Origin of the sequence: Streptomyces sp. NPDC052016 (assembly GCF_044548445.1) — a bacterium.
Classification (GTDB): Bacteria; Actinomycetota; Actinomycetes; order Streptomycetales; family Streptomycetaceae; genus Streptomyces.
Window position 1 is genome coordinate 57,016 of sequence record NZ_JBIUBX010000035.1, and the last position, 51,028, is coordinate 108,043.

The following is a 51,028-nucleotide window of genomic DNA, read 5'->3' on the forward strand; positions in this document are numbered from 1 at the left end:
TGCCCGTCGAGCTGCGCGGCTCCATGGACCCGGCGGAGATCTATCACGAACTCCTCGAGCACCGCTGGTACCTGTCGGAGCGGGCGCAGCACGACATCGGGCTGGACACGGCCGTCCAGGACTACATCGAGAGGATCCTGCCCAAGGCGCGGGAGACCCTGGAGCCGACCGTGCCGGAGTGAGTCACGCGTGCGGGACGACGGCGACCGGGCAGTCGGCGTGATGCAGGACGCCGTGCGCCACCGACCCGATCCGGGCGCCGACCGCGGTGCGGTGGGCGCGCCGGCCGACGACCATCAGCTGGGCCCGCCCGGACACCGACAGCAGCACCTGCCCGGCGCTGCCGATCTCCACGTGCTCCACGACCGGCACGTCCGGGAAACGCTCCCGCCAGGGCGCGAGGGCCGCGGCCAGCGCCTTCTTCTCGTACGGCTCCAGGCCGCCGGCGTCGTCGAGGAGCTTGAGCGAGGCCGGGCTGTAGGAGAACACCGGCGGGAGCGTCCAGGCGCGCACGGCGCGGACGGTGGCGCCGCGGGCGGCGGCCGTCTCGAAGGCGAACCGCAGGGCGGGCGCGCTGTCCTCGGGGCCACCGTGCTGGCCGACGACGATCTCGTGCCCGGCCACCTCCTCGGTGGCCTTGTCCCCGGCGCGGACGAGCACGACCGGGCGGGTCGCCCCGGCGATCACCTGCTGGCCGACGGATCCGAGCAGGAACCCGACGACCCGGCCGTGCCCGCGCGAACCCAGGACGAGCATCTCCGCCCGCGCCGCGGCGGCGGCGAGCGTCTCGACCGGGTCGCCCTCCAGGACGTCCGTGGTCACCGGCAGGCCGGGGTGGCGTTCGGCGACCTCCGCGACGGCCCGCAGGACCGAGGTCCGCACCCACCGCTCCTGGTCGTCGCGGTCCGCCACCTGCGCCGACGCGGCCGCCTGGAACCGCCAGGCGTGCACCACGCGCAGCGCCAGGTCCCGCCGGACGGCCTCCCGCGCCGCCCAGGCGAGCGCCGCGAGGCTCTCGTCCGTCCCGTCGACGCCTGCCGTGATCGGGCCCGTCATCCCGCTGCCTCCCTGGGTCGAAAAAATGCGAACCTTCACACCCCAGTCTTCACTACGCTGCCCCGCATGACCTTGGAATGGGAACAGGTGATCGTCGACGCGGCCGATCCGGCCGCCCTGGGCCGCTGGTGGGCCGAGGCCCTCGGCTGGGTGACGGTCAACGACGCGCCTGACGAGTACGAGATCCGCCCCGCGCCGGACCGCGTCCCGGGACTGCTCTTCGTCCCGGTGCCGGAGGCCAAGACGCTGAAGAACCGGCTCCACCTGGACTTCCGCCCCGACGACCATCGCGCCGAGGTCGAGCGGCTGCTGGCCCTGGGCGCCCGGCACGCGGACGTGGGGCAGGGCGAGCAGAGCTGGGTGACCCTGGCCGACCCCGAGGGCAACGAGTTCTGTGTGCTGGGCTCCCGCAAGGGCTGACGCCCGCGGACGTGGACCGTGCGCGCCCGGATGTGTGCCGGGAGCGCACCGCCTCCCCCCTCCCGGGGCGCACGCGGCCGATCGAACATACGATGGCCGAAACCGGCGCGGCGTTTCCCCGCGCCTTCGGTCCTGACCACCCGGGGTGGGAGACGTATGGCACAGGCCGCCGAGACAGCGCGGACCGTCATCCTGACCGTCGACGACGATCCGGGGGTCTCGCGCGCCGTCGCCCGTGACCTCAGGCGCCGCTACGGCGCCTCGTACCGGATCGTGCGCGCGGAGTCGGGCGAGTCCGCGCTGGAGGCGCTGCGGGAGTTGAAGCTGCGGGGCGACCTGGTGGCCGTGATCCTCGCCGACTACCGCATGCCGCAGATGAACGGCATCGAGTTCCTCGAGCAGGCCCTGGACGTGTACCCGGGTGCGCGCCGGGTGCTGCTGACCGCGTACGCCGACACCAACGCGGCCATCGACGCGATCAACGTGGTCGACCTGGACCACTACCTGCTCAAGCCGTGGGACCCGCCCGAGGAGAAGCTCTACCCGGTCCTGGACGATCTGCTGACGGCCTGGCGCGCGAGCGACTACCGGCCCGTGCCCAGCACGAAGGTGGTCGGACACCGCTGGTCGGCGCGCTCCTCGGAGGTACGGGAGTTCCTGGCCCGCAACCAGGTGCCGTACCGCTGGTACTCCTCCGACGAGCCCGAGGGGCGGCGGCTGCTCGCCGCGGCCGGGGCGGACGGGCAGCGGCTGCCGCTGGTGATCACCCCGGAGGGGACGCCGCTGGTCGAGCCGGAGGCCCCCGAACTGGCCTCGCACGTCGGACTGGCGACGACACCGACGGCCGACTTCTACGACCTCGTGGTGATCGGCGGCGGACCGGCCGGGCTCGGGGCCGCCGTGTACGGGGCGTCCGAGGGCCTGCGTACGGTGCTCGTGGAGCGTTCGGCGACCGGCGGGCAGGCCGGGCAGAGCTCCCGTATCGAGAACTACCTCGGCTTCCCCGACGGTGTCTCCGGCGCCCAGCTCACCGACCGGGCCCGCCGTCAGGCCACCAAGTTCGGCGCCGAGATCCTCAGCGCGCGGGAGGTCACGGGACTGGAGGTCAACGGGGCCGCGCGCGTCGTGCGCTTCTCCGACGGCTCGGCGGTCGCCGCGCACAGCGTGATCCTGGCGACCGGCGTGTCGTACCGGCAGCTCCGGGCGCCGGGCACCGAGGACCTGACCGGCTGCGGCGTCTTCTACGGGTCGGCGCTGACCGAGGCGCCCGCCTGCCAGGGCCAGGACGTGTACATCGTCGGCGGCGCCAACTCGGCGGGCCAGGCGGCGATGTACCTGTCCCGGGGCGCCAAGTCCGTGACGCTGCTGGTGCGCGGGCCGGACCTGTCGGCGTCGATGTCCTACTACCTGATCCAGCAGATCAACGACGCGCCCAACATCTCCGTGCGCACCGGTACGGTCGTCGAGGCGGCGCACGGCGACGGCCACCTGGAGCAGCTGACGCTGCGCGACACGCAGAGCGGGCACACCGAACTGGTCGACGCCCAGTGGCTGTTCGTCTTCATCGGCGCGGCCCCGCTGACCGACTGGCTCGACGGGACGGTGCTGCGGGACGACAACGGGTTCATCCTCGCCGGACCCGACCTCACCCCCGACGGCCGGCCACCCGCGGGCTGGGAACTGGACCGGCCGCCGTACCACCTGGAGACCAACATCCCCGGCGTGTTCGTGGCGGGCGACGCGCGCGCCGAGTCCGCCAAGCGCGTCGCGTCCGCCGTCGGAGAGGGAGCCATGGCCGTGATGCTCGTCCACCGCTACCTGGAGCAGTCATGAGCGGGCAGCTGATGCCGTGCAGCCCCGGCGAGATCAGCTCGCTGTTCCTGTTCGAGAAGCTCTCCCCGGAGCAGCTCGGGCGGCTGTGCGGCGAGGGGCGGGTGGAGAGGTTCGAGGCCGGGCCGGTGTACACCGAGGGCGATCCGGCGACCTGCTTCTACGTGATGCTCGAGGGCACGGTCGTGCTGTACCGCCGGGTCGGCGGCGACGACGTCGAGGTCAGCCGCACCTCGCAGCGCGGGGTGTACGGGGGAGCCATGCAGGCGTACCTCGGGGACCGGGTGCCGCAGGTCTACAACAACACGATGCGGGTGACCGAGCCGACCCGCTTCTTCGTGCTGCCCGCGCAGTCGTTCGCGGACATCATGCAGGAGTGGTTCCCGATGGCCGCCCATCTGCTGGAAGGGCTGTTCTTCGGTTCGAAGAACACACAGCGGGCCGTCGGGCAGCGGGAACGGCTGCTCGCCCTGGGCTCGTTGTCGGCGGGGCTCACGCACGAGCTCAACAACCCCGCGGCGGCGGCCGTACGGGCGACGGCGACGCTGCGGGAACGGGTGGCGAAGATGCGGCACAAGCTCGCCGTGATCGCCCAGGGACCCTACTCCCGCGAGACGCTCGCCGAGCTCATCGACATCCAGGAGCGCACCGCCGAACGAGTCGCCAAGGCACCGGCGTTGAGCCCGATCGAGACCTCCGACCGGGAGGACGAGCTCACCGACTGGCTCGACGACCACGGCATCCCCGAAGGCTGGCGGATCGCGCCGACCTTCGTGCAGGCCGGGCTGGACGTGGACTGGCTGGAGCAGGTCGCGGCGGCGGTGGACGAGGACATCCTGCCGGGGGCGATCGGCTGGCTGAACTACACCGTCGAGACCGAGCTGCTGATGGACGAGATCGACGACTCCACCAACCGCATCTCCCACCTCGTCGACGCCGCCAAGCAGTACTCCCAGCTCGACCGGGCCCCCTACCGGGTCGTCGACGTCCACGAACTCCTCGACAGCACCCTGCTGATGCTGTCCGGGAAGATCGGGCAGCGCATCCGGGTCGTCAAGGACTACGACCGCACGGCGCCGAGCGTGCCGGCGTACCCGGCGGAGCTCAACCAGGTGTGGACCAATCTCGTCGACAACGCGGTCTTCGCCATCAACAGCGCCGGCGGGGAGGGCACGGTGACCGTCCGGACCGCGCGCGAGGGCGACCGGCTGCTGGTGGAGTTCCGCGACACCGGCCCCGGCATCCCCGCGGACATCCGCAGCCGGATCTTCGACCCCTTCTTCACCACCAAGCCGGTGGGCGAGGGCACCGGACTGGGCCTGGACATCTCCTGGCGGATCGTCGTCAACAAGCACCACGGCAGCCTCCAGGTCGAGTCGGTGCCCGGCGACACCCGCTTCCAGGTCCTGCTGCCGCTCACCGCCCCGGACCCGGAGACCGCCCCGGAATCCGGCACCGCCACCGGCCCCGGGACCGCGCCCGGACCCGGGGAAACCGTCACCACGTCCGAGACCGCCGAGGAGCCCGTATGACCGACACCGACGCCATCAACCCGAGCGTCCCGCCCAGCGGCAGCGGCTGCGCCGAGTGCGACGAGGCCGGCGGCTGGTGGTTCCACCTGCGGCGCTGTGCGGCCTGCGGCCACATCGGCTGCTGCGACTCCTCCCCCGCCCAGCACGCCACCGCCCACTGGAAGGCCACCGGGCATCCCGTGGTGCGCAGTTTCGAGCCGGGCGAGGAGTGGTTCTGGGACTACGACAGCAACGAGATGTACGAAGCCGGCCCCGAGCTGGCGCCGCCGGCGAGCCACCCGGCGGACCAGCCGGCTCCGGGGCCGGCCGAACGGGTGCCGGCGGACTGGATCCGGTCCCTGCACCAGTGACCGCTCGGGGCCCCGAGCGGGCCCCACACCCCTGACCGCGGCCGCGTTGACGATGCCCCCGACAGCCCGGATGGAGCCCGGACGGAGCGGTGCCCAGGCCGTACCCGGCACGGCTCCGTCGAGGCCACGGCCTGCGGCAGGGGGGTTCCGGCAGGCGCCCGACTCCCGACTCCGTCGGCGTGCCGGAGCGCCCCGCAGCGCGGGGGCTCTGCGGTGTGATCCTCACCAGGACGCCGTTCGGCAGGAAACCGGTGCCGAAGGCCATGCGCCGCGGGCTGCCGCGGGCGCATCGCAACCAGCAGCCCGCAGCCCGCAGCCCGCAGACGGGTACACGATCGGACCGCGTGAGACGGGCGGTCGGGCGCGCAGATTGGTGGGCGGACACGCCCCCACCTCCCGACCGTCACGGATCCGACTTCTACGTACTCACTCCACTGTCTGCTGCGGTTGAGCGAGGGCGGATGCGGCCCCAGGGGCGGTGCGGGCGGCAATGTGACGTGGGAGCGGTCGATTCGACGCGCGCTGCTTCGCAGGCGCTTCCCCGGACGGTGCCGCTCGGAGCTGGGGTGGAGAAGCTCACCGTCGACGCGGGCACGCTCGCACACGTCACCGTCCGACTGAACCGCGGGCGCGCCTCCGCCGCCCCGGCAACACGGTTTGAGTAGCCTGGCGGTGCGGTCGGCGAAGACGACGGACGCAGCGGGTGAGAGCGCGACGAGGCGTCGGCCCTCAGTGGTCGGCGGCCACGATGCGGCGGCCGCGAACGAGCACGCCGCCCCGCCGCAACGGCCACGCCACCGACCGCGGCTCTCCCGAGCCCAGCCGCCGACCGCATGAAGGCGCACCTCGGCGCCCGCGCCGCCCGAGAGGCGACCGCCCGGCAGAAGGCCGCGCCCGGTGAAGCCTGCTGACGCCCCGATCCGGTGACGCCCTGATGCGGCGGACGCCTTACTTCGGCGGATGCCCTGATCCGGCGGAGGCCTCCGCCCGGAACCCTCCGGCCGGAACCGTCCGGCCGACCGCACCGGCCGGGAGCGGAACGTGCCCTCATCCGCAGTGCCCCGCGCATCGGCAAGGAGTCGCGCAGGCCGGGGTCGCCGCCGTGGCGCGGGCCCGCCCGGCCCCCGCACCGCGTGCCGGAAGACGAAAGACGGTGTTGGCCGTCAGCGGGCGTGCGAGCAACGAGCGGCAGGACGCAGGCAAGGCTGCCCGCACGGACCCGCAGGTTGCCGCAGGACACGGCGACGCGGCCGGTCAGTCCCCCACAGCACGGACCCTTACGGATGAGACATGTCCACGTAAAGCTGGAAATCACGCTTTTCTGCAACTCTCGCGGCAATACTGAGCCGACCCACCGCACAGTGATCGACGCGTGAACTGTGTGTGCCCTGTGGGGATGTGACGGCACGGAAGAAGGTTGCCTCGAGTGATTGTGACCGATCGCGCACCGGCGAAGGATCCGCGGGGACGGGGAAGGAGGGGCCCCCGGGCGCTGCGGAGCGGGACCGTCGTCGGGGTGGCGCTGCTGTCCCTCCTGGCGGTTCCGGTGCCTGCCGCGTCCGCGGAACCGCGACCGGCGCCCACCGCCGTGGCGCCGCCGAAGCCGGACCTCACCGGTCTGCGGAGTGTGCTCCGCTCGGCAATGGAGCAGGGGGCGCCCGGCGCGATGGCACGTCTCGACGACCGGGACACGGTCCACCGGCTCACCCTGGGCGTCGCCGACCGGCGGACGAAGCGGGCGCTCGACGCCGGCGACCGCTTCCGCATCGGCAGCGTCACCAAGGTCTTCTCCGCGGTCGTCCTGCTGCAACTCGTCGACGAGGGCAAGCTCTCCCTGGACGCTCCGGTCAACCGCTATCTCCCCGGACTCCTCCCCGACAGCAAGATCACGGTCCGGCACGTGCTGAGCCACCGCAGCGGTCTGTACGACTACACCGAGGACATGTTCGCCGACACCGTCTCCGGCTTCGAGGCGGTGCGCGCCAAGGTGTTCACCTACCGTCAGCTGATCGACCGTTCGCTGCGCCACGCGCGGACGACCGCCCCGGGTGGCGACTACTCGTACTCCAACACCAACTTCGTCGTCGCCGGCATGCTCATCGAGAAGCTCACGGGACACTCCGTGGGCACGGAGTACCAGAAGCGGATCGTCGAACCGCTGAAGCTGCGCGACACCTTCTACGTCCACCCGGACACCGCGATCCCCGGCGTCCACACCCGCGGTTACCTCACCCCGGACGCCCCCGCCACGACGCTGGTCGACGCGACCCGGCAGACGGTGTCCTGGGCGCAGAGCGCGGGCGCGCTGGTCTCCAGCACGCGGGACGTCAACACCTTCCTCTCGGCGCTGCTGCGCGGCCGGCTGACCTCGGCCGAGGCGCTGACCCAAATGCGGCGCTGGATCCCGGCGGGAACCAGGCAGGCGTACGGGCTGGGGCTGCGGCGCCGTGACCTGTCCTGCGGGGTGTCCGTGTACGGGCACACCGGTGCCGTCCAGGGCTACTACACGTACGCGTTCACGTCGAAGGACGGGCGGCGGAGCCTGACCGCGCTCGCGAACACCTCCAACAGCGCGCGCGTGCACAACACGATGCTGCGCACCCTGGAGTCCGCGTTCTGCGGGACGGCGACGGGTACGGCGAGGGCTACGGCGACGGGCGCGCGCAGGGGTGTGGTGCTGCCGTACGAGCGGGCGGAGGACCTCGCCTCCGCGGCCGCGCGGAACTGACCCTGCCCCGGCGCACGGGCGGGGCGGTGCGCGGCGGCGCCGACGGAGGCCGGGAACCCGTCGGCGCGGCCGGCCGTTCTCCGGGCAAGGCCCCGCGGGGGCCGGAGGACGACACCGGGGCGGCGGGATGAGCGACTTGGTACCCGGGGCCAATCTGCCCCTCCATGGCGGCGCCCTGACCGTCCGGGTGCCCGGCCCCTACGATGTCAGCGCGCTGGTCACCGATGACAGCGGCAAGGTCCGGGACGACGGCGACTTCGTCTTCTACAATCAGCCGACGGCCCCGGGCGCCCGCCTGGAGGGCGACACGCTCACGCTGGATCCGGCCGGGCTGCGGGCGGGTGCCACCAGGGTCACGGTGGTCGTGAGCGCCGCTGTTCCGGGCACTCCGCCGACCCGGCTGCCCGTTCCCACCCTCCACGTCACCGACCGGCACGGCCGCCCGCTCGCCCGGTTCGCGCCGCCGCCCCCACGGCAGGAGACGGTCCTGCTGCTCGCGGAGGTCTACCGGCGGGGCGCCGGCTGGAAGCTGCGGGCGCTCGGCCAGGGGTACGCGGACGGACTGGAGGGGCTGGCAAGGGACTTCGGGGTGGACGTCGTCGAGGACGATCCCGCCGCCGCCCCACAGGCGGCCCCGACGACCCCGACGGCTTCGCCCCCGCGGCCCCCGGCGCCTGCATCCCCGCACACCCGCACGACTCCCTCCCCGCACATTCGCACGCCTTCGTCCCCGCACGTCCCCGCGCAGCCCTCCACACCGGCTGCCGATCCCGACGGCTTCCTCGCCCTGGTCAACCCCGCCCGCGTCTCGGCGGGATCCCCTCCCGTCGCCGTGGACGCCCGGCTGGTCTCCGCGGCCCGGGCGCATGCCGCCGCCATGGCGGCCGCCGGGCGCCTCGGCGCCGAAGGCTCGGACGGTGTCTCGGTCCACCAACGGGTCACGGCCGCCGGGTACCAGTACCTCGCCGTGGGCGAGCACCTGGTCTCCGGCCCCCGTACGACCGCCGAGTTCGTGGCGTACTGCCTGCGCACCGACCGGCCCCGGCGCACCCTGCACGACCCGGCGTTCACCCACACCGGGCCGGCGTACGTCCGGGACGGCCGCACCGGCGACACGTACTGGACCGCCCTGTGGGCGCGCCCGCTCACTCCGGCCGGTCTGGCGGGGACGGAGGCGGACGTCGTCGACCTCACCAACCGCGAGCGGGCGCGCGCCGCGCTGCGGCCCCTCGCCGTGGACCCGCTGCTCGCCACGGCTGCGCGGGCGCACAGCATGGACATGGTGGCGCGCTCCTTCTACTCCCACACGTCGCCGGACGGCAGCCGGCCCTGGGACCGGGCGGCCGCGGCCGGCTCCGCCCGCCGGACGATCGGCGAGAACATCGCCTGCGGTCAGCGCTCCCCCGCCGAGGTCGTGGAGGGCTGGATGAACAGCCCCGGCCACCGCGCCAACATCCTCAAGGCCGACTTCACCCACATCGGTGTCGGCTTCGCGGGCGGCGGCCCCGCGGGCACCTACTGGACGCAGTTGTTCGGCGCCTGACGCCCCGTCGGCCGCGTGAGGTGATCTGTGCCTCACAGGCAACCTGGCCCTCCGCGTCCGCGTCTTGACCGGCGACAACAGATCACGCCCGCGGCACCGGCCGGGGCTGTTCTCCGCCGCACTCTACACGCCATGTATACATGCCATGTATACACACAGTGCATACATGGTGGCCGAAAGGAACCGATGTACGGCAAGGCTGTCGCCCCCGAGTACCAGGGCGCCCTCACCACCCTCTCCGTCAACTCCTCCCTGGTCGACGTACTGGCCGCCGGCAACCAGCGGTTACGTGCCGCCGAGCGGGCCGGAGAACGTGCCGAGGCGGCCCGCTCCGGACTCGCGGTGGCCGAGGCGCACCGGCGGCTGGGGCAGGTGCGGGAGGCGGACCGGGCCTGGAAGGCCAGTTACCGCGCGGCCCGGGACGCGGGCGACATCGCGGCGATGGCCTGGGCACTGTGGAGCGGCGGCACCCTGGCCCGGCAACGGGGCGCGTTCCCCCTGGCCCGGCGGCTGCTGGGGCTCGCGGCCGAGCTCGGCGAGCACGGCGGGGACGTCGTCGTGCGCGGCTACTCGCTGGCCGGCCTCGCGGAGACCGGACGCATCCAGGGCGACTACAAGGCCGTCGGCCTGCTGCACGAGCAACTGCTGGCCGAGGCCCGCAGGCGCGGGGAGGCGCGGCACACGGTGTGGGCCCTGGAGGGCATCGCGCAGATGCACCGCAACTCCGGCGCCTACGACAGCGCGTACGCCCTGTTCGAGGAGGCGGCCGAGATCGCCGGGCGCGCGGAGGACCGGCGCGGGCACGCGTGGGCGCTGCGCGGTCTGGCCGACATCGTCTCCGTGCGTGACGGGGACACCGAGCGGGCCCTCGCCCTGCTGTCGGAGGCGGAGACGACGTGCCGCGCGATGAGCCTGTCCAGCGCGCTCGCCTACAACCACAAGATGCGGGGCAACGTCCTGTACCGGGCGGGCCGTCACGCCGAGGCGCGGGACCTCTACGAGCAGGCCCTCGCGGAGTTCCGCGCGATGAACGAGCCGCGCGGGGAGGCGCTCTCCCGGCTGGGCCTGGCGAAGTCCCTGGCCCGTCTGGGCCGCGACCGCGCGCAGACGGCGGCCGAACTGGCGGAGCTCGCACGGCAACTGGAGCGGATCGGTCTGCGGCACGCGTGCGAGATGGTGGCACGGGCCCAGGAGGAACTGGGTCTCGACGCGGGCGCGCCGGACGGCGCGGCCGCGGAGGCCGTCCGGTGACGGCGTCGTCCACGACGGGCGCCCCCGTCGGCACGCCCCCCACGACGCTCGCCCCGGCGGACGCCCTCCCCGCGACGCGGGGACGTTCACCGGTGCCCGAGTGCCCTTCCGCAACCGCGTCCGGCGTCCTCGACCGCTGTCGTGCGCTGGTGCGTCCCGCGCTGGCCGACGCCGTCAGGCGACTGCACCCCTGGGTGGGCGAGATGGCGGCGTACTCCTTCGGCTGGTGCGAGGTCGGCGGCGCGCCCGTCGCCACGGCCGGCGGGAAGGGACTGCGGCAGGCCCTCGCGGTGCTCGGCGCGGAGGCGGCCGGCGCGCCCGCCCGGGCCGGGGTCGCCGCCGCGGTCGCGGTGGAGCTCGTGCACACCTTCTCGCTGCTCCACGACGACATCATGGACGGCGACCCGACCCGGCGTCGCCGGCCCGCCGTCTGGAAGGCCTACGGGACGGGACCGGCGGTCCTCGCCGGCGACGCCCTGTTCGCGCTGGCCGTCGAGACGCTCGCGGCGGCCCCGGGCGGTGCGGCGGGCGTTCGGCTGCTGTCGGCGGCGCTCACGGACCTTGTGCACGGGCAGGCCGACGACCTGCTGTTCGCCGCCCGCCCCTGGTCGGGTCCCGAGCGGGTGGCTCCCGACGCCTACCGGGCGATGGCCGAGGGCAAGACGGGCGCTCTGCTGGGCTGCGCGGCCTCGCTGGGCGCCGTGCTGGGCGGCGCGCCGCCGTCGACGGTGGCCGCGCTGGACCGGGCCGGGCGTCATCTCGGGATCGCCTTCCAGGTGGTCGACGACGTCCTGGGGATCTGGGGTGATCCGGCCGTCACCGGCAAGCCCGTGCACGGCGATCTGCGGGAGCGCAAGAAGACGTTCCCGGTGCTGGCCGCCCTCGCGTCCCCCGGGCCGGCGGCACGGCGTCTGGCCGTGCTCCTGGAGTCCGGGGGCGATCCCGCCGAGACGGCGACGCTGGTGGAGGAGGCCGGTGGTCGTGCGTCCGCGCTCGCCGAGGCGCGTCGGCAGGTGGCCGCCGTGGACTCGGCGCTCGCCGGTGTGCGGTTGCGGGCAGGGGCCGCGGACGACCTGCGGGCGCTGCTGGAGTTCCTGGTGCGCCGCGAACTCTGAGTCCGCGTCGGTCCCGCGGCTGACGCGCCCTGTTGATTTCGTCCGGGCCGCGCGACAGGGTGCCCACGGTGCGCCGGGAGCGGCGCACCGGAAAGGTGGTCGTCTTGATCGGCATCTCGGACATCGAAGCCGCGGCGGAGCGGATCGCCGGGCACGTGGTCCGCACCCCGACCCTCCCCGGTCCCGGGCTGTCGGCGCTGCTCGGCGTCCCGGTCACCGTCAAGCTGGAGCTGCTGCAGCGCACCGGCTCCTTCAAGGCGCGCGGTGCGACGGCGAAGCTGCTCTCGCTCGGCGAGGCGGAGCGGGCGGCGGGAGTGGTGGCGGTCAGCGGCGGGAACCACGGGATCGCCGTGGCCGTCATGGCCGCCGCTCTCGACGTCAAGGCCACGGTGGTCATGCCGCGTTCGGCACCCGCCCGGGCCGTCGAGATCGCCGAGGAGGCGGGCGCGTCGGTGCGGCTGACGGACGGCATGGACAGCGCGTTCGCGCTCGTGACCCGGCTGCGCGACGAAGGACTGACCCTCGTCCACCCGTTCGACGACCCGGTGGTCGTGGCCGGTCAGGGCACCGTCGGGCTGGAGTTCGCGGACGACGCGGGCGCGTTGACGGACGTGCTGGTCAGCGTCGGAGGAGGCGGATTGATCTCCGGTGTCGCGGCCGCCCTGCGAGCACGCCGGCCGGACGTGCGGGTCTGGGGTGTGGAGACCGGCGGCGCGGAGGCGATGTCCGCCGCGCTGGCGGCGGGCGGACCGGTGCCGGTCGAGCTGTCGTCCATCGTCTCCACGCTCAGCGCACCCGCTGTCGCGAGGCTGACGTACGACCATGTGTCCGCGCTGGTGACGGAGGTTCTCGTGGTGCCCGACCGGGAAGCCGTGCGGGGCTGCGTCGAGCTCGCCGAGCACGCCAAGGTGTGGACCGAGCCGGCGGCCGGGTGCCTCCTTCCGGCGGCCCGGCGGGTCCTGGAACGGGTGGGCGAGGGCGCCCGGCTGGGACTGGTGATCTGCGGGGGCAACGCGACGACGGCGGACATGTCCGCCTGGGCCGAACGATTCGGGCTGCGCCGAGAACTTCCCTGACCACCGCACGCGGAATGGAAAATCCCCCGAGGTGGCCCCCGCCGTGGAATGGACCGCCCACGGCGGCGATCCCTCCCGGAGGCCCCACCGACCCTCTTACCCCTGGTTACACCCCTGGAAGGCCTCGGAGTAATTTCTTTTCCTCGCACATATGCTCGGCGTTTTTGAATAAAAGACAGGAATGGCGCCGGAGTTGCGGTTCCCTTGAACGGATCCCCTCTCTCCCGCCGTACCACTGAGGTAAGGAGTAGTCCGGGGGTTCAGCGAGGGATGGCCATGGTCAAGGCTCACGTCTCCAGGCACGAGTTGGTCGCCGGGCGGTACCGGCTCCTCGACGTGGTGCACCGGGAGACGAACCGCGTCAGTTGGTACGCGGAGTACGCCGGCCGAGGGGCGGACCCGCGACCGTGTCTGGTCACCCGGATCGGGCTGCCCGACGGGCTGGGCGTGGAGGAGGCGGGCGCGGCCGCGGGCCGTGTGGTGCGCATGTCGGAGACGATGGCCCAGGTGTGTCCCGGCCGGGTCGCCACGGCCCTCGACGCCGTGGTCGAGGAGGGCTCCCTGTGGACCGTCACCGAGTGGATCGACGGGCTGCCGCTGGGACAACTCCTGGAGCAGAAGGGTGCGTTCAGGCCTGCCCGGGCGGCCGCGATCGGACTGGAGCTGCTCGACGTGCTGGAGGCCGCGCACGGCGAGGGCATCACCCATGGCGAGCTGAGTCCCGGCCAGGTGTTCGTGCGAGCGCGCGGACCGGTCGTCGTGACCGGGTTCGGCCTGGCGGGCGCGACGCTCGCGCCCCGCGTGGCGGCACCTTCGTACGCCTCTCCCGAGCAGGCGCGCGACGAGCGGATCGGGCCGGCCGCCGACCTGTGGGCGCTGGGCGCGATCCTCTACACGATGGTCGAGGGGCGGCCGCCGTACCGGGACCGGGACCGGCCCGAGACGACGCTGAAGGGCGTGGACCGGCTGCCGTTGCGGACGCCGCTGCGGGCCGGTGCCCTCGGCCCGACCGTGCAGGCGCTGCTGCGCAAGGACTCACGGGAGCGGGCGACCCGGTCGGTGGTGCGCCAGGCCCTCACCCGCGTGCTCGACGAGCACCCGCAGGCGATGCCCGCGCCTCGGCCGGGGCGGGCGTACCCCCTCTCCCGGCTCGTCGGCCCGCGGTGGAGTGGCCGCGCCATGGCCGCCGGCACGGCCCTGGCCGTCGTCACCGTCGCGGTCGCCGCCCTCGCCGCGACGGGACGGCTGCCGGGCATGGAGGAGACGGCGTCCGGCGGCGCGCAGGCGGCCCGCCCCACCGCCTCCCCCACCGCGTCCGGCGACGGCGCCGGCGACAGAGTCCCCGACACGCCGACCCCGGCACCGACCCCCACGGCGTCCGCCGCCGCTCCGCCGCCCGCGTCCCCGCCGACGCCGTCCGCCCCGTCCGCCTCGGCCCCCGCGGACGCCCTGCCGGACGGCTACCGCCTCCACCGCGCACCCGAGGGCTTCTCCGTCGCGCTCCCCGAGGGCTGGAAGCGGCTGGACACCTCGCGTACCGCCGACCTCGCCTACCGCGTCACCTTCGGGGCGTCCGGCGACCCGCGCACCCTCGCGGTGACCTACAGCGAACGCGTCGGCCCGGACCCGGTGGCCGTGTGGCGGGACACTGTCGAGCCAGGCCTGCGGAAGGTGAACGGTTTCCTGCGCATCGGCGCCATCGAGGCGACGACGTACCGGGGCTACGAGGCGGCCGACATGGAGTGGGTCGCCGACGCCGACGGCACCCGGGTGCGCACGTTCGGCCGCGGGTTCCTCCTCGGCGGGCACCGCGGGTTCTCACTGCGCTGGACGACACCCGCCGCGGACTGGGAGAAGGCCGGGAACCGGCAGGCCCTGGACACCTTCCTCGACACCTTCCGACCGGACTCGGAGTGACCTGGCGGCCGGACCGGACGGACCTTCGGAGCCGGCTCGGAGTGACCGGCGGGAGGGCCGGCGGGCCCGGCCGGGACCGACCGGGGCCGTTCAGACCGGCCGGCGCGGTGCGCGCAGGGAGCGCAGCGGCCCGCCGTGCAGGGGCTCGGTGCCCCAGCGCGCGGTGAGGGTGCGCCCGGGCAGGGAGCAGGCGACCCGCAGGCGGTGCGGGGTCTCCAGGAACGCGATGTCCACGGCGAGGGTGTCGCGGTCCGTCCAGCCGCCGCTCACCGCGGTGGGCACCGGCTCCTCGGCCACGCTCCAGCCGCCCGGGCGCAGGCGCAGGTCCAGCCGGTGGCCGTGCTCGACGAGGGTCAGCGTCCAGCCGTCCGCGTTCGCGTTGACCGCGGCGCCGGTCAAGCCGGGCAGGCCGGCGCGGACACCGCCGTACGGGGCGAACTCCGCGGCCGACCACTCCCCCGTGCGGTCCGGCGGTGCGGCCCTGCCGGGGGCCGCCGGCAGCGAGAGGCGGGCCAGGCGGTCGGCGAGAGCCGTCTCGGCGTCCTGAGGGCCCGCCGGCGGCCCGGGCCGGAACGCCGGCAGCAGGTGCTGCCAGACCAGGTTCAGCAGGGCCTGCATGTCGGTGGTCGCCGCGGTCACCGCCAGCACGGCGTCCTGCTCCGGCAGGACCAGGCAGAACTGGCCGTAGGCGCCGTCGCCGCGGTAGCCGTGCCGGGACTGCCAGAACTGGAAACCGTATCCCCGGTCCCAGTCCTCGCGATCCGTGTCCCCCATGGCGCCCGCCGTCGGGATCAGGGCGCGGGTCGCCTCGGCCACCCACGCCCGCGACAGCAGCCGCCTGTCCTCCCAGACGCCCCCGCGCAGGTAGAGCTGGCCGAGCCGGGCGACGGCGTCGGTCGTGCCGTGCAGACCGCTGAAGCCCAGCTCGCGGCCGCGCCGGTCGGTGAGCCAGGCGACCTCGCCGATGCCGAGCGGGTCCAGCAGGCGCGGCCGCAGGTACGCGGTGAGCGACCGGCCGGTGACGCGCTGGAGGATCGCCGCGAGCGTGTAGGTGGCGGGCTGGTTGTACGCGAACACGGTGCCGGGGTCGCGCTCCGGCGGCAGCAGCAGGAAGCCGCGCACCAGCTCCTCGGGGTCGAGCGCGGCCGCCCGTTCGTAGGTCTCCGCCTCGTGCCCGCTCGTCATCGACGCCAGGTGCCGCACCCGCATCGCCCGGCTGCGCGGGTCGGTGATGTCGGCCTCGAACTCCGGGAAGTACGAGATCACCGGGTCGTCCAGCCGGATCAGCCCCTCGGCGACGGCGAGCCCGGTGGCCGTGGCCGTGAAGCTCTTGCTGAGCGAGTACAGCAGGTGGAGGCGGTCGGGGGTGTACGGCGCCCACCAGCCGGCGGCGACGACGTGACCGTGCCGCAGCACCATCAGGCTGTGCGGTTCGATGCCCTCGGCCGCTTCGACGGCGTCGAGGAAGGCGAGGACGCCGGACGCGTCGACGCCCTGGGCGGACGGGGTGCTGGAAGGCAGGGGGCGTACGGTCATGCCCGCATCCTGCCCTGCGGGCCAGCGGTCATCGCCCGCTTTTCGCCACGGCCGTGCTCCGTTTCCCCACCGGCCCGTCGGGGACTCGGGACCCATGGTGCGAATCGGATACACGATGATGACCGAACAGGCCGGCCCTCGTGAACTGGTCGACCATCTGGTGCGGGCCGAGGAGGCGGGCTTCGACTTCTCGGTGACGTCGGACCACTACTTTCCGTGGCTGCGTTCGCAGGGCCACGCGCCGTACGCGTGGAGCGTGCTGGGCGCCGCGGCGCAGGCGACGTCCCGCATCCCGCTGATGACGTACGTGACGTGTCCGACCGTCCGCTACCACCCGGCGGTCGTGGCCCAGAAGGCGGCGACGATGCAACTGCTGTCCGAGGGCCGCTTCCGGCTGGGGCTCGGCTCCGGCGAGAACCTCAACGAGCACGTGGTCGGTGGCGGTTGGCCCGCCGTCGACGTACGGCACGAGATGCTCGAGGAGGCCGTCAAGATCATCCGCGCGCTGTTCGAGGGCGGGCACGTCACCCACCACGGCACGCACTTCGACGTGGAGTCGGCGCGGCTGTGGGATTTGCCCGACGTCCCGCCCCCGATCGGCATCGCCGTCTCCGGCGAACAGTCCTGCAAGCTCGCGGGCCGGCTCGCCGATCTGGTCGTCGCCACGGAGCCCAAGTCCGGCCTGCTGGAGGCGTTCGACCGGCACGGCGGCTCGGGCAAGCCGCGCGTGGGCCAGCTGCCGGTGTGCTACGACACCGACCGGGAGACGGCCGTGAAGCGGGCGCACGCGCAGTTCCGCTGGTTCGGCAGCGGGTGGAAGGTGAACTCCGAGCTGCCGCATCCGGACTCCTTCGAGTCGGCGACCCAGTTCGTGACCCCGGACGACGTGGCCTCCTCCATCCCCTGCGGGGACGATCCGGACGAGTTCGTCGAGGCCGTACGGCCGTACGCCGAGGCCGGGTTCACCGAGATCGCGCTGGTGCAGATCGGCGGCGACTCCCAGCCGGCGTATCTCGACTGGTCGGAGAAGACGCTCCTGCCCGCGCTGCGGGACGCCCTCGGCTGAGCGCACACCGTCGGGCCGGGGCCGTCCTCGGCCGGGGACCGCCCGGCGCGGCGCGCTGCCCGCCGAAACACCTCGAACGGGCGCCTATAGGCTGCCGGTCTGCACTGTCGCAGCGCCGGCCACGCCGGCCGCCGCCCGTAGGAGGAGAGTCAGCCGTGACCCTGGCGATCGACCCGTCCGAGACGTCCGCCGACCCGTCCCGGGCGTCCGCCGACCCGTCGCGGACGCCCGTCGAGGCGTCCCGCGCACCCCTGTCCGACCTGGTGGCGCGCGACGCGCGCGAGTTCGGCGTGTACGCGCGCACCGGTGGATGGGCCTTCGGGCTGATGGTGGCGCGCAGCGTCCGGCCGGGCGGGCAGGGCGCGGCGGAGACGCCGAAGGTGTCGGCGAAGGAGTTCGCCGAGCTGGCCGGCTGTTCCCCCGAGCGCGTCCTGCGCCACTACAAGGCGTGGGACCGGGCGGCGGACGACGGACTCGTCCCGCACTTCGAGGAGCTGGCGCCGGGGCAGGAGGTGGAGCTGCCGGACGCCGACGTGTGGCTGACGTACTACGTCTCCCGGTCCGGCGCGACGTCCGCGCGCGGCACGGCCATCGCCGAGGCCGCCGAGGCGGCGGGCATCCGGCCCACGAAGGCGCTGGAGGTCGCGGAGAACCCGACCGCCCTGCGCGCCGCGATCATCGCCGACCCCTCGACCGCCCGGGCGGCCCGCGCCGCCCTCCTCGAGCGAGTCAAGGAGGATCCGGAGCTGCAGACCGAGCTGGCTCGCGACGTGGTGCGCACCGACGATCTGAAGAAGGCGGTCGCCGACGAGAGCCGCTCGGCCGATCGCATCGGCTACGTCCGCCGGATCGCCGAGTCCGGGCAGATCCGGACACCGGCCGGGCAGACCCTCGACGCGCCCGCCGACCTGCGCCAGGAGGCAGAGCGCCATCTGTCGCTGATCGACGAGCTCGACGACGGCGAGGACGCCGGCGAGTGGGCGAGCGAGGCGTACGACACGCTGAAGGGCCTGGTCGTCCAGGCGGTGGAGGCCGATCCCGAGCTGCGGGTCCAGGAACGGCGCACGAAGTTCTACAGCAGCCTGCAGAAGGCGACGAAGGCCTTCGAGGAGCTGACCTTCGACGACGCCCAGGACTTCTACGAGGACGACATGGTGCGGCGGCTGGAGGAGCTCCAGCAGGCGATCAGCGGCTGCCTCACTGCGCTGCGCGGGACGCGCGGGACGCGGTGAGGGCGGGCGGCGTCACCGCGCCGTGTAGCGATGACGGGTCCACAGTGGCACCCCGAACCAGAACAGCAGGTACCAGGCCACCACGCCGGTGACCAGCCAGGGCACGTAGTCGTCGTGGGTGGCCACCCGCAGGATGAGCAGGAGGGCCGAGGTCATGGTGGCGAGCAGGAGCACCAGTCCGATGAAGGTCATCCGGGAGGCCCACCGCACCGCCTGCGGTTTCACCTGCCGCCCGGACACCAGCCGGTGCAGGGAGACGGGCCCGATCAGGGCGCCGGTCGCGGCGGCGCCCAGCACGACCGTCAGGATGTAGATGGCCTGCTCGGTGTCGCCGAGTTCGGCGTAGCGCGGCGTGAACACGACCGTGAGGAGGAAACCGAAGAGGATCTGCACGCCCGTCTGGGCGACGCGGACCTCCTGTATGAGCTCCCCCCACATGCGGTCCGCTCTCTCCTCCTCGGTCTCGTTGCGCCCTCTGCGCCGCTGGACTCCGGCCTCCGTCTCGGTCACTTGTCCTCCCCGGTTCGAGTGACTGTTCGGTCTCCTCTCCGGCGAGTACCCCCTGATCGGCGTTTTTCTCCGATCACCGCCCAGCCGCGGCTACCAGCGTCCCTCGACCTGCTCCTTGATCCGGCGCTCGTACAGATCCCGGATCGCGGCCAGCGTCTCCTCGGAGAGGTCCGGCAGCTTCGCGGCGGCCGCGTTGGCGCGGGCCTGCTCGGGCGAGCGGGCGCCGGGGATCACGGTGGTGACGCCGGGCTGCTGGATGATCCACTTCAGCGCCAGCTGGGCCGGGGTGTACCCCTCGGGGGCGAGGGCGGAGAACTCCGCGGCGGCCTCGACACCGGTGGCGTAGTCGACGCCGGAGAAGGTCTCGCCCTGGTCGAAGGACTCGCCGTGCCGGTTGTAGGTGCGGTGGTCGTTCTCGGGGAAGACGGTGTCCTTGGTGTACTTGCCGGACAGCAGACCGGAGGCGAGCGGGACACGGGCGATGATGCCGACGCCGGCCTCGCGGGCCGCGGGGAGCACCTCGCGCAGGGGCTTCATGCGGAAGGGGTTGAGGATGATCTGCACGCTCGCCACGCCCGGCCGGGCGATCGCGGTGAGGGCCTCGGCGCAGGTCTCCACGCTGACGCCGTAGTGGGCGATGCGCCCCTCCTCCACCAGGGTGTCGAGGGCGTCGAAGACCTCGTCACGGGAGTAGACGGGGGTGGGCGGGCAGTGCAGCTGCACGAGGTCGACGCAGTCGACGCCGAGGTTGCGGCGGGAGCGGTCGTTCCAGGCGCGGAAGTTGTCCAGGACGTAGTTCTCGGGAATCTGGTCGACGCGGCGGCCCATCTTGGTGGCGACCAGCACGTGCAGGTCGGGGCGGCTGCTCAGGAACGTGGCGATGGTCTGCTCGCTGCGTCCGTCGCCGTACACGTCGGCGGTGTCGAAGAAGGTCACGCCCGACTCGGCCGCCGCCTCCAGGACGGTGAGGGCCTCCTTGTCGTCGACGTCGCCCCAGTCGGCGCCCAGCTGCCAGGTGCCGAGGCCGACGACGGATGCGTGCTGACCGGTCCTACCGAATTCACGTTCGTCCATGGCGTCAGTCTGTCATCCGCCGTGGACCTGCGCGGAACCGGCTGCTGCGGCCGTCACCGGTGAATCTTTCACCCACAGGAGTGACGATGTTCGACGGTTCGGCCCGCCCCGCCGACGGGCCCCTAGCGTGAGCCCGGTGACCGATCGTTCAGCAAGCAACCATCAGCCGGGAGACTCCACCTGGACCCGCCGCGGCTTCCTGCGCACCGCGGCCGCCCTGACCGCCGTTCCCTGTCTGATCGCGGCGGACCCGGCCGCCGCCGCGGAGGAACTGCCGGACTTCCCGGCGCGGGTGTCCCTCTCCCGCACGGCGTACCGCAACTGGGACGGCGAGATCACCGTCACCGGGCTGTGGGCCTGCGCGCCCGACGGCCCCGAGCAGGCGGCCGCCGTCGTCAACTGGGCCTGGCGGCACGACTGGACGGTGCGTCCCCGGGGCGCCTCGCACGGCTGGTCGCCCCTGACGGTTCCGGAGGAGACGCCGTCCGACGCACGGGTCCTGCTCGTGGACACCGCCCCGCACCTGACCGGCCTGGCCCTGGTCGCGCCCGACGAGGTGCGCGCCGGCACCGGCGTCACGCTGGAGGCCCTGCTGACCTGGCTCGAGGAGCACCGCCTCGGTGTCACGGCCGCCCCCGCGCCCGGCGACCTCACGCTGGGGGGCGCCCTGGCCGTCGACGCGCACGGCACCGCCGTCCCCGCGCGGGGCGAGGAGCGGCTGCCCGGCCACACCTACGGTTCGCTGAGCAATCTCGTGCTCTCCCTCACCGCCGTGGTGTGGGACGCGGGCAGCGGCGCCTACGTCCCGCGGACGTTCACGCGCGACGAGGCGGACTGCGCCGCGCTCCTCACCCATCTCGGGCGGTCGCTGGTCACGGAGGTGACGCTGCGGGTGGGTCCGAACACCTCCCTGCGGTGCGTGAGCCGCACGGACATCCCGGCGAGCGAGCTGTTCGCGGCGCCCGGCTCGGACGGCCGGACCGTGGAGAGCTTCCTGGAGTCGGACGGGCGGGTGGAGGCCATCTGGTTCGCGTTCACCGAGTACCCGTGGTTCAAGGTGTGGTCGGTCGAGCCGAGGAAGCCGCTCACCTCGCGGCGGGTGTCCTCGCCGTACAACTACCCCTTCTCCGACAACGTGCCGAAGCCGGTGGCGGAGCTCGCCGGGCGGATGGTGACGGAGGCGGCCTGGTCCCTGGCGCCGGTGCTGGGCAACGCGCAGCTCGACGCGGCCGTGCTGGGCCTGGTGGCGACGATGTCGGCGGACATCTGGGGCCCGTCGAAGAACACGCTGCTGTACCTGCGGCCGACGACCCTGCGGGTGCACGCCAACGGCTACGCGGTGCTCACCAGCCGTGCCGGGGTGCAGCGCGTCGTCTCCGAGTTCACCGCCTTCTACCGGGAGCGGCTGCACGTGTACGCCGCCGCCGGGCGCTTCCCCGTCAACGGCTCGGTGGAGATCCGGGTCACCGGCCTCGACGACCCGGCGGACACCGGACTGGCGGGTGCCCGCGCGCCGTCGCTGTCCGCGGTGCGGGCCGACGCCGGCCACCCGGAGTGGGACACGGCCGTCTGGCTGGACGTGCTCACCCTGCCGGGCACCCCGGACGCCGCCGCCTTCTACCGCGAGCTGGAGCGGTTCCTGCTCACGGCGTACGACGGCACGCACGCCCTCACCCGGGTGGAGTGGTCCAAGGGCTGGGGCTACACGGACGAGGCGGCCTGGAGCGACGAGGAGGTGCTGGGCACGGTGGTGCCGTCCTCCTTCGGGGCGGCCTGGGACGAGGCGGCGGCGACCCTGGAACGGCTGGACCCGCACCGGGTGTTCCGCGCTCCCCTGCACGGGCGGCTGTTCTCCTGAGGCCTGTCGTCCGGATCACCTCGCCAGACGCGGGGTCCGACGCCGGAAAGCACCGTCGCCTCCCCGCGACCCGGCCCGAACGACAGCCCCTAAGGCGTCAGATGGGCCTGCACCGTCGGACCGTACCGGCCGGCGATCTCCTCCACGGTGGCCGCCCGCAGCTCGGGGCCGCGGGCGACGCCGAACATCACGCCGAGGCCGAGCAGGGTGGCGACGGCGAGTTCGGCGCGCAGGCCCGCGTCGGGGCCGGTGAGGCGGGCGGCGAGGCGTTCGGTGACCTGGGCGCGGAAGTTGGCGCGCAGGACGTCGCCGTGCTCGCCGTGCAACGGGGCGAACGCGATGCGCAGCACGGGGTCGGCACCGCGCTCGCGCTGGCTGACCAGCACGTGCCGGACCATGTGGCGGCCCAGTTCCTCCAGGGGGGCGTCCAGCAGCGCGTCCGCGTCCTTCGCGAAGGACATCACGCGCGCGAAGAGGGCGTCCTTGTTGCCGAAGTACTTCACGACCAGCGGCGCGCTCACCCCCGCGCGTTCCGCGACGGCCTTGAGGGTGATGTCCCCGTGCGCGTGGCGGGCGAGGAGGTGCCGGGCGGCGCGCAGTATGGCCGCCTTGGTGGCCTCGGCGTCGCGGCGTGCGGGGCCCGGGTCCCGCGCGGTCGCGTCCTTCGCGGTCGCGTCCTTCGCGGTGGCGCCGTCCCCGGCGGCCGGGGTCGGCGGGGTGCCGGACAAGGAGGTGCCTGACGCGGAGGTGCCGGACGGAGTACTCACGGCACTCATGCTCCCTCCAACGCCCCGTCCGCCACCGGCCGGGTACGGCCCCGGGCCCGCCGCGTGCCCTTGGAGCCGGCATCGCCGGGGATCGTCAGCGCCACGGCGCACGCCGCCAGGGCGACCGCGCCCGCGACGCCGAACGCCAGCAGGTAGCCGTGCAGCGTCGGCACGGGCAGACCGCCGACGAGGCCGGTGTGGTGCACGAGGACCGCCGCGACGACCGCGCTGGAGGCGGCCTGCCCGACCGTGCGCATCAGTACGTTGACCCCGTTCGCGGAGGCGGTCTGGTCGGCCGGGACGGCGCGCAGGATGAGGGCGGGCAGCGCCGAGTAGGCGAGGGTGGTGCCGACGGCCACCACCGTCGCCCCCACCATGATCGTCCACAGTTCGTGGCTGTCGGCGATGCGCACGGCGTACCCGGTGGCGATGACGGAGGCGCCGAGCGCGAGGGTGATGCGGGGGCCACGGGCGTCGGAGATCCGGGCCGAGAGCCGGGAGAAGAGCAGCATGCTGATGCCACCGGGCAGCAGGCACAGACCCGTCTGGAAGATGTCCAGTCCCAGCCCGTAGCCGGTGGCCTCGGGCGCCTGCACCAGTTGGGCGGTCACCAGCGAATTGGCGTAGAACGCGAAGCCCGTGAGGAGCGCCGCGACGTGGGAGAGGCCGACGCGGGGGCGCGTCGCCAACCGCAGGTCCACCAACGGCTCCGGCGTGCGCAGTTGGACCCTCCACCACAGGGCGAGGACGACGACGGCGGCGAGGAACAGGCTCAGGACCGGGACGCTGTCCCATCCCCACTGGCCGCCCTGCGTCACGGCGAGGAGCAGGCAGATCAGTCCGGCGGCCAGGCCCAGCGCGCCCGGGACGTCGAACCGGCCGGCCCGGCGCTCCGGCGACTCGGGCGCGGCCCACCGGATCAGCGCGACCCCGACCGCTCCGAGGAGGCCGGTCACCCAGAACATGACGTGCCAGTTGGCGTACTGCACGACCAGCGCCGCGGCCGGCAGGCCCAGTGCGGCGCCGACGCCGACGGTGGAGCTCATCAGCGCCACCGCCGCGTTTCGGCGCTGGGGCGGGAGTTCGTCGCGCAGGATGCTGATGGCCAACGGGATGACGGAGAAGGCGGCGCCCTGGAGGGTACGGGCCGCGATGAGCACGCCGATGTGGGAGGTCATGGCGCAGATCACCGAGCCGACGGCCATCAGGCCGAACGAGAGGAGCAGCACCCGGCGTTTGCCGTACATGTCCCCGGCGCGGCCGAGGACCGGGGTGAGGACGGCGCCGGACAGCAGGGCCGCGGTGACCATCCAGGAGACGGCCCCCGCCGAGGCGCCGGTCAGGCGGGGCAGGTCGGGCAGCAGCGGCACGACGATGGTCTGCATGACGGCCATGAGGGTGCCGCAGTACGCCAGCACCGGGAGGGTGAGGCGGGCGCGCAGACCACGGGAACCAGGGCTCGGGGCGGCGGGAGGGGGTATCGGATCGGGCGACGCCATGGGGACTCCAGCGGCCGGTGGAACGGAGAAGGGTGAATGGCGATTCAACGTAACGGTGAATCGCCATTCACCCCCACCGGAGAAGTCCGTACGGGTGACGCGGGGCGGTCACCCGCGTGTGGTCGGCGTCCTGGCCTGCGTGGTGCCGGCGATCTTCGGACCGAGCCAGCGCTTGAACCGGCGCAGGGCCTCGAGCCGGCCCGCGGCCCGGTCGATCCGGTAGTAGAGCTGGGGCGGGACGTAGGGCAGCAGGGGTGAGTGGCGCTGGCCGAGCAGGGCGAACATCTGCTCCGGGGGGAGGTGGATGTAGCGGGTGAGGTTCTCGTACCACTGGGCGCTGAGGCGGGCGGCGCTCTGCGGGGCGAGGAGGGCCGCCTTGCGTTCCCGTTCGTAGCGGGCGAGGGCCTGTGGCAGGTCGGCGCAGGTGCGCAGGGCCGCGGCGAGGGCGAAGGCGTCCTCCAGGGCGAGGGTGGTGCCGGCGCCGATGGAGTAGTGGGTGCTGTGCGCGGCGTCGCCGAGGAGGACGAGGCGGTCGCGGTACCAGGTGCGGTTGGTGAGGGTGCGGAAGGTCAGCCACTGGGCGCTGCCGTCGGTGGACGCCCGGCCGACGAGGGGGTGGCCGTCGAGGATGTGCGCGAAGAGCTTCTCCAGGTGGGCGAGCCCGTCCGCCTCGCCGGCCCGGTCCAGGCCGAGTCCGGTCCAGGTCTGCGGGGCGCACTCGATGACGCAGGTGCTGCGTTCGTCGCTGAAGGGGTAGCCGTAGCACCAGATCCACCCGTGCTCGGTTTCCACGAAGGCGAAGGTGAAGGAGTCGAAGACCCGGGTGGTGCCGAGCCAGGTGTAGGGGTTGCGGCCGGGTGTGAGCTCGGTGCCGAAGTGTGCGGCGTGGTGGGTGCGCAGCGCGCTGTGGACGCCGTCGGCCGCCACGAGGAGGTCGGCTTCCGGCGGATCCTCGGCCCTGATCCCGTGCTCGAACTCCAGGCGGACGCCGAGGGCGCGGGCGCGGTCGGCGAGGATCTCCAGCAGCTTGTGCCGGCCGATGCCGTGGCCCTCGTCGCCGGGCTGACGGGTCGACAGGTCCCGGACGTGGGCGACGCCCTGGTTCCAGCGGACGGAGTGCTCCTCGACGGCGCGGGCCGACTCGGGGTCGTGCGCGTGGAGTTTGTCGAGGAGGCCACGCCAGTAGGTGACGCCCCAGCCGTAGGTCGAGCCCTCCGGGTTGCGTTCGTAGACGGTGACGTCATGGGACGGGTCCTGCCGCTTCAGCAGGATCGAGAGATACAGGCCGGCGGGCCCGCCGCCGACACAGGCGACCTTCACGCACACCCCTAGGCATGAACGAAATGTGGCTGGTTGACGACGCAGAGTAGCAGCCGGTGGCAGCGGTCACGTCCGACCCGCCCTCCCGGAATCCGTCACTTTCTCCACGTGAGCCACACCACGACCAGGGCCGCAGCGCGCGAAAAGCCACCCGAAGGACCGCTCCCACGGAAAGGAATTGCCCCTTCCGGAGCAAGCGGGACACCCGGAGCAGCAAGATCATCTCCGTTCAACTTTGTACGACATGTATTCGATTGTCCGGATCGCAGCCAACCCGTCGTGCGGGATTTCTCCCGTTCTTCCAGTGGCCGATAGGCATGCGGGGTCGTCAACCGAACGAACCCTCAGGAGGTCCCGCATGCCGGAACTCAGCCGTCGTCGTGCGCTCACCGCCACCGCCGCCCTCGCCGCGGCCGCCGGCGCCCAGACCCTCGCGATTCCCGCCGCCCGGGCCGGCGAACACCATCCCGCCCCCGGCTCCGCCGGCCCCTCCGCGTCCTCCGGCTCCCCCGCCCCCTTCGACGAGGTCTACCGCGGCCGCCGGATACAGGGGCGGCCGACGTCCGGCGGAGGCCATCACGGAGGCGGTCACCACGGGGACGGTCACCACGGCGCCGGATACGCCGTGTTCGTCGACGGCGTGGAACTGCACCTCATGCGCAACGCCGACGGCAGCTGGATCAGCGTGGTCAGTCACTACGACCCGGTGCCCACCCCCCGGGCCGCCGCCCGTGCCGCGGTCGACGAGCTGCGGGGCGCCCGGCTCCTGCCCTTTCCCGCCGCCAACTGATCCTCTCCCCCGCACACTTGGAGAACCCGCACCATGACCGTCCGCAAGAACCAGGCGTCCCTCACCACCGACGAGAAGCGGCGTTTCGTCAACGCCGTCCTCGAACTCAAGCGCAGCGGCCGCTACGACGAGTTCGTCACCACCCACAACGCCTTCATCCTGGGCGACACCGACAACGGCGAGCGCACCGGCCACCGTTCACCGTCCTTCCTGCCCTGGCACCGCAGATTCCTGCTGGAGTTCGAGCGTGCTCTGCAGTCGGTGGACGCCTCGGTGGCGCTGCCGTACTGGGACTGGTCCGTGGACCGGACCACGCGATCCTCTCTCTGGGCGCCGGACTTCCTCGGCGGCACCGGGCGCAGCCTGGACGGCCGGGTGATGGACGGGCCGTTCGCCGCGTCCTCCGGCAACTGGCCGGTCCGGGTGCGGGTCGACGGGCGGACGTATCTGCGGCGGGCGCTGGGCGTGAGCGTCCGGGAACTGCCGACGCGGGCCGAGGTGGAGTCGGTGCTGGCGATGGCGGCGTACGACATGGCGCCCTGGAACAGCGCCTCGGACGGCTTCCGCAACCATCTGGAGGGGTGGCGGGGCGTGAACCTGCACAACCGGGTCCACGTCTGGGTCGGCGGTCAGATGGCCACCGGCGTCTCGCCCAACGACCCGGTGTTCTGGCTGCACCACGCCTACGTCGACAAGCTGTGGGCCGAGTGGCAGCGGCGGCACCCGCAGTCCACGTACCTCCCGGCGGCGGGGACGCCGAACGTGGTCGACCTGAACGAGACCATGAAGCCCTGGAACGACACCACCCCGGCCGACCTGCTGGACCACACGGCGCACTACACCTTCGACACCGACTGATCGGGGCGGGGTTCACCGACCAGGTCAGGGGTACTCGGGTGCCACACCCGAAGAAAGTGAAGGAGGAGACGACCGTGACGCAGGTCGAGGAATCCATCGAGGTCGGTGTGCCCGTGCACACGGCCTACAACCAGTGGACGCAGTTCGAGACGTTCCCCGAGTTCATGAGCGGGGTGGAGCGCATCGAACAGCGCACCGACACCCTGACGCACTGGGTCACGGACGTGAACGGTGTGCACCGTGAGTTCGACGCGGAGATCACCGAGCAGATCCCGGACGAGCGGGTCGCCTGGACGACGGTCGGCGGTGAGGCCCGGCAGTCCGGCGTGGTGACGTTCCACCGCCTCGACGACGACCACACCAAGGTGATGCTGCAGATGGACTTCGAGCCGGAAGGCATGGCGGAGACCATCGCCGACAAGATGGGTTTCGTGAAGCGGCAGACCAAGGGAGACCTGAAGCGCTTCAAGGAGTTCATCGAGGAGCGCGGCCAGGAGACCGGCGGCTGGCGCGGTGCGGTCACCTGACCGGCACCGCCTCCGTCACCCGGTAGCGGCCGTACGGCACTCCGGGTGGCCCCAGCCCTGATCGTTCTTGGCGATCGGCTCCCCGGCCGCGTAGGAGCGCCCGCACACACAGCGGCCGGGGAACTTGGCCTTGATCGTGCGGGACGTCGAACCACCGGACCGCCGGGGCGCCTTGCCCCCGGCGGTCCGGTGGCGTGCGCCCGCGGCGGGCGGGGTGTCGGGCGAGGGCGGCGGCTCCGGCGAGCCGAGGGCGCTGCCCGCGGGCTGCTGGGCGGTGGCCGCCTGACTGGCGGCCCGGTCGGCGAAGTCGTTGAGCCGGTCGCCGTCGACCTGGTGGGCGGGCACATAGCGGAAGTCGACCGTGCGGCCGTCGAGCAGCGCGTCGATGCGGACGACCAGGTCCTGGTTGGCGACCGGCTTGCCGGCCGAGGTCTTCCAGCCGTTGCGCTTCCAGCCGGGCAGCCAGGTGGTCACGGCCTTCATCGCGTACTGCGAGTCCATGCGGACCTCGAGCGGCACGTCCGCGTCCACGGCCGTCAACAGGCGTTCGAGCGCGGTGAGTTCGGCGACGTTGTTGGTGGCCCTGCCGAGCGGTCCCGCCTCCCAGCGGGCCGGGGCCTCGCTGTCGTCGGAGATCACCCAGGCCCAGCCCGCCGGTCCCGGGTTTCCCTTCGAAGCCCCGTCGCACGCGGCCACCACACGTTCACGCATGAGCACGATGATGCCATGGCCCGGCGGAGGCTCGGCACGGTCCAGGGCCTGTCAGACGATTCCCGCTAGGAGACCTCGGTGATCTTCGGCGTCTCACCCTCGGTGGTGGTGACGTCGATCACGGAGAGGGCCGCGCCCTGCGGGTCGGTGAGGGCCGCGAACCGCCCGAACGGGGTGGTCATCGGGCCGAACCGCAGCCGGCCGCCGAGCTTCGTCGCCTCGGCGACGGCGTCGTCGCAGTCGGCGACGGCGAAGTAGACGTTGACGTACGACGGAACCTCGGGCGGGAAGTCGTCCGTCATCCGCATCCGGCCCAGGAGGGGCCGGTCGCCCAGGTCGTAGAGGCGGAAGTCCGTGCCCTCGTCCTCCATCACCTTCTGCCCGTAGCCGAAGACCGCGGAGAAGAAGCCGTCGGCCTTCTCGGGCTCACGGGTGAAGACCTCGGCCCAGGCGTAGGCGCCGGGGGTGCCCATCGCCTCGAAGCCCTCGCGGGTGCCCGCCTGCCACACGCCGAACACGGCCCCGCTGGGCTCACGGGCCATGCACATGCTGCCGAACTCGCCGACCTGCGTCGGCTCCATCAGCAGCGCGCCGCCGTTCTCGCGGATCCTCGCGGCCGTGGCGGCCACGTCCTCGGAGGCCAGGTACAGGCACCACTGGGGCTTCTCCTCCTGGCCGGGCAGCGGCGGGAGGACGGCCCCGACCGCCTTGCCGTCCACGTGGGCCAGTGTGTAGTCGCCGTACTCCGGCGACGACTCGCCGAAGGTCCAGCCGAGGACCTCGCCGTAGAAGGTCTTCGCACCCTCCACGTCACCGAACATCGCGTCGGCCCAGCAAGGGGCGCCCTCAGGTTGCACGGTCATGGCGATGACCCTTCAGGAGGGGATGGATCGTCCGATTCCTCACGCTAGCCATCCCCGGGCGGCACCGCGCGGCGAGCACCCGAGGCCCAGGCGACGAGCGTGACCGAGGGTGACCGGCCCCCTTCGCACAGGGCACGCGTGATCACGGGCGTGCCGGCCGGCATCGGCTGAGGGCGCCTCAAATCGTTGGAGGGTGCGGGCGTGCTCTTTGGATGGGGCCTCATGCGTGTGGTGAAGATGCGTCCCGACGAGTTCGACATCGACGTCCCCCTGGTACGGCGGCTGGTCGCCGCGCAGTTCCCGCGGTGGGCGACGCTGCCGGTGGAGCGGCTGGTCTCCTCCGGGACCGAGAACGCGATGTTCCGGCTCGGGGACGACAAGGTGGTGCGGCTCCCCCGGCATCCGGGCGCCGTGGAGAGCGTGGCGCACAAGCAGTACTGGCTGGCGCGGCTGGGTTCGAGGCTGCCCGTCGCCGCGCCCGCGCCCCTGGAGCGGGGCGAGCCGGGCGAGGGGTTCCCCTGGCCGTGGTCCGTCTACCGGTGGCTCGACGGCCGCAATCCGGTGGCGGGCGCCGTGGAGCGGCCGCGGACGCTGGCGGCGGACCTGGGGACGTTCGTCGCCGGGCTGCGCGGGATCGACGCGCGGGACGGGCCGCCCTGCCACCGGGGCGTGCCCCTGGCGGAGCGGGACGCGTTCACCCGCTCCGCCATCGCCGAACTGGAGGGGCGGATCGACACCGGCGCGGTCACCGCCCTGTGGGAGGAGGCGCTGCGCGTCCCGGTCCGCACGGCGCCTCCGGTATGGGCGCACGGCGATCTGTCGCCCGGGAACGTGCTGGTCGAGGACGGCCGGCTGGCGGCGGTGATCGACTTCGGCGGTGTGGGGGTGGGCGACCCCGCCGTCGACCTCATCGTGGCGTGGAACCTGCTCCCGGCGTCGGCCCGCGCCACCTTCCGTGATGCGGTGGGCGCGGACGACGACGAGTGGGCGCGCGGCCGGGGCTGGGCGCTGTCGATCTCGCTGATCCAGCTGCCGTTCTACTGGGAGACCAACCCGCCGCTCGCGGAGAACTCCCGGCACGTCATCCGGGAGATCCTGGCCGAGGCGGGCCGGTGAGGATCTGCCGTCACTCGCCGTCGTAGGCCTTCCGCAGGGCGGCGATGTCGAGCTTGCCCATGGAAAGCATGGCCTTGGTGGCACGGGCGGCCTTCTCCTGGTCGGGGTCGGTGACCATCTCGAGGAGCACGGTGGGGACTACCTGCCAGGACACGCCGAACCTGTCCTTGAGCCAGCCGCAGGGGCCGGGCTCGCCGCCACCCTCGGTGAGCCTGCTCCAGTAGTGGTCGACCTCCTCCTGGTCGGCGCAGTCGATCTGGAAGGAGATCGCCTCGTTGAACCGGAACTGCGGGCCGCCGTTCAGCCCGACGAACTTCTGGCCGTTCGCGGTGAATTCCACGGTGAGCACGGAGCCGGCGGGGCCGGGTCCGGCCTCGGTGCAGCGGGCGACCTTGCCGACGCCGGAGTTCTTGAAGACCGACGCGTAGAAGTGGGCGGCTTCCTCGGCCTGGCCGTCGAACCAGAGGCACGTGGTGAATCCGTCGGTGGTCATGGGTCCTCCTGGAGCGGGAACGAGGGTCCGGACTCCCGCCGCCCGAGGGGGCGCCGGAGTCGTGGAACGCGGTCATGAGTGTCGACCGGTGCCTGCCCCGGAACTCATCGCTCGGGCGCGACATCACCCCGAACGGCCGAGATCCGCGGCCGAACGCCCGACGGGCACGCGCTCTGCCGTCGGCGAATCTGCCGAGGGCAGGGAAGTCCGCCGCGAGGCCGGGCACGGGCCGATGGTGGAGGCAGCGCGGCGAGGAAGGCCGCGCCCGGCCCCGACAAGGAGCACCCATGCCCCCACTCACCTCCGGCCCCGCGCCGGCCCTCCGGCCCCGGGCCGAGGAGGGCGACACCCCTCCCTCCCGTTTCGACGACCATCTCGCCGCCCAACTCCTGGGCCAGCGGATCGTCCTGCTCGGGACCCAGGTCGACGAGGTGTCCGCGAACCGGGTCTGCGCCCAGTTGCTGATCCTGTCCGCCGAGGACCCGCGCACGGACATCGGCCTGTACATCAACAGTCCGGGCGGCTCGGTCCACGCGGGCCTCGCCATCTACGACACCATGCGGCTGATCCCGAACGACGTGTCGACGCTCGCCGTGGGATTCGCGGCCAGCATGGGGCAGTTCCTGCTCAGCGTCGGCGCGCCCGGCAAGCGGTACGCCCTGCCGAACGCGCGGATCATGATGCACCAGCCGTCGGCCGGGATCGGCGGCACCACGGCCGACATCGAGATCCAGGCGGACAACCTGGAGTTCACCAAGCGGACCATCGAGCGGATCACCGCCGAGCACACCGGCCAGAGCCCGGAGACCATCTCCCGGGACGGCGACCGCGACCGCTGGTTCACGGCCGAGGAGGCCAGGGAGTACGGCATGGTGGACCGGGTGGTGGAGTCGCTGGCCGACGTCCGGCCGGCCGCCGCCAAGCGGCGGATGGGGCTGTGACATGGGGACGTACACCATTCCGCACGTCGTCGAGCGGACACCGCAGGGCGAGCGGTCCTACGACGTGTTCAGCCGGCTGCTGTCGGAACGGATCATCTTCCTCGGCACCGAGATCGACGACGGGGTCGCCAACGTCGTCATCGCGCAACTCCTCCATCTGGAGTCGGCGGCACCGGAGAACGAGATCGCGATCTACATCAACTCGCCCGGAGGATCGTTCACTTCGCTGATGGCGATCTACGACACGATGACGTTCGTGCAGGCGCCGATCTCGACGTTCTGCGTGGGGCAGGCGGCCTCGACGGCGGCCGTGCTGCTGGCCGGCGGGGACCCCGGGCGGCGGTTCGTGCTGGAGCACGCGCGGGTGCTGCTCGGTCAGCCGGCCAGCGGGGGCAGCCGGGGCACGGTCTCCGACCTCGCCCTGCAGGCCAAGGAGATGGTGCGGATCCGCGCACAGGTCGAGGACGTGCTGGCCCGGCACACCCACCAGGACCTCGCGGCGCTGCGCGCGGACATGGACCGCGACAAGGTGTTCACCGCGCCGGAGGCCGTGGCGTACGGCCTGGCCGACGAGGTCCTGAGCCGGCGACTCGTCCGGGTCTGAGACGCCGGCCCGCGCGGGGCGTCAGGCGGCCAGGCAGAGCCCGTCGTACGAGGACCCGGTCGTGCGGTGCGCGCCGGTGTGCCTGCTGGTCACCCGGACCAGTTCGCCCTGCGCCCGCGCCAGCAGGTCACCGAGACCGAGGCCGAGGGCGTGGGCGGCGGCCGCGAGGACCTCCGAGGAGGCCTCCTTGCGGCCGCGCTCCACCTCCGACAGGTACGGCATGGAGATGCGGGCGGCGTCGGCGACGTCCTGCAACGTGCGCTCCTGGGCCCGGCGTTCGCGGCGCAGGACGTCGCCGACCAGGTGGCGCCAGAGGGGTTCCCTGGGGGCGGGCGGACGGTCGGCGGGGCGGGCGGTTCCCGGGCGCTCGGCCGAGGGGCGCAGCGGGATCACGCGGGCTTGGTTCGGCGCTTGGTTGGTCACTCCCCCAGCCTAGGAGCGGGGGCCGGCACGGGAAGGGCGCGGCGTTCCGCCCTGAGGGGAATCACCGTCGGGCGGTGTGCCTCCGGGCCGGTCGGGACGGCCCCGCCGACGGCGAGGTCGGGCTGGTCGCAGGTGCGGCGGGGCGGGAGGTCGCGGCCGCTGTCCCGCTTCCCCCGTGCGCCGGGTTTCGGCCGCTCGGAATACGCTGGGCATGTGCCGGCGAACTCGGGGTATCCGCCCCGTGAGCGGGCTTGCGGACACTCGGTCCGCTCACGGACCGGGAACAGCTGACGTCGAACCGTGACTTTCGTGGGAGAGGTAATGCACACCGCCGTGATCAGGTCGGAGGCTCAGGTCGTCGAGGACACCGCCGGGACCGGCACGGGTGGCGCACCGCTGCCGGGAGTCGAGGACCCGAGGAGCGTGGCCCCCCGCGACGCGCGGGAGCTGTCCCGTCAGTTCTTCCAGCGGCTGACGGAACTCGAGGAGGGCACGCACGAGTACCAGTACGCGCGCAACACCCTCATCGAGATGAACATGTCGCTGGTGCGCTTCGCGGCCGGGCGGTTCCGGGGCCGCGGCGACGACATGGAGGACATCGTCCAGACCGGGATGATCGGCCTGATCAAGGCGATCGACCGGTTCGAGATCTCGCGCGAGGTGGAGTTCACCTCGTTCGCGCTGCCCTACATCGTGGGCGAGATCAAGCGCTTCTTCCGGGACACGACCTGGGCGGTGCACGTGCCGCGGCGGCTGCAGGAGCTGCGGGTCGAGCTGGCCAAGGCACGGGACGAGCTCGCCAGCCGGCTGGACCGGGAACCGACGGTCGCCGAACTGGCCACGCTGATGAACCTCTCGGAGAACGAGGTGGTCGAGGCGCAGATCGCCTCCAACGGCTACAACTCCTCCTCGCTCGACGCCGCGCTCACCGGCGACGGCCCGGAGAACGGCGAGGCGGTCCTCGCCGACTTCATCGGAGTGGAGGAGGCCGGGCTGCGGCTCGTCGAGGACTTCCACTCACTGGCCCCGCTGATGGCCGAGCTCAGTGAACGCGACCGGCAGATCATCCACATGCGGTTCGTGGAGGAGGCCACTCAGGCGGAGATCGGCGAGCGGCTGGGCTGCTCGCAGATGCACGTCTCCCGCCTCATCAAGCGGATCATCACGCGGCTGCGCCAGGGGATGCTGGGCGAACTCGGCTGCGCCTGAGCCTTGGAAGCCGTGGGGCCGCCGGCCCCACGGCTCGGTCGCGGACGGGCCCTCACCCTCGGACGAGCGCGACGACGGCGCGGACGCGCTTGCCGACAGGCACACGCTCGGCGGTGACCTCCGTCGCGATCGCGTGCACGATCTCCAGGCCGTGCCGGCCGATCCGCCGGGGGTCCTTGGGGAAGCGCAGGGGCAGCGCGTCGCTGCTGTCGTAGACGGACACCGCGACCGAGGCGTCCGTACCCTCCAGCTCCACGATGTACGGGCCGTTGCTGTGCCGGTCCGCGTTGGTGACCAGTTCGCTGACGACGAGAAGGAGCTCTCCGGTCACCCGCTCGTCGATGGTGGCGCACCACTCCGTCCTGAGCTGGTCGACGAAGTGCGCGGCGAAGGCGCGTGCCTCGGCGATGGATCCGGGCTCACCGGTGTAGTGCGCCGCTCGCCGGAGCGGCTCCACGGGTACGTCGAAACCAGTCGGTATCACTGCCCCGTCCAGGTGTTCGGTCATGCGTTTCTCTCTCGGAGGCCGGACTGGCCGGACGCTGCTGCATCTGTGCTGTTACCCCGAGCCTGGCATCGCAGTCCCCCGCTTCGGCGCCGCGGCCATGGGCTGCCTCACAGGGCGGGCAAGCCCCCGGGGGGCGGCGTGTACTGCGGGGCGGGCGCCGACTGGGTGTCCGGCTCGGCCGGCGGCGGGGGCTCCGGCGAGGCGGGCTCCGGCGAGGCGGGCTCCGGCGAGGGAGGTTCCGGAGAGGCCGGCTCCGGAGACGCGGGTTGCTCGGTGGCCGGCTCGCTCGGCGGTCCGGGCGGCGAGGCCGGCGACGCGGGCGGATCGGTCCGCTCCGGGGCCGGGGGCGGCGGGGAGGGACTGGCCGGCGTCGGTGCACCGGGGCTCCTGGACTCCTCGGACGGGCTCGAGGGCCCGGGCGGCAGGGAGACGCTCGCGGACGGCTCGGGCGGATGCGCGGGAGGCTCGACGGGGCGGTCCTTGCCGCCCGTGTCGCCACGCTGTCGGGCGAACCAGCGGTCGTCCCGGGAGTCGTAGAGGACGAACACCTTGATCACTTTCGCCGCGGGCGTGACCACGACGACGTTCGAGGGCCGGTAGGACGGCCACGACTCGCCGGTGACCTTCGGCCTGGTCGCCTGGGCGACCGGCCGGGTCAGCGGGTTGCCGCAGGCACAGCGCACGCGGGGTTCGCCGCGTGCGTCGACGAGTACGGCCGTACCGGCCTGCAGGACGGCCTGGTAGGGGGTGGCGGCACCGTCACGGTAGCCGTGGTTGGTGACACGCGTGTCCATGCGCAACTGGACGGGGGTGAGGGAGCGCAGGTAGGCCGGTACCCCGGACGGCTCGACACGGGCGACGGAGGCGAACGCCCGGTTCTTCGCGGGCTCGGCCGTCAGGAACCCGATCTGCTTCTCCACGTCGCAGGCGGCGACGTTGCGGGTGCCGCCATACAGTCCGACGGCGCCGCCGTCGACCCCCCGGACGACGTTGGCGGTCTCCGCGGGGGCCGACGTGGGGGCGGTGGAGGCCGGCGGGGTGGTGGGGGCGGTGGCGGTGCTGTCGGTGAAGGGGTCCGGGCCGCTCCCGGCCGCGGGCTGGAGGAAGACCTCGCCGTCCCGGCCGCCGGCTTCGCCGCCGCCGTCGGTGCGGGTCAGGACGAGTGCGAGGGCCACCACGATCACCAGGGCGGTGGTGAGCAGGGCGATCCGCGACGTGGATCTCCACCACGGCCGGCGGGGCTCGGGCGTGCCGTCCGGCGGCGTCCCGCCCGGGGTTCCACCGGGTGGCGGGGACGGCGGGCCGGGGGGCGGCTGGGAGGGCGGGCCGAAGGGCGGCTGAGGGCGGCCCGACAACGGGCCGGACGGCGGGCCCGTGGGGCGGCCGGACGACGGCGGTTCGACGCTCACGAGCACTCCCGACGTGGTCATTCGCGGCACTGCTGTCACATGAGCTGTTTTGTCCCCAACATGACCATTGTGTGCTCCGATCGGGCGTCACCCGCAAGCGGACGCCGACGGCCTCCCGACAGGCGCGCCGCTCGGGCGCTGCTTAGCGTGTCAGCGTGAGCCCGCACGCCCCGTCCGTCCCGGCTGTGGCCCGCCACGGCTGGCCGCAGGCGGTCGTCACGGCCCTGGCCGGCCTGGTCGCCATGGGCGTGCTGGCCGCGTCGGGGCTGTGGGCGGCCGGCGCCGCGGACCTGCCCGACGGCGCCTTCCCGCGGGTGGTGGCGGCGACCGTCGTGACGGCGGTCGGCGGCGCCGTGGAACTCTCCGGGGACGCGGGGGGACTGGCCGACGCCGGCGCCGGGCTGACCGTGATGCCGTTGTCCGTCGCACTCGTCGGGGCCTTGGTGACGGCGGCCGGTTTCCTGCGGCCCCTGCGGCACCGGGCGGTCGCCGGGACGGCCGAACTGGCCGGCTGGGCGGGGCGCGTCGCCGTGGTGTGGCTCCTCGCGCTGCTCGCGCTGTCCCTCGGCGCCCGTCAGACCTTCGCGATCTCGCTGGGCGACGACACGCTGAGCGACCTGGCCGACGTGTTCGGCATCAGTCCCAGGGGCGGCTTCACGACGGACGTACCGGTCACGCTGGTGTTCGGGCTGCTGTGGCTGGCCGGCGTGCTGGTGCTGGCCCTGCTGGTCTCGCGCGGGGCGCCGCTGCCGGGCCGGCTGCTGCGCTTCCAGGAGTCGGTGCGGCCGGCCGCCTACGCCATGGTGGCGCTCCTGCTCGCCTGCGTCGCCCTCGGCGTCCTCGTCGCCCTCTGGGTCGCGGTGACGCGCGGCCGTCCCGCGGAGACTTTCGCGGTGGTGCTCCTGGGCCTGCCCAATCTGGTGTGGCCGGCCTTCACGATCGGTCTGGGCGCCGGCTGGGACGGCCGGGTGGAGGGCGCGTTCGGGCTGCCGATGCCGCACGTGCTGGACGAGGTGCTGCGCGGCTCGGGCACGGCCACGCTCGATCTGGGCGCCCTCGTCGACCATGACGGACGTGTGTGGTGGTGGCTCGTCGTCGTGGACGCGGTGCTGGTTCTGACGGCGGGCTTCGTGGCGGCCGCCCGTTCACCGGCCCGGACGCCTCCCTGGCGGCACGCGGTGCGCATGGCGGTCGCCCTGGTGCTCACCGTGCTGATGATCTGCCTGGTCTGCCGGCTCTCGGCGTACTACGGCCTGTCCCTGCTGGGCATCGGCGACCTGGACGGTGTCGGTCTGTCCGGAGACCTGTTCCTGCGCCCGCATCTGTGGACGGCACTGGGTCTCGCGGCGCTGTGGGGGCTGGCCGGCGGATTCCTAGGCGGTCTGCTGGCCCGGCCCGTACACCGCCGCGGGGAGGCGGGCACCCTCTGACGGCGGCGGGTCGCCACGGGTCGCGACGGGTCGGCAGGTCAGGGCGTCATGGCGCGACGGGTCGGCAGGGCACGGCGTCATGGCGTACGGCCCCCCGGCGCCGGTGACCCGCACGGGCACCGCGGGGCGGGTCGGCGCCCGGCAGACATGGCGCCCGGCAGAGCGCGCCACCCGCCGGGAGGGTCCGGCCCCGGCGGGTGCCCCTCGACGGCCTCGACGGCCAAGGTCAGGGGCGGTCTCCGCGCAGGACCGGCGCCGCCCACGCGGGCGGTGGTTTCGGGCGGGAGTCCCTCGCGACCTTGAGGTTCACCTCCGTCGGAGGGTGGCCCTGCCGTGGGCCGCCCGCCCCCGCCGCCCTCAGGTCGCCGACGAAGGCGAGGCAGGTGGGGTGGCGGACGTCGGGGGACTTGGCCAGGGCCTGGGCGAAGACCTCGTCGACGCGCGTGTGCAGGTCGGGGCGCGCCTCGGTGAGCGGGGGCGGATCGTCGTACTGGTGGGCCCACAGCAGGGCCATGTCGTCGTCGCGGCGGAAGGGCGGGTGGCCCGCGAGGGCCTCGTAGACGACGCAGGCGAGGCCGTAGACGTCGCAGCGGCCGTCGACCGGGCGGCCGGAGATCTGCTCGGGCGCCACGTAGTCGAGGGTGCCGACGAACTGGCCGACCCTCGTGAAGCCGGTCAGGGACAGCGACTTCTTGGTCAGGCCGAAGTCGGTGAGATACACGTGCTCGGGGTGGTCGCTGTCGGTTCCGGGGGCGACGAGGATGTTGCCGGGTTTGACGTCGCGGTGGACCAGTCCGTGCTCGTGGGCGGCGTCGAGCGCGGAGGCCACCTGGGCGGCGATGCGGACCGTGACGGCCAGCGGCAGCGGGCCCCGGCTGTCCAGGAAACCGTGCAGGTCGCTGCCGGCGACGTAGCGCATGGCGATGTAGAGGACTCCGTCGGCCTCGCCGGCCTCGAAGACCGGCACGATGTGCGGGTGGTCGATCGCGGCGGCCACCCGGGACTCGTGGGTGAAGCGCTTGCGGAAGGTGTCGTTGCGGACCAGTTCCGGGGCGAGCAGCTTGAGCGCCACGGTCCGGTCCAGACGCAGGTCGCGGGCGCGGTAGACGACGGCCATGCCGCCGCGGCCGATCTCGTGCTCGATGCGGTAACCCGCGACCTGCCGGCCGATCGGTTCGGAGGGTCGGCCGGCGGGAAGACCCGTCTCCCCACCCATCAGCGCTCACCGCCGGAGGCGGCGTCCCGGTCGGCGGCGCGGTCGGCACCCCGGTCGGCACCCCATTCGGCGACGCGGTCGGCGTCCTGGGTCACGGTGGGCGGGTCGTCGGTCGCGAAGGTGCTCAGACGTCTGCCGTCGCCGTAGGCCCAGCGCCCCTGGGCTGAGTCGTAGAGCCACATCGACTCGCCGTCGACGACGACGCCGATGCGCAGTCCCTGCGTGCGGCGGTGGAAGGTCTCCCCGTCGAGGGCGCCGCCGACGAGTTCCTCGACGGCTGCCCGGTAGCGCGCGAGAGCCTGTTCGGCGCCGCCGAGGAGGGGGCGTGGGTCGGCGACGGTCGTCAAGGCGTCGTCGGCGAGCGGCGGGTCCTGGGGCACGGCGACCAGATAGCGGCCGTCCACCCAGGCCGACCAGCCGTTGGCGCACAGCACATGCCCCCAGTCGCCGCGCCGCTCGACGAGCCGGACGGGCAGCAGCGCGTCGAGGGGAACGGTGGGACGGGCGGGATCGGGAGCCTCCCAGGCGGGCATGCCCGTCTGGGGGACGACGTGCGTGGGCCGGAAGCCGGGGGTCGCCATCGCGCGCCTACTTCCGCATCACGGCGGGTTCGTGCCGGCGCAGCAGACGTGAGACGACGAAGCCGAAGACCACCGAGAGCACCACGAGCATCGCCACGTCCAGCAGCCACGCGTCCGCCGTGTGCGCGAACAGCGGGTCCCCGGTCAGGTCGCCGGGCACGATCCGGGCGAGGTCGAGGGTGCCGGCCATCGCGCCGAAGGCCCACCGGGAGGGCACCAGCCAGGCGAGCTGCTGGAGTCCCGGCACTCCGTCCAGGGGCAGCAGGGCGCCGCAGAACACCACCTGGACGAGGGCGAGCAGCACGAGCAGCGGCATCGTCACCTCCTCTTTGTGCACCAGGGAGGAGACGACCAGGCCGAGCATCATCGCGGTGAAGGCCAGCAGGGCGACGGCGACGGTGATCTCGATCAGCGGCGGCATCAGGACCCCTTGGTCCCCGGGTGCGCCGAGGTCGACGCCGAGCAGGGCGACGAGCGTCAGCACGACCGCCTGCGCGACGGTCACCGTGCCCAGGACGACGACTTTCGACATCAGGTACGCCGATCTGGACAGGCCGACGGCCCGTTCGCGCCGGTAGATCGCGCGTTCCTTGACGAGTTCCCGCACGGCGTTGGCCGCTCCGGTCAGAACACCGCCGACACACAGGATCAGCAGCGTGTTCATCGCGGTGTCCCGGGTGAGCGCGCTGCCGGCGAGGGCGCGGGCCATGGCCCCCATCACGAAGGGCAGCGCGATCATGATCGCCAGGAAGGTGCGGTCGGCGGCGAGTGCGGCCGTGTAGCGGCGGACCAGGGTGCCGAGCTGGGCGCGCCGGCTGCGGGGCCGGGGCGGCGGCAGCAGGATCACCGGGCCGGAGCGGGGCAGCGGGGGCTGCGCGCTGGAGCCGACGACGTACTGCCGGTGGAACGGGGAGTCGGCGTACTCCCCCGCCCAGTCACGGTCCCGGTCGCGTTCGAAGGCCTCGAAGGCCTCGGGCCAGTGCGCGAACCCGAAGAAGGCGAGGGCGTCCTCGGGCGGTCCGTAGTAGGCGACCCGGCCGCCGGGGGCGAGGACGAGGAGCCGGTCGCAGACGTCGAGGCTGAGCACGCTGTGGGTGACGACGATGACGGTACGGCCGTCGTCGGCGAGGCCGCGCAGCATGTGCATCACCGAGCGGTCCATTCCGGGGTCCAGGCCCGAGGTCGGCTCGTCGAGGAAGAGCAGCGACGGTTTGGTCAGCAGTTCCAGGGCCACGCTGACGCGTTTGCGCTGGCCGCCGGAGAGACTGTGCACGTGCTGGTCGGCGTGGTCGCCCAGCCCCAGCTCGCGGAGGACCTCCTCGACCCGCTCCCGGCGCTCGGCCCTGGCGGTGTCCTGCGGGAAGCGCAGTTCGGCGGCGTAGGTGAGGGCGCTGCGCACGGTGAGCTGGGCGTGCAGGATGTCGTCCTGCGGGACGAGGCCGATGCGCTGCCGCAGTTCGGCGTAGTCGTGGTAGAGGTCGCGGCCGTCGTAGACGACCGTGCCGTGGTCGGCGGGGCGCTGCCCGGTGAGGGCGTTGAGCAGGGTGGACTTGCCGGAGCCGCTGGGCCCGACGACCGCGAGCAGGCACTTCTCCCCCACCGGGAAGGACACGTGGTCCAGGAGGACCTTGCGGCCGTGGTCGACGGCGACGGTGAGGCCCTGGACGTCGAGGGAGACCTCGCCGGTGTCCACGTACTCCTGGAGTGCGTCGCCGACCAGGCTGAACACGAAGTGGCCGATGCCGACGATGTCACCGGGGCCGATCGGGGCGGTGGTGACGGGCAGGCCGTTGAGGTAGGTGCCGTTGTGGCTGCCCAGGTCGGCGATCTCGTAGGTGCCGTCGGCCAGGGCGTGCAGCTCGGCGTGCCGTCGGGAGACCACCAGGTCGTCGATGACCAGGTCGTTGTCGGCGGAGCGGCCGATGCGGACGGTGCGGGTGGGCAGCGGGCGGACGCTGGTGGGCCGGCGGAAGGTGCCGGTGACGTGGGGATTCGACACCGCGGACGGGCGCTGCGGCGACGGCGGCGGGCGGCCGCTCAGCACGGCGCACGGGCCGTCGTCCGGGCTGCCGAACCGGATCACGCTGCCCGCGCCGACGTCCCACTCGTGGATGCGGCGGCCGTCGGCGTAGGTGCCGTTGGTGCTGTGCTCGTCCTCGAGGATCCAGCGGTCGCCGTCGGGTCGCAGCACCGCGTGGTGCCAGGAGACGCGGGCGTCGTCGAGGACGATGTCGCTGAGCGGGTCCCGGCCGACGCGGTAGATCTGGCTCGGGCTCATCACCGTGGAGCCCGTCTCGGTCTCCAGCACGAGTTCGGGCGCACTCGAGGCGACAGGCTGCTCCGCCATGCCGGAATTCTATCGATTTGGCCCCTTCCGCGTCCCGCCGGAGAGGCGGTGGGGCCCCTCGCCGCGGGTCAGCCGACGGGCAGGACGAGCGCGGGGACGGTCCGCTGCATCCGCAGGGCGTCGACGGACTCGGCGAGCAGTTCGTACTCGGTGGTCTCGTCGCTGGCGGCGATCCGCACCAGACGTCCGCCGGCCAGTTCGTCGGCGACCAGTTCCTGCTGCTCCACGTCGGCGCACCAGGCCCGCAGCACACCGGGGACGTCCGGCACGGTGTCGGCGACCGGCACCAGGGCGCTGGGCGGGAAGTGGCCGTCGTCGGGCTGGGGATCGAGTCGCTCGGCGATCCAGGAGGCCCGGTCCCGCAGCCACCACAGGGCGAGCGCCAGCGTCGGCGCCCGGTAGGTGCCCAGCGGGACGCCGATGCGCCGGCCGTCGCAGACCCCGTACGCGGTGACATGGCACAGGAATTCGTCGTGCACGCCCTTCTCCCCCGGTCGCTCGCTTGCCGGTGCGGCCTCGCTTTCCGTGCGGCTCCTGTGGGGTGAACTGCCCCTGACGTTCGAGTATGTTCAATTCTGTAACACTGTCACCATGACTTTCCGGCCAGTCTCTTGGCATATTCCTCCCCGCTCATGGCCGAAATCGGGTCGATCGTCCGTCATGACCTGACGGGCGATCGACCCGTACGGCGGCCGCGGGCAGGGTGGTCACACCGGATCGGCGAAGCCTCGATCCGGGCCCTGACCGGCAACGACCCCCGGGGAGGCCGATTTCCCCTGTCCGCGCACACCGACCGTGACGAGAACGCCGTCACCCGCTGCTTCGACGCCTGGAACGCCCGCGAGCCCGAGGCCCTGGCCGGGGCGGTCGCCGTCGCGTGGACCCCGCAGGGTGGCTACACCGATCCCCTCGCCGACGTCCGCGGACACGAGGGTGTCGTGGCCGTCGTCGCGGCGGCACAGGCGCGGTTCCCCGGTTTCGTCTTCCGGTCGGCCGGAGCGGTCGACGGGCACCACGACACGGCTCGCTTCTCCTGGGAGCTGGTGAGCGAGAGCGACGGGGAGACGCCGGTGGCCGGCTCCGACGTGATCATCCTGGACGCCGAGGGGCGGATCACGGCCGTTCTCGGGTTCCTGGCCCGGGTGCCCGCCATGGCGTGAGAAACGACTCCGCCGCCCGCGGCGGCCCGTCCGGGGAAGATCCGGAGAGACCGCGCGAGCGGCGGACATCACGACCGTGCCGGCCGGGGTCCTGCGTCGCCCTCCGCACCCGCGGGCGGGGACGGCGACCGGACGGCCGTGCGGCCGACGGGCAGCTCAGCCGTTGATCACCGCGTCGATCCGGGCCAGCTCCTCCGCCTCGAAGTCGAGGTTGTCCAGGGCGCCGACGCTGTCCTCGATCTGGCGGGCGCTGCTCGCGCCGACCAGGGCGGAGGTGACCCGGCCGCCACGCAGCACCCAGGCCAGGGCGAGCTGGGCCAGCGACTGGCCGCGGGACTTGGCGATCTCGTCGAGCGCGCGCAGCTTGCCCACCAGATCCTCGGTGAGCGCGTCGGAGTTCAGGAAGGGGCTGTCGCTCGCGGCCCGCGAGTCCTCCGGGATGCCGTCGAGGTAGCGGGCGGTGAGCACACCCTGCTCCAGCGGGGAGAAGACGATCGAGCCGACCTGGAGCTCGTCCAGGGCGTCGAGCAGCCCCGCGCTCTCGGGTCGGCGGTCGAGCATCGAGTAGCGCGGCTGGTGGATGAGCAGCGGGGTGCCCAGCTCGCCCAGGATGCGGGCCGCCTCGCGGGTCTGCTCCGCCGAGTAGTTGGAGACGCCGACGTACAGGGCCTTGCCCTGCTGGACCGCGGAGTGCAGGGCGCCCATCGTCTCCTCCATCGGAGTCTCCGGGTCGGGGCGGTGCGAGTAGAAGATGTCGACGTAGTCCAGGCCCATCCGGGTCAGGCTCTGGTCCAGCGAGGACAGCAGGTTCTTGCGCGACCCCCACTCGCCGTACGGACCCGGCCACATCAGATAGCCGGCCTTGGTGGAGATGACCAGCTCGTCGCGGTACGGCGCGAAGTCGGTCTTCAGGAAACCGCCCAGCGCGGACTCGGCGGCGCCGGGCGGCGGACCGTAGTTGTTGGCCAGGTCGAAGTGGGTGACGCCGAGGTCGAAGGCGCGGCGCAGGATGGCCCGCTGGGTCTCGGCCGGGCGGTCCGGGCCGAAGTTGTGCCACAGTCCGAGCGACAGCGCGGGGAGCTTCAGGCCGCTGCGTCCGGTGCGCCGGTAGGGCATGTCCGCGTAGCGGTCGGGGTGTGCGGTGTACAACGCGACTCCAGGAGGGGTTGGCTCGGCAGATCGGTTCACGGGGGAACCGCTCCCCACTCTGGCCCTGCCTGCGGGTAGTGGTCCAACAGGAGAATCCGATGGTATTCAGCGACTAGACTGCTGAATCATGGAATTGCGCCATCTCCAGCACTTCGTCGCGGTCGCCGAGGACCAGCACTTCACCCGGGCTGCCGAACGTCTGATGGTTTCCCAGTCGGGCCTGTCCGCGTCGATCAGGGCCCTGGAGCGGGAACTGCGCGCGCCGCTGTTCGTGCGGACGACCCGCCGGGTGACGCTGACGGAGGCCGGGCGGGCGCTGCTGGCGGAGGCGGAGCGGATCCTGGCGCAGGTGCGGGCCGCCCACGAGGCGGTGGCCGCGGTGCAGGGCGTGGTGCGGGGCACGCTCGCGGTGGGCACCGAGCAGTGCATCGCGGGGGTGAACGTGGCGGGCATGCTGGCCGCGTTCCGGCGCCGGCATCCGGACGTGGAGATCCGCCTGCGGCAGTCGGGCTCCGGGGTGCTCGCCGAGGAGGTGTCGGCCGGGCGTCTCGACCTGGCCTTCGCCTACCGCACCCAGGCCGACAGCGACCAGCTGCGCTCCGTGCCGCTGGCCGGTGAGTCGATGTACGTGCTGTGCCACCCCGACCACCGCCTCGCCGGGGCGGCGGCCGCACTCACCCCGGCCGACGTCGCCGACGAGGTCTTCGTCGACTTCCACCCGGACTGGGGCCCGCGCCGCGCCACCGACGCCGCCTTCGCCGTCGCCGGAGCCCGCCGTACGGTCTCGCTGGAGGTCAACGACGTGCACAGTCTGCTGGACCTGGTGGACGAGAACCTCGGGATCGCCGTCGTACCGCGCCACTTCCGGCACAAGCGGCAGGCGCTCACCGCGCTGCCCCTGAAGGGCGCCGGCGAGGTGACGTACGAGACCGTCGCCCTGCTGCCGCCGCCGCAGGCCACCAGCCCGGCGGCCCGGGCGTTGATGGCGCTGCTGGAGGCGGGCGGCGGGTGAGGGCCCGGCCGAGAAGCGGCGTGCGGGCCGAGCCTGCGCCATGGTGGACGTATGCATGCCAAGGACATCCTCATCGACGGGTACGGCCGCATCCAGGAAGAAGTCCACGCGGCCGTCGGGGGCCTGGACCCCGACGACCTCAACGCACGCCCCACCGCCGAGACCAACTCCATCGCCTGGCTGGTGTGGCACCTCACCCGTGTCCAGGACGACCACATCGCCGACGCCTTCGGGCTGGATCAGGTGTGGCTGTCCCAGGACTGGGAGAAACGGTTCGGCCTGGACCTGCCGCGCCGTGACACCGGCTACGGGCACAGCGCGGCGAAGGTCGCCAAGGTGCAGGTCGACACGGCCGACCTGCTGATCGGGTACCACGACGCCGTGCACGCCCAGACCCTGCACGCGCTGCGCGGGGTGACCGCGGCGGACCTGGAGCGCGTCGTGGACGAGCGCTGGGATCCGCCGGTCACTCTGGGCGTCCGGCTGGTCAGCGTCCTGTCCGACGATCTGCAGCACGTCGGACAGGCCGCCTATGTGCGCGGGCTGCTTCAGAGCGCGGCCGCGTAACCCGGCAGGACGACGTCCTCGATGAGGGCCTTGCGCTCGTCGAACGGGATGAAGGCGCTCTTCAGGGCGTTCACCGTGACGGTGCGCAGGTCCTCGACGGTCCAGCCCGCCTCCTCGACGAGGAGCGACATCTCGCGGGTCATCGTCGTACCGGAGACCAGCCGGTTGTCGGTGTTGAGGGTGACCCGGAAGCCCAGGTCCTTCAGGGCGGTGATCGGGTGCTCGGCGATGGAGGTGGCGGCACCGGTCTGGAGGTTGGAGGTGGGGCACATCTCCAGCGCGACGCGGCGGTCGCGCACCCACCCGGCCAGGCGGCCGAGCTTGCCGTCCACGATGTCGTCGGTGATGCGCACGCCGTGACCGATGCGCTGGGCTCCGCACACCTGGAGCGCCTGGTGGATGCTGGGCAGGCCGTGGGCCTCGCCGGCGTGGATGGTGAACGGCACGTTCTCGCGGCGCAGGTGCTCGAAGGCGTCCAGGTGGTCGGCGGGCGGGAAGCCGTCCTCGGCGCCGGCGATGTCGAAGCCGACGACGCCCGCGTCCCGGAAGGCGACCGCCAGGTCGGCGGTGGCCCGGGTGCGGTCGAACATGCGCATGCCGCAGAGCAGGGTGCCCACCCGGACGGGCGTGCCGGCCGCGGCGGCCTTCGCCATACCGGCCGCGAGCCCCTCCTGGACGGTCTCGACGACCTCGGCGAGGGTCAGGCCGCCGTTCAGCATCAGCTCGGGGGCGTAGCGCACCTCGCCGTAGACCACGCCGTCCCCGGCCAGGTCGAGCACGTACTCCTCGGCGGTGCGCAGCAGGCCCTCGCGGGTCTGCATGACGGCGAGGGTGTGCTCGAAGGTGGCTATGTAGCGGACCAGGTCACCGGAGTTCGCGGCCTCGAAGTACCAGGTGGCCAGCTCCTCCGGGTCGGTGGTGGGCAGGGTGTGGCCGGCCTCCTTCGCGAGCTCGACGACGGTGGCGGGGCGCAGGCCGCCGTCGAGGTGGTCGTGCAGGACGGCCTTCGGGAGCCGGCGGAGGGTGTCGATGTCGGGGCGGGGCGCGGTCATGGGCGGTCTTTCTCCGGCTTTCTCTGTGGCTGTGCTCTGGCTCTCTGGGTCCGGGCCACCGCTACGCGGGCTGGAGGAGGTCCCAGCGGTTTCCGTACGGATCCTGGAAGACGGCGACGGAGCCGTACGGCTCGTGGCGGGGCTCCTCCAGGAAGGTCACGCCGGCGGCGCGCATCCGGGTGTGGTCGCGGGCGAAGTCGTCGGTGTGCAGGAAGAACCCGACACGGCCGCCGGTCTGGTCGCCGACCCGGGCGCGCTGGGCGTCGTCCTTGGCGCGGGCGAGGAGCAGTCCGGTGCCGTCCTGCCCGCCGCCCGGCCGTACGACGACCCAGCGCGAGCCGTCGGGCCGCGGCTCGTCCTCGACGAGACGGAAGCCGAGGGCCTCGGTGTAGAAGCGGATCGCCTCGTCGTAGTCGTGCACGACGAGGGTGACCAGGGCGATGCGGGTCATCGGGGCCCTTTCGGGAGAGCTGATTAGCGGGAGAGGTTATACGTAAAACGTCACGGATGCCAGTCGCCCCCGTCCCTCCCGCCCGAGGCTCCGGGCCGGGCCCCGTGAGACCGAGCGCGGCGGCCGGCGTCACGCCATGGAGACCACCGAGCCGCCGCGCGGCTCCCGAGCAGCCCCGTCCCGCGGGACGGGGACCGGGCTGGTACAGGCTCGGGCCGGGCGCGGGGCGGGGTCAGGAGCGGACAGGCTCCGGGAGCCGGGCGCGGGGTCAGGAGCGGACAGGCTCCGGGGGGCGGTGGTGGGGTCAGGAGCGGACAGGCTCCGGGAGCCGGGCGCGGGGTCAGGAGCGGACAGGCTCCGGGGGGCGGTGGTGGGGTCAGGAGCGGACAGGCTCCGGGGGGCGGTGGTGGGGTCACTGCCGTGGCCAGTCAGTCCCCGCGGTTTCTCCGGGTCCTGTCGTTCCGGGCAGGCGCGAACGGTCGGACCGCCGCGGTTCGGTGACGGAACGTCAGGCCTCTCGGCTCACCCCCGCCTCCCCCTCCCACCCTCGGTCGAGACGTCGCATCTCTTCGCCGGTGAGTCGCAGTGCCCCCGCCGCCACGTTCTCGACGAGGTGGTCGGGGTTGCCCGTGCCGGGGATCGCCAGGACGTGCGGGCCCTGGGCCAGGCTCCAGGCCAGTCTGACCTGCGCGGGGCTCGCACCGTGCGATCGGGCAACCGCGAGCACCTCGTCGTCGTGGGCGGTCGTCGCCCCCTGCGGGCCCGCCTCTCCGGCGATGGAGTAGAACGGCACGAAGGCGATGCCCCGTTCGCCGCAGATACGGAGGAGTTCGGCGGTGGCGGGCGGGCGGTCGCCCAGGCCGTAGCGGTTCTGGACGCTCACCACCGGCGCGATGGCCAGGGCCTCGGCGAGGTGGCGCGGCTCGACGTCGGAGACGCCGAGGTGGCGGACGAGACCGGCCGCGCGCAGGTCGGCGAGCGCACCGAAGTGCTCGGCGATCGACTCCTGGCGCATGCGGCGCAGGTAGACGAGGTCGAGGTGGTCGCGGCCGAGCTGGCGCAGGTTCTCCTCGACGTGGCCGCGCAGGTCCTCGGGGCGGGCCGAGGTGCCCCACTCCCCCGCGTAGTCACGGAAGGGGCCGACCTTCGTGGCGATGAGGAGGTCGTCCGGGTACGGGGACAGGGCGCTGTTGATGAGTTCGTTGGCGGAGCGGAGGGAGGAGAAGTAGAAGGCGGCCGTGTCGATGTGGTTGACGCCGAGGTCGATCGCCTTGCGCAGGACGGCGATCGACCGGTCGCGGTCGCTCGGGGTCCCGAGGCGGAAGGCCGCGCTGCCCGTCAGCCGCATCGCGCCGAAGCCGACGCGGTTGACGGGCCGGTCGCCGAGTTTCCAGGTTCCCGCAGAGTCCGCGGTGATCGTTCCGGAGGTCATCGGCGGAGTGTCGCACACCCGCGCGACGGTCAGCAGTAGAGGTTGCCGCCCGGTGCCACGCCCAGGATCTGCGTGAACTCCTGGTACTTGGTCACGCGGCTCTGCACCTGTGCCGGGTTCTTGCCGTCGCACTCCAGGGACCCGTTGATGGAGCGGATCGTCTGGCCGAAGCCCGCGCCGTTGATCATGGCGTTGTGCGGGGTCATGGTGCCGGGTCCGGACTGGGTGTTCCAGTACCAGAGGGCGGTCTTCCAGGCCACCGCCGCGTTGTTCTGCACCAGCCAGGGGTTGTTCAGCAGGTCGAGCCCCAACGCGTCGCCCGCGGCCTTGTAGTTGAAGTTCCAGCTGAGCTGGATGGGGCCACGTCCGTAGTAGGCGGCCTGGCCGGCCGGGCAGCCGTAGGGCTGGCTCCAGTCGCAGTAGTGCGGGTAGTTGGCGGTGTTCTGCTCGACGACGTGCACCAGCCCGCCCGTCTCGTGGCTCACGTTGGCGAGGAAGGCCGCCGCCTCCTGCTTCTTCGTCGTGTCGCTGCCGGTGGTGGCGAAGCCGGGGTAGGCGCTGAGCGCGGCGGTGAGTCCGCTGTAGGTGTAGAAGCCGTTCCGGCTCGGGAACATCTGGTTGAACTGGGCCTCGGTGACGACGAAGCTGCCGACGGGCGTCCCGGGACCGTTGTCGCAGGCGTACGGCTCCCAGTACCAGGTGCTGATGGTCGGGTCGTAGCCCGGGTTGTCGTGCTCGGCCACGTAGGCCTTGCCGTCGGTGTAGCGGACGATGTCGCCGGTGCGGTAGGCCTTGCCGGCCACCCAGTTCGGGTAGCTCGAGCAGGCGGCGGCGGACGCGTTCGTGGCGGGCAGGAACACCGGTGCGGCGGTGGAGAGCACGAGGGCGGTCACGACCGCGGAGATACGGCGCCTCGACACGGGATCAACTCCTTCGCGGAGCACGGCCGTCCCCGCCGAGGGCAGGACGGAGGGAGCCTTGTCCGCGCGTGCCGGTCTCACCGGCCGCGGCGCGGGGCCGGCCGTGGTGGGGGGTGTGGAGGCACACTCAACCGCTTTGGTCTGTACCAGTCAAGGGTATAGACCAGCCAACCCGGCAGGAGGGCGCCAGGGGCCGAGGCGGCGGGCAGGCGGGCAGGCGGGCAGGCGGGCAGGCGGGCAGGCGGTCCTACCGCGCCGGCGGTACGACGCTCGGCCGGGTCGCGTTCCCGGCGCGCCCGTCCGCGAGAATCTCGCCCATGACCGCACCGCACCCGCTCGTCACCCGCGCCCGCCGCCTGGCCGAAGACCTCCTGTCGCCGCACGCCGAACGCGTCGACCAGGAGGGCGTGCCGGCGAGCCACCTCGCCGAGATCCGGCGCTCGGGCCTGCTGGGCGTGAACGCACCCGAGGAGTACGGCGGGTCGGCGGCCCCCGCCGCGGTGGTGCGCGAGACGGCGGAGATCCTCGCCGGGGCGTGCCTGTCGACCTGGTTCGTGCAGACGCAGCACCACACGCCGGTCCTGACGCTCGCACGGAGCGAGGGCCCGGCGCGCGACCGCCTGCTGGGCCGGCTGGCGAGCGGGGAGCTGCTGTCCGGGGTGGCCTACGCCCACCTGCGGGCGTATCCGCGCACCCCCGTCCGGGTGACCCGGGAGCGGGAGGGCTGGCGCTTCGACGGGACGGTGCCCTGGTACACGGGGTGGGGCCTGAACGACGTCATGCTCCTCGCCGGGGTCACCGACGCCGGCGAGGCCCTCTTCGCCTTCGCGGAGGCCCGCGAGCAGCCGGGACTGCGCGCGTCGGAGCCGATGCGCCTGGCCGCCCTCACCGCGGCCCGCACGGTCTCCCTCGGCCTGGACGGCTTCCGGCTCCCCGAGGAGGCGGTGGTCCTGCGCACGCCGTACGGCCGCTGGGCCGCGACGGACCGCCCGAAGACGGTGAGCGCCAACCCGGCGGTGTTCGGCGTCGCGGAGGCGGCCCTGTCCCTTCTGGACGAGGAAACGGCGATCCCCCTGCGCACCCGCCTGTCCGAGGTCCGCCGGCGCACCTACGCCCTGGCCGACCACTCGGGGCCGCAGGAACTTCTGACGGAGAGGCTGACCGTCAGGACTGAGGCGTACGAGGTGCTTCGGGCCGCGACCACGGCCGCGGTGGTGGCCGGGGGCGGCCGCTCGATGCTGTTGTCGAACAGGGCCCAACGCCTCGCGAGAGAGGCCCTGTTCCTGCTGGTCCAGGGTCAGACCGCACAGTCCCGCAGAGCACAGCTCCACGCCCTTTCGGGTGGTGCGCCGTGAGCGCCCCCGGCGTCGCTCGGTCAGCGCGGTTCACTCGGCTGAGCGTCCCGAGTGGTGGGATCCCGACAGCTGACTGACGGTGGATCGCGTCGGGTCCGGGTTACCTCAGCTGACGAAGCGCCAGCTGCTCGGTCTTGGCGGAAGGACTCTCTCATGCGCTCTGCTCGCCTGCTTCTGGCCTCCGCGGCGGCGTCGGCCGCCCTCGCCCTGGCCGCAACCGGCGC

At 73.1% G+C, this 51,028-nt stretch carries 48 protein-coding genes (1 of these 48 cut by a window edge); 26 read left to right on the plus strand and 22 right to left on the minus strand.

What is annotated here, in order from left to right:
- On the plus strand, positions 1-182 hold the 3' portion of the coding sequence (locus ACIHAR_RS34955; RefSeq protein ID WP_388753007.1) for a DUF4032 domain-containing protein. The gene continues 1,054 nt to the left of window position 1, outside the view; 182 of the gene's 1,236 nt are visible here — the last part of the coding sequence; its start codon lies beyond the left edge, outside the window; the stop codon is at positions 180-182.
- Between the two features lies 1 nt (position 183).
- Here ACIHAR_RS34955 and ACIHAR_RS34960 read toward each other — a convergent pair whose 3' ends face one another.
- Entirely contained in the window at positions 184-1,056 is an 873-nt protein-coding gene (locus tag ACIHAR_RS34960) for a universal stress protein (RefSeq protein ID WP_365466584.1), read from the minus strand.
- A gap of 66 nt (positions 1,057-1,122) precedes the next feature.
- Between ACIHAR_RS34960 and ACIHAR_RS34965 the strand changes: the two genes are divergently transcribed.
- The 10 genes from ACIHAR_RS34965 (at position 1,123) to ACIHAR_RS35010 (ending at position 14,818) form a co-directional block, all read left to right on the plus strand.
- The gene (locus tag ACIHAR_RS34965; protein ID WP_365466586.1) at positions 1,123-1,476 is read left to right on the plus strand and encodes a VOC family protein; all 354 of its coding nucleotides are present in this window, start codon (positions 1,123-1,125) and stop codon (positions 1,474-1,476) included.
- Between the two features lie 156 nt (positions 1,477-1,632).
- Positions 1,633-3,309, plus strand: coding sequence for an FAD-dependent oxidoreductase (locus tag ACIHAR_RS34970; RefSeq protein ID WP_365466588.1), 1,677 nt, complete (start codon positions 1,633-1,635; stop codon positions 3,307-3,309).
- Positions 3,306-4,838, plus strand: coding sequence for an ATP-binding protein (locus tag ACIHAR_RS34975; RefSeq protein WP_365466590.1), 1,533 nt, complete (start codon positions 3,306-3,308; stop codon positions 4,836-4,838). Before ACIHAR_RS34970 ends, ACIHAR_RS34975 begins: the two co-directional genes overlap by 4 nt.
- A complete protein-coding gene (locus tag ACIHAR_RS34980; RefSeq protein WP_365466592.1) occupies positions 4,835-5,188 on the plus strand; it encodes a UBP-type zinc finger domain-containing protein in 354 nt (117 codons plus the stop codon). Before ACIHAR_RS34975 ends, ACIHAR_RS34980 begins: the two co-directional genes overlap by 4 nt.
- A gap of 1,492 nt (positions 5,189-6,680) precedes the next feature.
- A complete protein-coding gene (locus tag ACIHAR_RS34985; RefSeq protein WP_400023280.1) occupies positions 6,681-7,916 on the plus strand; it encodes a serine hydrolase domain-containing protein in 1,236 nt (411 codons plus the stop codon).
- 127 nt (positions 7,917-8,043) lie between these two features.
- On the plus strand, positions 8,044-9,459 hold the full coding sequence (locus tag ACIHAR_RS34990; RefSeq protein WP_400023241.1) for a CAP domain-containing protein: 1,416 nt from the start codon (positions 8,044-8,046) through the stop codon (positions 9,457-9,459).
- A gap of 186 nt (positions 9,460-9,645) precedes the next feature.
- Positions 9,646-10,710 carry a tetratricopeptide repeat protein gene (locus ACIHAR_RS34995; protein WP_400023243.1) on the plus strand — a complete coding sequence of 355 codons (1,065 nt, stop codon included), beginning with the start codon at positions 9,646-9,648 and terminating at the stop codon, positions 10,708-10,710.
- Positions 10,711-10,859: 149 nt separating this feature from the next.
- Positions 10,860-11,825 carry a polyprenyl synthetase family protein gene (locus ACIHAR_RS35000; RefSeq protein WP_400023244.1) on the plus strand — a complete coding sequence of 322 codons (966 nt, stop codon included), beginning with the start codon at positions 10,860-10,862 and terminating at the stop codon, positions 11,823-11,825.
- A 104-nt stretch (positions 11,826-11,929) separates the two neighbouring features.
- On the plus strand, positions 11,930-12,901 hold the full coding sequence (locus tag ACIHAR_RS35005) for a threonine/serine dehydratase (RefSeq protein WP_365466597.1): 972 nt from the start codon (positions 11,930-11,932) through the stop codon (positions 12,899-12,901).
- 270 nt (positions 12,902-13,171) lie between these two features.
- Positions 13,172-14,818: a serine/threonine protein kinase gene (locus ACIHAR_RS35010; RefSeq protein ID WP_400023245.1), complete on the plus strand. Its 1,647-nt coding sequence runs from the start codon at positions 13,172-13,174 to the stop codon at positions 14,816-14,818.
- Positions 14,819-14,908: 90 nt separating this feature from the next.
- Here the strand turns inward: ACIHAR_RS35010 and ACIHAR_RS35015 are convergent, their stop codons facing one another.
- Positions 14,909-16,354, minus strand: a complete 1,446-nt coding sequence (locus tag ACIHAR_RS35015; protein ID WP_400023246.1) for a serine hydrolase domain-containing protein — start codon at positions 16,352-16,354, stop codon at positions 14,909-14,911.
- Positions 16,355-16,448: 94 nt separating this feature from the next.
- Here ACIHAR_RS35015 and ACIHAR_RS35020 point away from each other — a divergent pair, with 94 nt between their 5' ends.
- On the plus strand, positions 16,449-17,420 hold the full coding sequence (locus tag ACIHAR_RS35020; RefSeq protein WP_400023248.1) for an LLM class F420-dependent oxidoreductase: 972 nt from the start codon (positions 16,449-16,451) through the stop codon (positions 17,418-17,420).
- A 155-nt stretch (positions 17,421-17,575) separates the two neighbouring features.
- Positions 17,576-18,652, plus strand: a complete 1,077-nt coding sequence (locus ACIHAR_RS35025; RefSeq protein WP_400023250.1) for a hypothetical protein — start codon at positions 17,576-17,578, stop codon at positions 18,650-18,652.
- A 12-nt stretch (positions 18,653-18,664) separates the two neighbouring features.
- Here the strand turns inward: ACIHAR_RS35025 and ACIHAR_RS35030 are convergent, their stop codons facing one another.
- Positions 18,665-19,162, minus strand: a complete 498-nt coding sequence (locus ACIHAR_RS35030; RefSeq protein WP_388752974.1) for a DUF6328 family protein — start codon at positions 19,160-19,162, stop codon at positions 18,665-18,667.
- A gap of 90 nt (positions 19,163-19,252) precedes the next feature.
- Positions 19,253-20,236, minus strand: a complete 984-nt coding sequence (locus tag ACIHAR_RS35035; protein ID WP_365466607.1) for an aldo/keto reductase — start codon at positions 20,234-20,236, stop codon at positions 19,253-19,255.
- Positions 20,237-20,372: 136 nt separating this feature from the next.
- Between ACIHAR_RS35035 and ACIHAR_RS35040 the strand changes: the two genes are divergently transcribed.
- Entirely contained in the window at positions 20,373-22,094 is a 1,722-nt protein-coding gene (locus ACIHAR_RS35040; protein WP_400023252.1) for a cholesterol oxidase substrate-binding domain-containing protein, read from the plus strand.
- 89 nt (positions 22,095-22,183) lie between these two features.
- Here the strand turns inward: ACIHAR_RS35040 and ACIHAR_RS35045 are convergent, their stop codons facing one another.
- The 3 genes from ACIHAR_RS35045 to ACIHAR_RS35055 form a co-directional block, all read right to left on the minus strand.
- On the minus strand, positions 22,184-22,870 hold the full coding sequence (locus tag ACIHAR_RS35045; protein ID WP_400023254.1) for a TetR family transcriptional regulator: 687 nt from the start codon (positions 22,868-22,870) through the stop codon (positions 22,184-22,186).
- Positions 22,867-24,360, minus strand: a complete 1,494-nt coding sequence (locus ACIHAR_RS35050) for an MFS transporter (protein WP_400023256.1) — start codon at positions 24,358-24,360, stop codon at positions 22,867-22,869. Before ACIHAR_RS35050 ends, ACIHAR_RS35045 begins: the two co-directional genes overlap by 4 nt.
- Before the next feature lie 108 nt (positions 24,361-24,468).
- Positions 24,469-25,680, minus strand: coding sequence for an FAD-dependent monooxygenase (locus tag ACIHAR_RS35055; RefSeq protein WP_400023257.1), 1,212 nt, complete (start codon positions 25,678-25,680; stop codon positions 24,469-24,471).
- A 358-nt stretch (positions 25,681-26,038) separates the two neighbouring features.
- Between ACIHAR_RS35055 and ACIHAR_RS35060 the strand changes: the two genes are divergently transcribed.
- The 3 genes from ACIHAR_RS35060 to ACIHAR_RS35070 all read left to right on the plus strand — a co-directional run bounded on the left by ACIHAR_RS35060 (position 26,039) and on the right by ACIHAR_RS35070 (position 27,855).
- Complete coding sequence (locus ACIHAR_RS35060; RefSeq protein WP_365466616.1) at positions 26,039-26,470, plus strand: tyrosinase cofactor; 432 nt, start codon at positions 26,039-26,041, stop codon at positions 26,468-26,470.
- Between the two features lie 33 nt (positions 26,471-26,503).
- Positions 26,504-27,328: a tyrosinase family protein gene (locus ACIHAR_RS35065; RefSeq protein ID WP_365466618.1), complete on the plus strand. Its 825-nt coding sequence runs from the start codon at positions 26,504-26,506 to the stop codon at positions 27,326-27,328.
- A gap of 74 nt (positions 27,329-27,402) precedes the next feature.
- Positions 27,403-27,855 (plus strand): SRPBCC family protein, encoded by a 453-nt coding sequence (locus tag ACIHAR_RS35070; protein ID WP_365466620.1) that lies wholly within the window; start codon positions 27,403-27,405, stop codon positions 27,853-27,855.
- A 15-nt stretch (positions 27,856-27,870) separates the two neighbouring features.
- Here ACIHAR_RS35070 and ACIHAR_RS35075 read toward each other — a convergent pair whose 3' ends face one another.
- Positions 27,871-28,566, minus strand: a complete 696-nt coding sequence (locus ACIHAR_RS35075; protein ID WP_400023258.1) for a ribonuclease H — start codon at positions 28,564-28,566, stop codon at positions 27,871-27,873.
- A gap of 65 nt (positions 28,567-28,631) precedes the next feature.
- Positions 28,632-29,429, minus strand: a complete 798-nt coding sequence (locus tag ACIHAR_RS35080) for a VOC family protein (RefSeq protein WP_365466622.1) — start codon at positions 29,427-29,429, stop codon at positions 28,632-28,634.
- A 222-nt stretch (positions 29,430-29,651) separates the two neighbouring features.
- Here ACIHAR_RS35080 and ACIHAR_RS35085 point away from each other — a divergent pair, with 222 nt between their 5' ends.
- A complete protein-coding gene (locus tag ACIHAR_RS35085) occupies positions 29,652-30,545 on the plus strand; it encodes an aminoglycoside phosphotransferase family protein (protein WP_400023260.1) in 894 nt (297 codons plus the stop codon).
- A gap of 10 nt (positions 30,546-30,555) precedes the next feature.
- Here the strand turns inward: ACIHAR_RS35085 and ACIHAR_RS35090 are convergent, their stop codons facing one another.
- Entirely contained in the window at positions 30,556-31,038 is a 483-nt protein-coding gene (locus tag ACIHAR_RS35090; RefSeq protein ID WP_365466626.1) for a VOC family protein, read from the minus strand.
- A 287-nt stretch (positions 31,039-31,325) separates the two neighbouring features.
- Between ACIHAR_RS35090 and ACIHAR_RS35095 the strand changes: the two genes are divergently transcribed.
- Positions 31,326-31,979, plus strand: coding sequence for an ATP-dependent Clp protease proteolytic subunit (locus ACIHAR_RS35095; RefSeq protein ID WP_365466628.1), 654 nt, complete (start codon positions 31,326-31,328; stop codon positions 31,977-31,979).
- A 1-nt stretch (position 31,980) separates the two neighbouring features.
- On the plus strand, positions 31,981-32,583 hold the full coding sequence (locus ACIHAR_RS35100) for an ATP-dependent Clp protease proteolytic subunit (RefSeq protein WP_365466630.1): 603 nt from the start codon (positions 31,981-31,983) through the stop codon (positions 32,581-32,583).
- Between the two features lie 21 nt (positions 32,584-32,604).
- Here the strand turns inward: ACIHAR_RS35100 and ACIHAR_RS35105 are convergent, their stop codons facing one another.
- The gene (locus ACIHAR_RS35105; RefSeq protein ID WP_365466631.1) at positions 32,605-33,006 is read right to left on the minus strand and encodes a helix-turn-helix transcriptional regulator; all 402 of its coding nucleotides are present in this window, start codon (positions 33,004-33,006) and stop codon (positions 32,605-32,607) included.
- A 321-nt stretch (positions 33,007-33,327) separates the two neighbouring features.
- On the opposite strand from ACIHAR_RS35105, the gene ACIHAR_RS35110 reads away from it, so the two are divergent.
- Entirely contained in the window at positions 33,328-34,215 is an 888-nt protein-coding gene (locus ACIHAR_RS35110) for an RNA polymerase sigma factor SigF (protein ID WP_365466667.1), read from the plus strand.
- 52 nt (positions 34,216-34,267) lie between these two features.
- On the opposite strand, the gene ACIHAR_RS35115 is transcribed toward ACIHAR_RS35110, so the two are convergent.
- Together ACIHAR_RS35115 and ACIHAR_RS35120 are read right to left on the minus strand one after the other, a co-directional pair.
- Entirely contained in the window at positions 34,268-34,723 is a 456-nt protein-coding gene (locus tag ACIHAR_RS35115) for an ATP-binding protein (RefSeq protein WP_365466633.1), read from the minus strand.
- Between the two features lie 107 nt (positions 34,724-34,830).
- Positions 34,831-36,132: a DUF6777 domain-containing protein gene (locus ACIHAR_RS35120; RefSeq protein ID WP_365466635.1), complete on the minus strand. Its 1,302-nt coding sequence runs from the start codon at positions 36,130-36,132 to the stop codon at positions 34,831-34,833.
- A gap of 155 nt (positions 36,133-36,287) precedes the next feature.
- Between ACIHAR_RS35120 and ACIHAR_RS35125 the strand changes: the two genes are divergently transcribed.
- Entirely contained in the window at positions 36,288-37,562 is a 1,275-nt protein-coding gene (locus ACIHAR_RS35125) for a streptophobe family protein (RefSeq protein WP_400023263.1), read from the plus strand.
- Between the two features lie 226 nt (positions 37,563-37,788).
- On the opposite strand, the gene ACIHAR_RS35130 is transcribed toward ACIHAR_RS35125, so the two are convergent.
- The 4 genes from ACIHAR_RS35130 to ACIHAR_RS35145 all read right to left on the minus strand — a co-directional run bounded on the left by ACIHAR_RS35130 (position 37,789) and on the right by ACIHAR_RS35145 (position 42,185).
- A complete protein-coding gene (locus ACIHAR_RS35130) occupies positions 37,789-38,778 on the minus strand; it encodes a serine/threonine-protein kinase (RefSeq protein WP_400023264.1) in 990 nt (329 codons plus the stop codon).
- Positions 38,778-39,359: a hypothetical protein gene (locus ACIHAR_RS35135; protein WP_365466639.1), complete on the minus strand. Its 582-nt coding sequence runs from the start codon at positions 39,357-39,359 to the stop codon at positions 38,778-38,780. Before ACIHAR_RS35135 ends, ACIHAR_RS35130 begins: the two co-directional genes overlap by 1 nt.
- A 7-nt stretch (positions 39,360-39,366) precedes the next feature.
- Entirely contained in the window at positions 39,367-41,706 is a 2,340-nt protein-coding gene (locus ACIHAR_RS35140) for an FHA domain-containing protein (protein ID WP_400023266.1), read from the minus strand.
- 68 nt (positions 41,707-41,774) lie between these two features.
- Complete coding sequence (locus tag ACIHAR_RS35145) at positions 41,775-42,185, minus strand: hypothetical protein (protein WP_365466642.1); 411 nt, start codon at positions 42,183-42,185, stop codon at positions 41,775-41,777.
- A 297-nt stretch (positions 42,186-42,482) separates the two neighbouring features.
- Between ACIHAR_RS35145 and ACIHAR_RS35150 the strand changes: the two genes are divergently transcribed.
- Complete coding sequence (locus ACIHAR_RS35150; protein ID WP_400023282.1) at positions 42,483-42,866, plus strand: nuclear transport factor 2 family protein; 384 nt, start codon at positions 42,483-42,485, stop codon at positions 42,864-42,866.
- A 156-nt stretch (positions 42,867-43,022) separates the two neighbouring features.
- On the opposite strand, the gene mgrA is transcribed toward ACIHAR_RS35150, so the two are convergent.
- Positions 43,023-44,015, minus strand: a complete 993-nt coding sequence (gene mgrA / locus ACIHAR_RS35155) for an L-glyceraldehyde 3-phosphate reductase (RefSeq protein WP_400023268.1) — start codon at positions 44,013-44,015, stop codon at positions 43,023-43,025.
- Positions 44,016-44,142: 127 nt separating this feature from the next.
- Here mgrA and ACIHAR_RS35160 point away from each other — a divergent pair, with 127 nt between their 5' ends.
- Together ACIHAR_RS35160 and ACIHAR_RS35165 are read left to right on the plus strand one after the other, a co-directional pair.
- A complete protein-coding gene (locus ACIHAR_RS35160; protein WP_365466645.1) occupies positions 44,143-45,027 on the plus strand; it encodes a LysR substrate-binding domain-containing protein in 885 nt (294 codons plus the stop codon).
- A gap of 51 nt (positions 45,028-45,078) precedes the next feature.
- Positions 45,079-45,594, plus strand: coding sequence for a DUF664 domain-containing protein (locus ACIHAR_RS35165; RefSeq protein ID WP_365466647.1), 516 nt, complete (start codon positions 45,079-45,081; stop codon positions 45,592-45,594).
- Here the strand turns inward: ACIHAR_RS35165 and ACIHAR_RS35170 are convergent.
- The 4 genes from ACIHAR_RS35170 to ACIHAR_RS35185 all read right to left on the minus strand — a co-directional run bounded on the left by ACIHAR_RS35170 (position 45,576) and on the right by ACIHAR_RS35185 (position 49,449).
- Complete coding sequence (locus ACIHAR_RS35170) at positions 45,576-46,646, minus strand: adenosine deaminase (protein WP_400023270.1); 1,071 nt, start codon at positions 46,644-46,646, stop codon at positions 45,576-45,578. The genes ACIHAR_RS35165 and ACIHAR_RS35170 overlap by 19 nt on opposite strands.
- A gap of 61 nt (positions 46,647-46,707) precedes the next feature.
- Complete coding sequence (locus tag ACIHAR_RS35175; RefSeq protein ID WP_365466651.1) at positions 46,708-47,097, minus strand: VOC family protein; 390 nt, start codon at positions 47,095-47,097, stop codon at positions 46,708-46,710.
- A 508-nt stretch (positions 47,098-47,605) separates the two neighbouring features.
- On the minus strand, positions 47,606-48,529 hold the full coding sequence (locus ACIHAR_RS35180; RefSeq protein ID WP_400023272.1) for an aldo/keto reductase: 924 nt from the start codon (positions 48,527-48,529) through the stop codon (positions 47,606-47,608).
- Positions 48,530-48,558: 29 nt separating this feature from the next.
- Positions 48,559-49,449: a glycoside hydrolase family 19 protein gene (locus ACIHAR_RS35185; RefSeq protein ID WP_400023274.1), complete on the minus strand. Its 891-nt coding sequence runs from the start codon at positions 49,447-49,449 to the stop codon at positions 48,559-48,561.
- Between the two features lie 317 nt (positions 49,450-49,766).
- Between ACIHAR_RS35185 and ACIHAR_RS35190 the strand changes: the two genes are divergently transcribed.
- Positions 49,767-50,804 (plus strand): acyl-CoA dehydrogenase family protein, encoded by a 1,038-nt coding sequence (locus ACIHAR_RS35190; protein ID WP_400023276.1) that lies wholly within the window; start codon positions 49,767-49,769, stop codon positions 50,802-50,804.
- The last annotated feature ends 224 nt before the right edge of the window (positions 50,805-51,028 follow it).

What these genes read in the sequence shown, in the direction of transcription:
- ACIHAR_RS35050 (WP_400023256.1), bottom strand. Translation starts at nt 24,360, where the DNA reads ATGGCGTCGCCCGATCCGATACCCCCTCCCGCCGCCCCGAGCCCTGGT.
- ACIHAR_RS34960 (WP_365466584.1), bottom strand. Translation starts at nt 1,056, where the DNA reads ATGACGGGCCCGATCACGGCAGGCGTCGACGGGACGGACGAGAGCCTC.
- ACIHAR_RS35180 (WP_400023272.1), bottom strand. Translation starts at nt 48,529, where the DNA reads ATGACCTCCGGAACGATCACCGCGGACTCTGCGGGAACCTGGAAACTC.
- ACIHAR_RS34995 (WP_400023243.1), top strand. Translation starts at nt 9,646, where the DNA reads ATGTACGGCAAGGCTGTCGCCCCCGAGTACCAGGGCGCCCTCACCACC.
- ACIHAR_RS35085 (WP_400023260.1), top strand. Translation starts at nt 29,652, where the DNA reads ATGCGTGTGGTGAAGATGCGTCCCGACGAGTTCGACATCGACGTCCCC.
- ACIHAR_RS35140 (WP_400023266.1), bottom strand. Translation starts at nt 41,706, where the DNA reads ATGGCGGAGCAGCCTGTCGCCTCGAGTGCGCCCGAACTCGTGCTGGAG.
- ACIHAR_RS35190 (WP_400023276.1), top strand. Translation starts at nt 49,767, where the DNA reads ATGACCGCACCGCACCCGCTCGTCACCCGCGCCCGCCGCCTGGCCGAA.
- ACIHAR_RS35165 (WP_365466647.1), top strand. Translation starts at nt 45,079, where the DNA reads ATGCATGCCAAGGACATCCTCATCGACGGGTACGGCCGCATCCAGGAA.
- ACIHAR_RS35075 (WP_400023258.1), bottom strand. Translation starts at nt 28,566, where the DNA reads ATGCGTGAACGTGTGGTGGCCGCGTGCGACGGGGCTTCGAAGGGAAAC.
- ACIHAR_RS35035 (WP_365466607.1), bottom strand. Translation starts at nt 20,236, where the DNA reads ATGGACGAACGTGAATTCGGTAGGACCGGTCAGCACGCATCCGTCGTC.
- ACIHAR_RS35015 (WP_400023246.1), bottom strand. Translation starts at nt 16,354, where the DNA reads ATGACCGTACGCCCCCTGCCTTCCAGCACCCCGTCCGCCCAGGGCGTC.
- ACIHAR_RS35065 (WP_365466618.1), top strand. Translation starts at nt 26,504, where the DNA reads ATGACCGTCCGCAAGAACCAGGCGTCCCTCACCACCGACGAGAAGCGG.
- ACIHAR_RS35020 (WP_400023248.1), top strand. Translation starts at nt 16,449, where the DNA reads ATGGTGCGAATCGGATACACGATGATGACCGAACAGGCCGGCCCTCGT.
- ACIHAR_RS35090 (WP_365466626.1), bottom strand. Translation starts at nt 31,038, where the DNA reads ATGACCACCGACGGATTCACCACGTGCCTCTGGTTCGACGGCCAGGCC.
- ACIHAR_RS35060 (WP_365466616.1), top strand. Translation starts at nt 26,039, where the DNA reads ATGCCGGAACTCAGCCGTCGTCGTGCGCTCACCGCCACCGCCGCCCTC.
- ACIHAR_RS35115 (WP_365466633.1), bottom strand. Translation starts at nt 34,723, where the DNA reads ATGACCGAACACCTGGACGGGGCAGTGATACCGACTGGTTTCGACGTA.
- ACIHAR_RS34970 (WP_365466588.1), top strand. Translation starts at nt 1,633, where the DNA reads ATGGCACAGGCCGCCGAGACAGCGCGGACCGTCATCCTGACCGTCGAC.
- ACIHAR_RS35095 (WP_365466628.1), top strand. Translation starts at nt 31,326, where the DNA reads ATGCCCCCACTCACCTCCGGCCCCGCGCCGGCCCTCCGGCCCCGGGCC.
- ACIHAR_RS35170 (WP_400023270.1), bottom strand. Translation starts at nt 46,646, where the DNA reads ATGACCGCGCCCCGCCCCGACATCGACACCCTCCGCCGGCTCCCGAAG.
- ACIHAR_RS35110 (WP_365466667.1), top strand. Translation starts at nt 33,328, where the DNA reads ATGCACACCGCCGTGATCAGGTCGGAGGCTCAGGTCGTCGAGGACACC.
- ACIHAR_RS34990 (WP_400023241.1), top strand. Translation starts at nt 8,044, where the DNA reads ATGAGCGACTTGGTACCCGGGGCCAATCTGCCCCTCCATGGCGGCGCC.
- ACIHAR_RS35160 (WP_365466645.1), top strand. Translation starts at nt 44,143, where the DNA reads ATGGAATTGCGCCATCTCCAGCACTTCGTCGCGGTCGCCGAGGACCAG.
- ACIHAR_RS34975 (WP_365466590.1), top strand. Translation starts at nt 3,306, where the DNA reads ATGAGCGGGCAGCTGATGCCGTGCAGCCCCGGCGAGATCAGCTCGCTG.
- ACIHAR_RS35045 (WP_400023254.1), bottom strand. Translation starts at nt 22,870, where the DNA reads ATGAGTGCCGTGAGTACTCCGTCCGGCACCTCCGCGTCAGGCACCTCC.
- ACIHAR_RS35175 (WP_365466651.1), bottom strand. Translation starts at nt 47,097, where the DNA reads ATGACCCGCATCGCCCTGGTCACCCTCGTCGTGCACGACTACGACGAG.
- ACIHAR_RS35135 (WP_365466639.1), bottom strand. Translation starts at nt 39,359, where the DNA reads ATGGCGACCCCCGGCTTCCGGCCCACGCACGTCGTCCCCCAGACGGGC.
- ACIHAR_RS34980 (WP_365466592.1), top strand. Translation starts at nt 4,835, where the DNA reads ATGACCGACACCGACGCCATCAACCCGAGCGTCCCGCCCAGCGGCAGC.
- ACIHAR_RS34965 (WP_365466586.1), top strand. Translation starts at nt 1,123, where the DNA reads ATGACCTTGGAATGGGAACAGGTGATCGTCGACGCGGCCGATCCGGCC.
- ACIHAR_RS35130 (WP_400023264.1), bottom strand. Translation starts at nt 38,778, where the DNA reads ATGGGTGGGGAGACGGGTCTTCCCGCCGGCCGACCCTCCGAACCGATC.
- ACIHAR_RS35010 (WP_400023245.1), top strand. Translation starts at nt 13,172, where the DNA reads ATGGCCATGGTCAAGGCTCACGTCTCCAGGCACGAGTTGGTCGCCGGG.
- ACIHAR_RS35100 (WP_365466630.1), top strand. Translation starts at nt 31,981, where the DNA reads ATGGGGACGTACACCATTCCGCACGTCGTCGAGCGGACACCGCAGGGC.
- ACIHAR_RS35080 (WP_365466622.1), bottom strand. Translation starts at nt 29,429, where the DNA reads ATGACCGTGCAACCTGAGGGCGCCCCTTGCTGGGCCGACGCGATGTTC.